This window comes from Sporolactobacillus sp. Y61 (genome assembly GCF_040529185.1).
Classification (GTDB): Bacteria; Bacillota; Bacilli; order Bacillales; family Sporolactobacillaceae; genus Sporolactobacillus.
In genome coordinates, this window is sequence record NZ_CP159510.1 from 3171930 (window position 1) to 3224419 (window position 52490).

General features: G+C 46.3%; 51 protein-coding genes and 3 pseudogenes (1 of these 54 only partly in view). 16 read left to right on the plus strand and 38 right to left on the minus strand.

Annotation, left to right across the window (positions count from 1 at the left end):
• Both ABNN70_RS15235 and ABNN70_RS15240 read right to left on the minus strand, forming a co-directional pair.
• Positions 1–338, minus strand: the beginning of a protein-coding gene (locus ABNN70_RS15235; RefSeq protein ID WP_353949455.1) for an ABC transporter permease. Its footprint begins 451 nt before the window's first position; 338 of the gene's 789 nt are visible here — the first part of the coding sequence; its start codon is at positions 336–338; the stop codon falls past the left edge of the window.
• A 5-nt stretch (positions 339–343) separates the two neighbouring features.
• Positions 344–1231 (minus strand): ATP-binding cassette domain-containing protein, encoded by an 888-nt coding sequence (locus tag ABNN70_RS15240; protein WP_353948278.1) that lies wholly within the window; start codon positions 1229–1231, stop codon positions 344–346.
• 161 nt (positions 1232–1392) lie between these two features.
• On the opposite strand from ABNN70_RS15240, the gene ABNN70_RS15245 reads away from it, so the two are divergent.
• On the plus strand, positions 1393–2217 hold the full coding sequence (locus tag ABNN70_RS15245; protein WP_353948279.1) for a TetR/AcrR family transcriptional regulator: 825 nt from the start codon (positions 1393–1395) through the stop codon (positions 2215–2217).
• 162 nt (positions 2218–2379) lie between these two features.
• On the opposite strand, the gene ABNN70_RS15250 is transcribed toward ABNN70_RS15245, so the two are convergent.
• The 5 genes from ABNN70_RS15250 to ABNN70_RS15270 form a co-directional block, all read right to left on the minus strand.
• Positions 2380–2592: a hypothetical protein gene (locus tag ABNN70_RS15250; RefSeq protein WP_353948280.1), complete on the minus strand. Its 213-nt coding sequence runs from the start codon at positions 2590–2592 to the stop codon at positions 2380–2382.
• A gap of 193 nt (positions 2593–2785) precedes the next feature.
• Complete coding sequence (locus tag ABNN70_RS15255; RefSeq protein ID WP_353948281.1) at positions 2786–3553, minus strand: SDR family oxidoreductase; 768 nt, start codon at positions 3551–3553, stop codon at positions 2786–2788.
• Between the two features lie 90 nt (positions 3554–3643).
• A complete protein-coding gene (folE, locus tag ABNN70_RS15260; RefSeq protein WP_353949456.1) occupies positions 3644–4255 on the minus strand; it encodes a GTP cyclohydrolase I FolE in 612 nt (203 codons plus the stop codon).
• Positions 4256–4360: 105 nt separating this feature from the next.
• A complete protein-coding gene (locus ABNN70_RS15265) occupies positions 4361–5038 on the minus strand; it encodes a hypothetical protein (protein ID WP_353948282.1) in 678 nt (225 codons plus the stop codon).
• A 166-nt stretch (positions 5039–5204) separates the two neighbouring features.
• The gene (locus ABNN70_RS15270) at positions 5205–5471 is read right to left on the minus strand and encodes a hypothetical protein (RefSeq protein WP_353948283.1); all 267 of its coding nucleotides are present in this window, start codon (positions 5469–5471) and stop codon (positions 5205–5207) included.
• Positions 5472–5619: 148 nt separating this feature from the next.
• Between ABNN70_RS15270 and ABNN70_RS15275 the strand changes: the two genes are divergently transcribed.
• The gene (locus ABNN70_RS15275) at positions 5620–6078 is read left to right on the plus strand and encodes a carboxymuconolactone decarboxylase family protein (protein ID WP_353948284.1); all 459 of its coding nucleotides are present in this window, start codon (positions 5620–5622) and stop codon (positions 6076–6078) included.
• Between the two features lie 273 nt (positions 6079–6351).
• Here the strand turns inward: ABNN70_RS15275 and ABNN70_RS15280 are convergent, their stop codons facing one another.
• On the minus strand, positions 6352–7323 hold the full coding sequence (locus ABNN70_RS15280) for a LacI family DNA-binding transcriptional regulator (RefSeq protein WP_353948285.1): 972 nt from the start codon (positions 7321–7323) through the stop codon (positions 6352–6354).
• A 484-nt stretch (positions 7324–7807) separates the two neighbouring features.
• Between ABNN70_RS15280 and ABNN70_RS15285 the strand changes: the two genes are divergently transcribed.
• Together ABNN70_RS15285 and ABNN70_RS15290 are read left to right on the plus strand one after the other, a co-directional pair.
• Positions 7808–8308 carry a cation:proton antiporter regulatory subunit gene (locus ABNN70_RS15285; protein WP_129930114.1) on the plus strand — a complete coding sequence of 167 codons (501 nt, stop codon included), beginning with the start codon at positions 7808–7810 and terminating at the stop codon, positions 8306–8308.
• Positions 8309–9535 carry a cation:proton antiporter gene (locus ABNN70_RS15290; protein WP_353948286.1) on the plus strand — a complete coding sequence of 409 codons (1227 nt, stop codon included), beginning with the start codon at positions 8309–8311 and terminating at the stop codon, positions 9533–9535.
• 492 nt (positions 9536–10027) lie between these two features.
• On the opposite strand, the gene ABNN70_RS15295 is transcribed toward ABNN70_RS15290, so the two are convergent.
• Positions 10028–10537 (minus strand): type 1 glutamine amidotransferase domain-containing protein, encoded by a 510-nt coding sequence (locus ABNN70_RS15295; protein ID WP_129930112.1) that lies wholly within the window; start codon positions 10535–10537, stop codon positions 10028–10030.
• A 280-nt stretch (positions 10538–10817) separates the two neighbouring features.
• Here ABNN70_RS15295 and ABNN70_RS15300 point away from each other — a divergent pair, with 280 nt between their 5' ends.
• The 3 genes and pseudogenes from ABNN70_RS15300 to ABNN70_RS15310 all read left to right on the plus strand — a co-directional run.
• On the plus strand, positions 10818–11588 hold the full coding sequence (locus ABNN70_RS15300) for a MerR family transcriptional regulator (protein ID WP_353948287.1): 771 nt from the start codon (positions 10818–10820) through the stop codon (positions 11586–11588).
• A gap of 443 nt (positions 11589–12031) precedes the next feature.
• Positions 12032–12379 (plus strand): hypothetical protein, encoded by a 348-nt coding sequence (locus tag ABNN70_RS15305; RefSeq protein WP_353948288.1) that lies wholly within the window; start codon positions 12032–12034, stop codon positions 12377–12379.
• 156 nt (positions 12380–12535) lie between these two features.
• Positions 12536–12892, plus strand: a pseudogene (locus tag ABNN70_RS15310) (transposase); the annotation flags it as partial.
• 272 nt (positions 12893–13164) lie between these two features.
• Here the strand turns inward: ABNN70_RS15310 and ABNN70_RS15315 are convergent.
• The 7 genes from ABNN70_RS15315 to ABNN70_RS15345 all read right to left on the minus strand — a co-directional run bounded on the left by ABNN70_RS15315 (position 13165) and on the right by ABNN70_RS15345 (position 19668).
• A complete protein-coding gene (locus ABNN70_RS15315) occupies positions 13165–13539 on the minus strand; it encodes a DnaJ family domain-containing protein (protein ID WP_129930109.1) in 375 nt (124 codons plus the stop codon).
• 15 nt (positions 13540–13554) lie between these two features.
• On the minus strand, positions 13555–15120 hold the full coding sequence (locus tag ABNN70_RS15320) for an FAD-dependent oxidoreductase (protein ID WP_353948289.1): 1566 nt from the start codon (positions 15118–15120) through the stop codon (positions 13555–13557).
• Between the two features lie 77 nt (positions 15121–15197).
• The gene (locus ABNN70_RS15325; protein ID WP_353948290.1) at positions 15198–16142 is read right to left on the minus strand and encodes a DUF4097 family beta strand repeat-containing protein; all 945 of its coding nucleotides are present in this window, start codon (positions 16140–16142) and stop codon (positions 15198–15200) included.
• Positions 16139–16696 carry a DUF1700 domain-containing protein gene (locus ABNN70_RS15330; RefSeq protein ID WP_353948291.1) on the minus strand — a complete coding sequence of 186 codons (558 nt, stop codon included), beginning with the start codon at positions 16694–16696 and terminating at the stop codon, positions 16139–16141. The genes ABNN70_RS15325 and ABNN70_RS15330 overlap by 4 nt, the downstream gene beginning before the upstream one ends.
• Complete coding sequence (locus ABNN70_RS15335; protein ID WP_353948292.1) at positions 16689–17012, minus strand: PadR family transcriptional regulator; 324 nt, start codon at positions 17010–17012, stop codon at positions 16689–16691. Before ABNN70_RS15335 ends, ABNN70_RS15330 begins: the two co-directional genes overlap by 8 nt.
• Positions 17013–17732: 720 nt before the next feature.
• Positions 17733–18596, minus strand: a complete 864-nt coding sequence (locus ABNN70_RS15340) for a DUF4097 family beta strand repeat-containing protein (RefSeq protein WP_353948293.1) — start codon at positions 18594–18596, stop codon at positions 17733–17735.
• Positions 18597–18681: 85 nt separating this feature from the next.
• Positions 18682–19668, minus strand: coding sequence for a Gfo/Idh/MocA family oxidoreductase (locus ABNN70_RS15345; protein ID WP_353948294.1), 987 nt, complete (start codon positions 19666–19668; stop codon positions 18682–18684).
• A 174-nt stretch (positions 19669–19842) separates the two neighbouring features.
• Between ABNN70_RS15345 and ABNN70_RS15350 the strand changes: the two genes are divergently transcribed.
• The 4 genes from ABNN70_RS15350 to ABNN70_RS15365 all read left to right on the plus strand — a co-directional run bounded on the left by ABNN70_RS15350 (position 19843) and on the right by ABNN70_RS15365 (position 26555).
• A complete protein-coding gene (locus tag ABNN70_RS15350; protein ID WP_353948295.1) occupies positions 19843–21123 on the plus strand; it encodes an O-antigen ligase family protein in 1281 nt (426 codons plus the stop codon).
• Between the two features lie 41 nt (positions 21124–21164).
• The gene (gene proC, locus ABNN70_RS15355; protein ID WP_165364272.1) at positions 21165–21989 is read left to right on the plus strand and encodes a pyrroline-5-carboxylate reductase; all 825 of its coding nucleotides are present in this window, start codon (positions 21165–21167) and stop codon (positions 21987–21989) included.
• A 356-nt stretch (positions 21990–22345) separates the two neighbouring features.
• Positions 22346–26002, plus strand: a complete 3657-nt coding sequence (locus ABNN70_RS15360) for a GH92 family glycosyl hydrolase (protein WP_353948296.1) — start codon at positions 22346–22348, stop codon at positions 26000–26002.
• A gap of 52 nt (positions 26003–26054) precedes the next feature.
• On the plus strand, positions 26055–26555 hold the full coding sequence (locus ABNN70_RS15365; protein ID WP_353948297.1) for an N-acetyltransferase family protein: 501 nt from the start codon (positions 26055–26057) through the stop codon (positions 26553–26555).
• A 172-nt stretch (positions 26556–26727) separates the two neighbouring features.
• Here ABNN70_RS15365 and murB read toward each other — a convergent pair whose 3' ends face one another.
• From murB to ABNN70_RS15395, 6 genes are all read right to left on the minus strand, one after another.
• Entirely contained in the window at positions 26728–27645 is a 918-nt protein-coding gene (murB, locus tag ABNN70_RS15370) for a UDP-N-acetylmuramate dehydrogenase (protein ID WP_353948298.1), read from the minus strand.
• 219 nt (positions 27646–27864) lie between these two features.
• The gene (locus tag ABNN70_RS15375; RefSeq protein ID WP_353948299.1) at positions 27865–28785 is read right to left on the minus strand and encodes a diguanylate cyclase; all 921 of its coding nucleotides are present in this window, start codon (positions 28783–28785) and stop codon (positions 27865–27867) included.
• A complete protein-coding gene (locus ABNN70_RS15380) occupies positions 28782–29408 on the minus strand; it encodes a chemotaxis protein CheC (protein ID WP_353948300.1) in 627 nt (208 codons plus the stop codon). The genes ABNN70_RS15375 and ABNN70_RS15380 overlap by 4 nt, the downstream gene beginning before the upstream one ends.
• On the minus strand, positions 29408–29815 hold the full coding sequence (locus ABNN70_RS15385; RefSeq protein ID WP_353948301.1) for a response regulator: 408 nt from the start codon (positions 29813–29815) through the stop codon (positions 29408–29410). Before ABNN70_RS15385 ends, ABNN70_RS15380 begins: the two co-directional genes overlap by 1 nt.
• 192 nt (positions 29816–30007) lie before the next feature.
• Positions 30008–30883 (minus strand): N-carbamoylputrescine amidase, encoded by an 876-nt coding sequence (aguB, locus tag ABNN70_RS15390; RefSeq protein ID WP_353948302.1) that lies wholly within the window; start codon positions 30881–30883, stop codon positions 30008–30010.
• Positions 30884–30888: 5 nt separating this feature from the next.
• Positions 30889–31896, minus strand: a complete 1008-nt coding sequence (locus tag ABNN70_RS15395) for an agmatine deiminase family protein (protein ID WP_353948303.1) — start codon at positions 31894–31896, stop codon at positions 30889–30891.
• A gap of 131 nt (positions 31897–32027) precedes the next feature.
• Between ABNN70_RS15395 and ABNN70_RS15400 the strand changes: the two genes are divergently transcribed.
• A complete protein-coding gene (locus tag ABNN70_RS15400; protein ID WP_129929429.1) occupies positions 32028–32633 on the plus strand; it encodes a DedA family protein in 606 nt (201 codons plus the stop codon).
• Between the two features lie 9 nt (positions 32634–32642).
• On the opposite strand, the gene ABNN70_RS15405 is transcribed toward ABNN70_RS15400, so the two are convergent.
• Positions 32643–33122 (minus strand): hypothetical protein, encoded by a 480-nt coding sequence (locus ABNN70_RS15405; RefSeq protein ID WP_353948304.1) that lies wholly within the window; start codon positions 33120–33122, stop codon positions 32643–32645.
• A gap of 62 nt (positions 33123–33184) precedes the next feature.
• A complete protein-coding gene (locus ABNN70_RS15410; protein WP_353948305.1) occupies positions 33185–33604 on the minus strand; it encodes a DNA-deoxyinosine glycosylase in 420 nt (139 codons plus the stop codon).
• Positions 33605–33786: 182 nt separating this feature from the next.
• On the opposite strand from ABNN70_RS15410, the gene ABNN70_RS15415 reads away from it, so the two are divergent.
• Positions 33787–34722, plus strand: coding sequence for a VanW family protein (locus ABNN70_RS15415; protein WP_353949457.1), 936 nt, complete (start codon positions 33787–33789; stop codon positions 34720–34722).
• A gap of 68 nt (positions 34723–34790) precedes the next feature.
• Here ABNN70_RS15415 and ABNN70_RS15420 read toward each other — a convergent pair.
• From ABNN70_RS15420 to ABNN70_RS15430, 3 genes and pseudogenes are all read right to left on the minus strand, one after another.
• Positions 34791–35030: pseudogene (locus ABNN70_RS15420) on the minus strand (PH domain-containing protein); the annotation flags it as partial.
• 12 nt (positions 35031–35042) lie between these two features.
• Entirely contained in the window at positions 35043–35231 is a 189-nt protein-coding gene (locus tag ABNN70_RS15425) for a hypothetical protein (RefSeq protein ID WP_353948306.1), read from the minus strand.
• Between the two features lie 165 nt (positions 35232–35396).
• On the minus strand, positions 35397–36686 hold the full coding sequence (locus tag ABNN70_RS15430; RefSeq protein WP_353949458.1) for a hemolysin family protein: 1290 nt from the start codon (positions 36684–36686) through the stop codon (positions 35397–35399).
• A gap of 391 nt (positions 36687–37077) precedes the next feature.
• On the opposite strand from ABNN70_RS15430, the gene ABNN70_RS15435 reads away from it, so the two are divergent.
• Positions 37078–38202, plus strand: coding sequence for an AMP-binding protein (locus ABNN70_RS15435; protein WP_353948307.1), 1125 nt, complete (start codon positions 37078–37080; stop codon positions 38200–38202).
• Complete coding sequence (locus ABNN70_RS15440; protein ID WP_353948308.1) at positions 38193–38729, plus strand: hypothetical protein; 537 nt, start codon at positions 38193–38195, stop codon at positions 38727–38729. The genes ABNN70_RS15435 and ABNN70_RS15440 overlap by 10 nt, the downstream gene beginning before the upstream one ends.
• 193 nt (positions 38730–38922) lie before the next feature.
• Here ABNN70_RS15440 and ABNN70_RS15445 read toward each other — a convergent pair whose 3' ends face one another.
• From ABNN70_RS15445 to ABNN70_RS15480, 8 genes and pseudogenes are all read right to left on the minus strand, one after another.
• The gene (locus tag ABNN70_RS15445) at positions 38923–40299 is read right to left on the minus strand and encodes a hemolysin family protein (protein WP_353948309.1); all 1377 of its coding nucleotides are present in this window, start codon (positions 40297–40299) and stop codon (positions 38923–38925) included.
• 196 nt (positions 40300–40495) lie between these two features.
• A complete protein-coding gene (locus ABNN70_RS15450; protein ID WP_353948310.1) occupies positions 40496–40939 on the minus strand; it encodes a VOC family protein in 444 nt (147 codons plus the stop codon).
• 16 nt (positions 40940–40955) lie between these two features.
• Positions 40956–41513, minus strand: coding sequence for a biotin transporter BioY (locus tag ABNN70_RS15455; RefSeq protein WP_353948311.1), 558 nt, complete (start codon positions 41511–41513; stop codon positions 40956–40958).
• A gap of 879 nt (positions 41514–42392) precedes the next feature.
• Positions 42393–43034, minus strand: coding sequence for an HAD-IA family hydrolase (locus tag ABNN70_RS15460; protein ID WP_129929437.1), 642 nt, complete (start codon positions 43032–43034; stop codon positions 42393–42395).
• Positions 43035–43401: 367 nt separating this feature from the next.
• Positions 43402–43854, minus strand: coding sequence for a very short patch repair endonuclease (locus ABNN70_RS15465; protein ID WP_353948312.1), 453 nt, complete (start codon positions 43852–43854; stop codon positions 43402–43404).
• A 4-nt stretch (positions 43855–43858) separates the two neighbouring features.
• On the minus strand, positions 43859–45034 hold the full coding sequence (locus tag ABNN70_RS15470) for a type II restriction endonuclease (RefSeq protein WP_353948313.1): 1176 nt from the start codon (positions 45032–45034) through the stop codon (positions 43859–43861).
• On the minus strand, positions 45027–46172 hold the full coding sequence (dcm, locus tag ABNN70_RS15475; protein ID WP_129929439.1) for a DNA (cytosine-5-)-methyltransferase: 1146 nt from the start codon (positions 46170–46172) through the stop codon (positions 45027–45029). Before dcm ends, ABNN70_RS15470 begins: the two co-directional genes overlap by 8 nt.
• A 547-nt stretch (positions 46173–46719) precedes the next feature.
• Positions 46720–47921: pseudogene (locus tag ABNN70_RS15480) on the minus strand (acetyl-CoA C-acetyltransferase).
• 214 nt (positions 47922–48135) lie between these two features.
• Here ABNN70_RS15480 and ABNN70_RS15485 point away from each other — a divergent pair.
• Positions 48136–49311 carry a hydroxymethylglutaryl-CoA synthase gene (locus tag ABNN70_RS15485; protein WP_353948314.1) on the plus strand — a complete coding sequence of 392 codons (1176 nt, stop codon included), beginning with the start codon at positions 48136–48138 and terminating at the stop codon, positions 49309–49311.
• Between the two features lie 43 nt (positions 49312–49354).
• On the opposite strand, the gene ABNN70_RS15490 is transcribed toward ABNN70_RS15485, so the two are convergent.
• From ABNN70_RS15490 to ABNN70_RS15500, 3 genes are all read right to left on the minus strand, one after another.
• Entirely contained in the window at positions 49355–50653 is a 1299-nt protein-coding gene (locus ABNN70_RS15490) for a hydroxymethylglutaryl-CoA reductase, degradative (protein ID WP_353948315.1), read from the minus strand.
• 325 nt (positions 50654–50978) lie between these two features.
• Positions 50979–51377, minus strand: a complete 399-nt coding sequence (locus tag ABNN70_RS15495) for a type II toxin-antitoxin system death-on-curing family toxin (RefSeq protein ID WP_353948316.1) — start codon at positions 51375–51377, stop codon at positions 50979–50981.
• Between the two features lie 2 nt (positions 51378–51379).
• Positions 51380–51535 carry a hypothetical protein gene (locus tag ABNN70_RS15500; RefSeq protein ID WP_353948317.1) on the minus strand — a complete coding sequence of 52 codons (156 nt, stop codon included), beginning with the start codon at positions 51533–51535 and terminating at the stop codon, positions 51380–51382.
• Positions 51536–52490: the final 955 nt, after the last annotated feature.

Consider the following 52490-nt stretch of genomic DNA (forward strand, 5'->3'; position numbering starts at 1 on the left):
TGGCCGTTAATGACAGCCACACTTCGAATCGGCAGCGTTCTGAATCGATCGATAATTCCGCTGGCCATGTCACCGGCCACATCAACGGCTGTGCTTGATGAGCCAAATCCGGCGCAAAGGAGAATAATCCCTGGAACAACATAAGTGACGTAGTCTCCGCCCGGATCAATCGCCCCGCCAAACACGTATGTGAACATCAACATGAGCATAATCGGCAGCACAATCGCCATGATCAAAGCTTCCGTGTCTCTTAAACTATGACGGATACTGCGCTTCACAAAAACCAGATTGGTGACTAGCCAAGTAGCTTTCTTTGCCTGTTGCGATGATGGACTCATTGGGTTCATTGTTTCGCTTCCTCCTTTTTATAAGACGTAAAAGCGAAAAATACGTCGTCGAGACTGGGCTGCCGAATGGACATTTTAGTTGTTTCGGGTAATGCGTCCATTTGGTTAGTGATGACGGCCTGAATATCCCGTAAGTAACCATTTGTCGGGCTTTCACTAATGACTTGGCCCTCAGCGTTCCGGAACTCGACAACTTCTCCGCCGATGCGCGCTTTTAGTTCAGACGCTGTCCCCTGGACAACCACTCGCCCATCAGCAATCAATGCAATATGATCCGCCAACTGGTCAGCCTCTTCCAGATATTGAGTCGTCAGAAAAATCGTCATCCCCTGCTTTTTCAGGTTCAAAATCATCGCCCACAATGATCTTCTGCTTGCTGTATCCAGTCCCGTCGTCGGCTCATCAAGAAATAAAATAGGTTTTGCGACAATCAGACTGATGGCCAGATCAAGGCGCCGGCGCATACCTCCGGAGTACGTTTTCACTCGTTTATGCGCTGCGCTGGCCAAATCAAACTGCCTGAGCATCTCTTCTGCCCGCTCGCGCGATTCTTTTACTGTCAATCCGAGCAGGCGGCCCATCATCTGCAGATTTTCCTCTGCGGTCAGTATCTCGTCAACCGCCGCAAATTGTCCAGTTAGACTAATCGCCGTTTTTATTTGCTCCTTATCCGTGTGCAAATCATAGCCAGCTACCTTCACAGAACCTGCATCCGGTTCCACCAATGTTGACAAAATATTTATCAATGTCGTTTTTCCTGCACCGTTAGGTCCCAACAGCGCAAAAATACTGCCCTTCGGCACTGTAAAATCGATTTTCCTAAGCACATCGTGACTGCCGAATGATTTTTTCAAACCTTTTACCTCGATAGCAAATCCAGGCATGTTAAAAACCATCTCCCATCTGTGTATATTATATATAGTTTATTGAATACACAGTATATGTCATATACAATAAAATAGCAATCCTCTTAACGCTTTTTCATAAAATGTTTAAAGTCAATGCTCCGAGCTTAATCAGAAGAATGATGCAGGAGGGGTTTTTAATGGATCATGACGAGGAGAAAAAACAAAAATTACCGCATGGCGTCGCGCTCAGCTGGGGATTGGTCAAACCGTCCAGACGTGGACCGAAGCGTGAGCTGAGTATTGAGCAGATTGTTGATGCCGCGATTGTTATTGCCGATGAGCAGGGGCTTCAAGCGGTTTCAATGAATCGTGTGGCTTCCTCGCTCGGCTTCTCAACCATGTCGCTTTACCGATATTTTCAAAGCAAGGACGATCTGATCCTGCTGATGCAGGATGCAGCCGCCCGCGACATACCCGCCACATCGAAAGAAGCAGGCGATGACTGGCGGGAGAATATGCGCGCATTTGTGTACGCCAATCTGGAAATATACACTGCTCACCTCTGGTTTCTGGAAACACCGATCTACAGTGTACCGATGACCCCGAACAGCCTAAAGTTTGTGGATTGGGCACTCGGAGGCATGCGAATGCTTCCCATCAATAATGCAGAGAAAATGTCCTTTATTCTATTACTTAGCAGCTATGCGCGCGCGTGTGGTATCATCAAGCGGGATATGATTCGCGCCAATCATGCCGGAACAGATACTGACACATTTAGTGGAAAAGGTTATGCAAAAAATCTTGCCAAATTAGTCACGCCCGAACACTTTCCTTACCTGCACAGCGTTGTAGCTTCCGGCGTTTATACAGATGAAATGGAATACGAAAATGATGATGTGTCGGATATTGGCAATGACTTTGACTTTGGTCTTGAACGGATTCTGGATGGAATCGATCATTATCTGACGTTGCGTGGGTTTAAAGAAAAAGGGGAAAAAAATCGGAGTCATGAGGATAACTGATGAAACACTTAAACCCGCTTGATGGAAAGAAAATAAAAATCATGAAATCCAAATATATGTAGTCATACCTTAATAGATAAATTTCATGTTTAACTCTGTATTGAAAATAATTAAAGGTCCTTAAGCAACCTGTACCTAAGAACCCTTCAATAGAATTTTTTATTAATAACCCGAGAGCCCCTCTGTCTTGATATGATCCTCATTGGCACCGACATTAACGAGCATCTTATACATGTCTTTAACCATGCCGGCAGGACCAGACAGGTAGTAAACGGGTTTGCTAATCTCTGTGACATACCGTTTTAATATTTTTTCATCAATATAACTTAACTCTGTTCTCCATTCATCTGATTCAGCTTCAGTCACAACAAGCACAAATGTAATGGGGATTCTTCTTGGAGAAATTCTCAAAATCAGGCATAAATGGTAGCGCTCTATTCGAATACAGCAACGTAATATTGTGGGAGATTTGGACATGTGTCGCCTGAGCAATGATACTTCTTACAGGCGTAATCCCCACCGATGATAAATACCACCGTACTCAACTTTTTCATCATAGAGTATTCTTCTATAAGTGTTTGTTCAACACATCTTTACCACCTGTCACGGGAATAACAGACCCGGTAATGAAATCCGAATCTTCATTGCAAAGAAAAGAAATAACACGGGCAATGTCTTCTCCAGTGCCTGGTCTGCCTATTGGATTATTTATATCACTTTGATCTCGAACATTTTTAATCTTCATTTCTTTATACTCACCCCGAATATCTCCGGGACAAACCATGTTAACAGTGATGCCATTTTCGGCCTCTTCGATAGCGAGTGTTTTAGTCAAAGAAGCCGCTCCGGTTTTTGCTGCAGCATAAGCAGAACGAAATTTCCATGCCGGAGCTGTTTCCACTCGATCAAATCCAATAGTTATCATTCGTCCCCACTGTTTTGTACGCATGATTGGAATGACTTCTTTTGATAAATAAAAAACACTGCTTAAATTTCCATTAACCATGGAATTCCATTCCTCAACCGTGTAATCACTTAGCTTTTTCCGTTTTTTTATAAATGGCCCGGCATTATGAATCAGAATATCGATGCTCCCCATCGCAGAAAGAGCCCGGCTTACAAGTTTTTGAACATCTTCAAAAAGAGAAATATCTGCCTGAACAGCAATGGACCGCACGCCATACGTTTCAGAAATAAAACGGGCAGTCTCTTTCGCTGCTTCTGCGCTGTGAACATAGTTTAATACGATATCTATTCCGTTTTTTGCTAAATCTATCGCGGTCCGCTTTCCCAAACCGGTTGCGCTCCCGGTTATTAAAGCCACTTTATTGTCCAAAAAAATCACCCTTAAGTGGTAAAAGTTCTTCAAAAATTCCATTACTTTGGAACGGTAAATGTTTCATCAAGTGATTCGGATAAATAACTGTTATTTATGGAGTAAGGATAGAAACTCGTCCCTTGCACTTTGTTTATCTGCAAAAACCCCACGAACAGAAGAAGTGGTTGTCGATGAATTTGATTTTTTTATGCCTCTTCCACACACACACATGTGCCTGGCTTCGATCACAACCATTGTCCCTTTTGGCTCAAGAATTTCTTCAATAGCTTCAGTGATTTGCGTTGTCAAACGTTCCTGAACCTGAAATCTTTTGGCATAGCCTTCGACCATCCGGGCAATTTTGGAGAGTCCCGTTATTTTCTTATTTGGGATATAGCCAACATGCGCCACTCCAAAAAAAGGGGCCAAGTGATGTTCACACATAGAATAAAAATCAATATCTTTTACCAAAACTAATCCCTGATGTTCAACATCAAATGTTTTTTTCAGATGGAGCTTGGGATCTTCCCGATACCCTTCCGTGTACTCAAGGAATGCCTTAAGGACCCGATAAGGCGTTTCTTGCATACCATCCCGGTGAGGGTTATCCCCACATAAGTTAATAAGATCCTTAACAGCGTCCATAATATGGTTACCTTGCTCTAATTTTTTATTTAATTCCAATGGGTTTTCAAAAGTCTCGGGAAAAGTTTTGATCATCAGTGTGCGCTCTTTATTATCCATTAAGTTGTTTTTTCCTGTTGTGTTCATTGACTCTTACACTCCAATCATTGTTATAATAGACGAGTAACACTTTTACAGTCTTCACTCCTCAAGGGTGAATGGGCAGGAATCTTTATCAATCGGTTGATCAAGTAAGATACGAAAAACGCATCGTCCGTCTCCATTTTGAAATCGTTCTGTTCTCTCCACCTTATATCCCAGCAACTGTGTTAGGGATGACACGGTGACACTGCATAGTGCGGGCCTTTTCATTGCGACATTCAAAAAGGGACAGTTGTGCTCAATGAAACAAATCGCATTCCCTGACTCTTCAATTTCCATAAACGCATCGTCCTGGAGATAAAACCCTTTCAAAGCATCGACCCGTTCATTCAACGATAATCCTTGTAATTGAGGTTCCCACTTCTTAATGCGCGCTTTCGTCATTGTTTCTAATATCCTTAATAAAGCTTCCTGGCCAAGATTATCTGCTACGGTATCTATAATCTCCACAGTTAATTGATCGTAGTTTTTGGGGAAAAGGTGTTCACCTTCAGATGTCAGATAATACTGTTTGGCCGGTCTTCCACCAGATGAATCCCTGTTCTTCTTACTTTTTCTTTCGACAAAACCCTCATGCTTCAATTGAATAAGATGCTGTCTTAAGGCTTCTCCTGTGATATTTAATTTCGGCTGAATTGTGGCAATGGAGGCAGAACCGACTGCTTTTAAGGTTTTGAGTATCTCACGTTTCGTTTCCGGGAAGCTATTGATGTTCATCGCATTCGCCTCCTTATTGGCAATAATACATCAATATCCGTGTTCTTACTTCCTCATTGGTGCCGGTACACAAGTCACCACCATACCAACCACCGATAACCCTACAAATAAGACCCACGAGTGACCCCATACATCTTGATGCCTTCCGGTGAAACATCATGGATCCTCAAAAAAAGCTGCCAATAAAGAAATCGACAGCAGCGAGTATGATGGGCAAGTGAAAAAGTGCGGCTTTTTCTGCCGGATGTTTTTCGGGAATCAAAATGGAATCAATAAATCCGGGCACAGCAGCAATCGCCGAAAATGGCGGTCCAACGACAATACGCCAAAATCCAAGTTTCCACCCAAATAGATGCCCATTACTAAAAGATTTCAAAGAAACGGGACAGGCAAAAGACCCAGAGGTATGTGATTTTTCTGTTACATTTATCATATGCCTTCTATTTTAGTTTTGCAATTTTTTAATTGGAAAACTTGTTAAAACAAGCGTAAAATGTAAAAAGAAGGATCCTTTTACATTTATGTTTTCGAATCCTAACATTACATTTGTAAAAAATATAAACTTCCCAGGGGGGATTCTAGTGGAGTCACGCTTAGATTATTATACAATCGCACCCGGAGCTGCAAAAATTATGATGGAGTTTGAAAAATATATAAGGTCCACAAACCTCGATTCAACACTTTTGGAATTAGTTAAGACACGTGCATCACAAATAAACGGGTGTGCGTTTTGTTTGGACATGCATACGAAAGATGCCCGGGCAAATGGTGAGACGGAACAACGACTTTATGGATTAAATGCTTGGAGAGAGACGGATTATTATAGTGAACAGGAACGAGCAGCACTAGCACTAACGGAAGCTATAACGGAAATATCAGTAAAAAATGTACCCGATGAGTTATATCAAAAGGTAAGAGAACGATTTAACGAGAAGGATTTTGTTGATTTGGTCTACGCCATCATTACAATCAATAGCTGGAATCGTTTGGCGATCACCATGCGTGCCGTCCCTGGCACATATCAGCCAAAGGCGAGATAAGAAGATGACCCCCACCTGCCAGCCATGTTCTAAGAAATTTATGAAATTTTAATCTTTGATTTATTGCTCACTTACTCTTCAAGTCATGAGTAAGTGAGCATATGTTTTTATTGTATTGGCATCTTCAAACAATATATAGCACTGAGGCGAATCCAGGCCATTCATACTGGAAAAAATACCACAAACATTATATACATTTTATAGAAAACATTGAAATATTCTGCCTTCAGCTAATCCGGGCCCTGCCAGCCTTTAGTATCCCAGGGTCTTATTTTACTTTTCCCCTCGAACTAATTGAACCGGCAATATGTATTCTTTTTTTGCTTTCACTTTCGTCCCATTAATTTTAGCAATTATGATTTTGACTGCCTGATCAGCTATGTCATGAATGGGCTGCTGGATTGTCGTTAACTGTGGAAGGCAGATATGGACCGCTTGTGTCCCGTCATAACCGACTACTTTAATTCCCTGTTTTCCCAGATGTGATGCTTCGGAAAGAACGCTCGCAGCAACCAAATCGTCACTGGCAAAAACACCTTCCACATCCGGGTGTTCACGGAACATCTTTCTCACTGTCTCAAGAGTGTTTTTATAAATCAGGCTCTCAGCCGTCTCATAGGTCAACGGTGCATACCTGTGATCCCTCATGACTTGTTCATACCCGACTCTGCGACGGTTAGCCGGAGTCTCCAGATTTCCAGGGCCATTAATATGAATGATTTTCCGGCATCCCTGATCTATCAGCCATTGCGTGGCCATTCGTCCACCCTGAAGATTATCGGATGAAACAACAGGAATCTTATCTGACAGATAACGATCAATTGCCACAACCGGCAGATCTATTTTCGTATACTGAGGAATAAAGCGGTTATGTGCACCGACAATGATACCGTCCACCTGATTGCGTTGCAGCATGTCAAGATAAGCGATCTCTTTATCCGTGCGGCCAAGGCTGTTGCATAGCAGCACTTTGTAACCCAAAGAGGCACAGATGTTCTCGATATGAAAAATCAGTTCACCGAAAAAAGGATTTTCAGTTGTTGGAAAAATTAACCCGATGAAGCCAGTTTGCTGATGAAACAGGGCACGCGCCAGATCGTTCGGATAATAATTCAGCTTTTTCATTGCGTGATTAACTTTTTTTCGGGTCGCATCACTGATATATCCCCGATTGTTCATGACTCTGGAAACCGTTGTCGGGGAAACACCGGCCATTTGTGCTATGTCTCTTATATTTGGTTTCATCTGAATTTTACTCCCATATACTCTTTTAATTTCCTTGATAATTACATTATAGCTTTAATCCCCTTCCTGCTGGCTAAAACTGTTGTACTTTCAATGAAGTGCAATAACCAAAGAAAAGTTGAATCCCGAATGATTCCTGTACAAGTGATGATCGCCGTCGTTTTGCCACGGGGCAAGAATAAAACCTGCGGAGTCTGTTCTCACAAGTCACTGCTTCACGGCCGTCCGGTCAGCGCGGGTGTCTACGACAATCTGTCCCATACCGCAGTAATGCTGTCCCGAAACAAATCAAGCGCTTCACCAGTTTCCCGCCATCCTCTTACCCAACCGGTGCGCAGCGTTCAGTCGCGCCGTCGATTGCATCAACATGTTTCTTTGCTTATTGTACATTTTTTAAGATACAATTAAAGGGCAGGGTTGAGGTGATCTGCGAATAACAGATCAAAAGATTCGGAACATTAACCAGCAGGAAGCGAGGATCAAAATGAATATCAGAGAAACCGAACTCCCAGGCATTGGGAAAAAGTTTGTACTGACAACAGACAGCGATGAAAAAGTCGTCGTCGTCATTCATGATGACGGGCGACGGGACGTTTATCACTTTGATGCGAACGACGCGGATGAAAGCATATCCAGCGTCAGTTTCACCGATTCTGAGGCAAGACAGCTGGCATCCATTCTCGGCGGCATGACCTATAAACCTAAAGCGCTGGAGACGATTGATGTCAATCTCGGCGATCTGGTGATTGAGTGGTATAAAATCCCCCGGGAAGCGCCGGTAGTCGGAAAAACGATCGGCGAGATTGGCATGAGGCAAAATTATCGAATAAATGTCATCGGTATCATTCGAAAAGATCAGGATAAGAAGCTGAACCCGGGAGTGGACTCGACATTCGAGGCAGGCGATATGGTCGTCGTCTCCGGCGAACGGGCGGATCTTAATCGCGCCTTAAAAGAATTGTTTCAAAAGGAAAGGGGGAACTAAATGGACCATCTAGTCCTTGAAGTGGGTACCGCACTTATCCTGATAGCGATCGGAGCTGTCATAGCCGGAAAACTCAAGTTTTCAACCATTCCTTTTCTGATCGTCATCGGCATGCTTGTCGGCCCGCATGCTCCTGAATTCGGTGTGATCAGCCTCCGCTTTGTCCAGAGTGCAGACCTCATTGATTTCATGGGACGGATCGGTATCCTCTTTTTACTCTTTTATCTTGGCCTGGAATTTTCAACCGGAAAACTGATCCGGTCTGGGAAATCGATCATCATCGGAGGCTGTATTTACATTGGCATCAACTTTTTTTTAAGCCTGATCTATCCGCTGGTGCTCAATTTCCCGCTTAAAGAAGGACTGATCATGGCCGGAATCACTACCGTCTCATCGAGTGCGATTGTCGCAAAAGTGCTGGTTGATCTGCGAAGGACCGGGAATACAGAAACCGAACTGATTCTGGGTATCATCATGTTTGAAGACATCTTTCTCGCCGTTTACCTATCCATCGTTTCGGGAATCGTACTTGGCGGCGACCAGACGCCTGGAGGAACCATACTGTCGGTCCTGATCGCTCTGGGCTACATGATGCTTTTCTTCATTATTGCCCGAGTCGGGGCGCCCATGTTGAACAAGCTGAAAATTAAATCCGATGAAATTTTTATTATCGTCGTGTTCGCAACTCTTTTTTTCATCGCAGGATTCTCGGAAACCCTTCACGTTGCTGAGGCAATTGGCGCTCTGCTACTCGGACTCGTGTTCTCCGAGACCGTACATGCAAAACGTATCGAAAAGATGGTTACTCCATTCCGCGACTTCTTCGGAGCTATTTTCTTTTTCAGCTTCGGCCTGAGCATTGACCCGACGCAGCTCGGCGGTGCAGTCGGAATCACGCTGGGAGCGGTCGTTCTGACGATCATCGGTAACTTTGCCGCCGGACAATTGGCCGGAAGAGCGGCCGGACTGTCCCATAAAGCTTCCTCGAACATTGGTCTGACGATTGTCTCCAGAGGCGAATTTTCAGTCATTATGGCCAATATGGGAATCGCCGGCGGATTGATGCCCATACTTCAGCCCTTTTCAGCATTATACGTCCTGATCCTCGCCATCCTGGGACCTCTTCTGACCAAAGAATCCAGACATGTATATCTTTTTCTGAACCGCATTTTCAAGTGGGAACGCGGCTCTAACCGGGGCCGGAAGAGACAGACCGACCACGATTGAATCTTTGATTTATTCATTTAAGGGACGTGTTCCCATTGTAATGAATGATGTGAACGAAAACATAGTTATGGCCTGGTCGACCCGCAATGATTCTGAAAATCTATTGACAAACATTTACTTTCAAACCCATGTCATGATGTATCATCCATCAGCCGGTTTTCACCGTTGCTCTCACTGCAGGTGTCATCCGGCATTTCATTTTTTTCCCCGCAAATGCCGCGTGGCACCAATGAAAATCACAGCAGACTACTTTGCGGGGTTTTCCACGGTAATTCCGGCGGAGGTTGATCCAGGCTGTTTGGCTGACTAATCAGCGTCCACGGAAATGTTCAGGCTGACGTACCGACAGAAATGATTTCAGGAACATTCGTTGCACCTGGCCTGACAATCTGCCATGATAAAAAAGTGCCGCCCGGAGAGGCGACACTTTTTTCAAACTTTAACAAGGCATTATCCTTTCAGAAATAAGCCTCGTTCATGTATTCACCGACATCAGGCGAGCTTTTTCAGGCTTTCACGGTTGAATGCCGGAATATCGTCAGGAGTGCGGCTCGTCACAAGATTGTGGCAAACAACAACTTCTTCATCTTTGTAGTTTCCGCCGGCATTTTTCAGGTCGACAGCAATCGATTTATATCCGGTAATGTTGTGACCCTTGACGGAATCCGCGGTAATCAGAAGCTGCGGGCCATGGCAGATGGCGAATACATTTTTATCCGCATCCATGAATGCCTTCGTAAATGAAACGAAACGATCATCGTCTCTCAGATTGTCCGGTGAATAACCACCGGCAATCAGCAGAGCATCAAAATCTTCCGGCTTTACGTCATCTATTGAAGCGTTCGCAGTGACTTTAGCGCCATGCTTACCGGTAATCGTTTCACCTTTCTTCCTGCTTATGACAACAACTTCGTGGCCGGCATCTTTATAAGCTTTTGCCGGACCTGTGAATTCTACATCTTCGAAGTCATTTGCGAGTACTGCAGCAATCTTCTTTGCCATAATGAAATATCCTCCTTCAGAAATAGTTACGGTTTACATTTCCCGGAATGCCATTTTTTTATTCTTCACAACCGGGACATGTCATGGGACCTGTGTCCTGTCACACTATCTTAGTCTAATAAGATAAACGAAGTGGATCAAATGATCTGCTCAAGATTGAAAATTATTTTCTTATCATCCGCCGAAACGAAACAGGTCTGAGTTTCCGATTGTTTTTAAAAAAAGGCTTGAGGTTAACGTTACGTCAGGGTTTATGATACAGATGTCAGGGGGTGATGAGATGGCTTATACGGTGAAAGAACTGAGTGATCTGGCAGGGGTCAGTGCCCGGACCTTGCGTTATTACGACAAAATGGATCTGCTTAAACCTGAAAAAATCAATGCATCAGGTTATCGTATTTACGGGCCCGAACAGGTTGACCTGCTGCAGCAGATCCTGTTCTACCGGGAACTTGGCTTCAGCCTGAAGACCATCCGGCAAATACTGACCGCGCCGGATTTTGATATTGAACGCGCCCTGACCGGGCAGGCCAACAGATTATTAGCGGAAAGGAAGCGTCTCGACCGGCTGATCGCGACAGTCAGAAAGACGCTTGCTTCCAGGAAAGGGGAAACAGACATGACCGATCAGGAAAAATTTGAAGGATTCAAAAATAACCTGATTCAGAAGAATGAAGACCAATATGGTAAAGAAATCCGTGAAAAATATGGTGAAAAAGCCGTGGACGACTCGTATAAAAAATTCGGCAATCTGACAAAAGAGGAATATGAGGACTCCGAAAAAACACAGGATGAGATGTTCGCCGAACTGCAGAAAGGGATGGAGGCCGGTGACCCGGCCAGTGAGCCGGCTCAGAAGGCAGCGGCCCTGCATAAGAAGTGGCTCAGTTACTTCTGGGGATTCTACACTCCTGAAGCGCACGCGGGGCTCGTTCAGATGTATGTGGACGATCCGCGGTTTACCGCCTATTACGACGACCGTGGCGGCAAAAAGACAGCGATTTTCCTGCGAGACGCCGTACGTATTTTTACGGGGTTTGCCGATAAATAAAAAGAACAGGAAAGAAGGCCTTTTCATTTAATGAGAAGGCCTTCTTTCCAATTTATTCACCCGAAGTGACACGTTTCCCGCTGCCATGTTCGTTTCTGAATTGCAGGCTGATTTCTTTTACGTTCCTCCTGGCAAGACGAAAGAGACGCGGGAACTGAAAGCGAACATTGCAAAAGTTGGAAAGCCGGATCAGGATCCGGTTTACGGAGTTCACGAGCCTTTATCTGATGCATGGCCAAAATGAAAAGAGGAGCCGGAGCAGCTCCTCTTCCCTGGGATAGAATGACTATTATTGGAGATCTCGTTCCCAATTGTGCCAAGAAATTCCGGAATTTTGTTGCTTTTGAAAGTGCCGTTAAATTTCTTTGTGGTGGTTCAGACTATTTAACGGCTCGGCTTATGATGGTCTTTTCTATCTCGAGTATGACAAAACAAAGGGCAGGATGAGGGATCGGCGAAATTTTCGTTGCGAGTTCAACCCAAATAATTACGATAGAAAAGCAAAAACATTTTTTGTTGAAAAAATTCTTCCGAACTTGAAAAACGCGGGATTTTCAAGGCTGGATTTGGCATTTGACGTATCAGAAAACTTGAATGATCTTCTGGTTATGACAGACATTCCTCTGAAACAAATTGTCATTTATGGTCGAGATGGTGCGGTAGAAGCTCGTTATTTTGGCAGTCGAGATAGTGAGCGTTACATACGAATTTACAACAAAAAAAAGAGCGCAAGGATAAAGCCGATCAGGAAATTGATTTTGAAAATTTGTGGAGGGTCAAATTTGAGTTGAAGCGTCAGACTGTCAATTTATGGGACAAGTCACTTGATAATTTAACGATAAAACAGCCGGACATTTGCTCGATTAAAGATTTCAGAACTCGTTCTGCTATTGGGTATCTCCTGCTTTCTGACCAAACAGAGTGGGGTATATCTGGTTGACTGCTTTTCCCCAAAACAAATCTTTTTGACCTATCAGAAACGGGGAACGATGGAAAACTACATCAAGGAAGCCAAATCTGGGCTTAGCCTGAATCAACTGCCCAGCCACAAATTTCAAACCAATGAAGCGCGACTGATGCTCAGCTTGCTCGCCTATAATTTGACCAATTGGATGCGTACGTTGACGTTCCCGGAGAAGCAGAAGACCATGCAAATCGAAACCATCCGCACGAGGATCGTGAAGGTAGCGAGTAAGTTGGTCCGATCCGGACGATCGCTCTATTTCAAGCTGTCTTCCAGTTTTGTCTATCAGACATTCTTCTGGAACGTGCTCAGCCGGATTCAAAAACTTCAAATCGAGTAACCAAAAAACGTTCAACTCGCTATTATAAAAACGCTCTCATACAATCAACTGGGTAAGTCTGTCTCAAAACGGCATTGTTTTACATGAATGTTCAGAAATTGATGTTCAAAGGCACTTTTCCATTCAAAAAATCAAGTGAAATCAGATTACCTGTATTCTGATGAGCGAAATTCCGAAAAAATGAAGAACGGTGAATAATTCAGGTATATTTATATTTTCTATTTAGTTTTCCTGAATCCCTTTTTTAGGGCATAAGGTTATCGCTTACCCGCCTACATATGAAACTTATTGAAGATCCGATCCCTGTATTTACGGTAGGTTCGGGTCTTTTGTATGGAACGCTTCTCCACAAGCTGATTAAATCTCAGTTTCTTAATCTTCAATTCACCGTTGAGCCGGATCCGTTCATCTTCATCCGTGCAGCAGCGGATCAGGTCCGTCAGTGAGACGATTTCTTTTTTCACCTGAAGCTCTTCAGGCAGATAGCCGGCGTTTTTCAGCATATGATACCCGGCACGCAGATCTTCAGGAACAGATGAAAGATCCTCGAATTTCTGCGGTTTTCCTCTGCCGGGTAAATCATCAAAAGCCCCGTCTTTCATTCCCTGTTTGATTTTCTCGTCAGCCAGAATGTCGATAATACTCATCCATTCTCCGCTCCTTTATGCCGGAGTGTCACCCTCTGTATCTTTACGCTTTTCTGAATAAAGCTGTTTCAATGGTTCCTGCGCCGGGCCATCGATCACTTCGCCTGTCGCCCGGAAACGCGAGCCGTGGCACGGACAGTCCCACGTCCGCTCGCCCTGATTCCAGTTTACTTCACAACCCATGTGCGGACAAGTGGTATCTACAATGGTCAGGCGGTCATCGAGACGCTTATAGGCCCCCGCCCTTTTGCCGTTAAAGTGGATCACCGCCCCCTGATCGCTGCCGAGGTCATCCAGTGAGCCGCCCCGTTCGATTTTGCCTTTGATCAGGTTTCCGGCAACGGCACTGTTTTCGATGAAAAAGCGTTTGATCATGGGATCCGCTTCAAACCGTGCCGGGCTGAACAGATCGGTATAAGGATTATTCCTCTCCAGCAACAAATCCGCCAGAAGATTTGCCGCAAGGGTCCCGGTCGTCATGCCCCACTTACGGAAACCGGCTGCCACATAAACGTGCGGGCGATTCTTCGCCATCCGGCCGATGTAGGGAATCTTATCCACTGTCGTATAATCCTGTGCCGACCAGAAGGCCATTTTCCGGTTTTCGCCAAGCACGGCGTTGGCAAAACCTTCAAGCCTCTGATAATGGATATCGGTACTTTCCCCGCGGCCGGTTTTATGATTCTCGCCGCCGACGAGTACCCCTTTTTTCCCGGACAGCGACAGGCTGCGCAAAGACCGCTTCGGATCCGATGCACTGATATACATCCCGTCCGGAAACGGCTGATCCGTCTCGCATGCCATCAGATAGGAACGTTCCGGGTACATTCTGGAGAAATAAAACCGGTTGTCGTAAAAAGGGAAATGGGAGCAGATCAACACGTCACGGCAGTGGATGGCAAACCCCTCTCTGGTGTGAACAACCGGAGACGGTCTCTCATCAAGGTCGACGGCCAGTGTCTGCTCGTAAATCGAAACACCCATTCTGACCAGTTCCGCGATCAGAAAGTGAAGATACATCAGCGGATGGAACTGGGCCTGATCCGGCATCTCCAGCGCATTTTTTATGTTCATCGATAGATTAATTTTCTGCTTCAGACTGCCGGGGATGCCGAGCAGGTCATACGCTTCCTTCTCTTTCTCAATCTCTTTGGCTTCTTTGTCTGTTGTCGCGTAGACAAAGGCCGGATGCTGCGTGAAATCGCAGCGCAGGTCATGGTTTAAAACCATCTGTCTGATCCACTCCAGGGCTTCACTGTTCGCGTGGTAGTAAAGCTGAGCCTTTTCCTGGCCAATATGTGCCAGCAGTTCGTTATAAATCAGGCCATGCTGTGCCGTGATTTTTGCCGTCGTATAGCCGGTCGTTCCGCTGGCGAGCTGTGCCGCGTCGATCAGCGTAACCTTCATCCCGCGGCTTGCCAGTACATAGGCCGCCGTGATACCCGTGATTCCTCCGCCAACAACCAGTGTCTCCGTCTCAATATCGGTGTTCAGTAATTTAAAAGAAGGAAAATGCACGGTATCCCGCCAGATAGATGAGGTTTTCTGAGGAAAACTGCCTACCCGTTTCTTTTGATCCATGGGAATCCCCTTTACAAGTAAGTTATCTTCCCTCAGTTTCTCCATTATCTCACCGGATCATGCTCTAAAACCCGTATTCATCTCAATACAAAATCACCGGAATTCGTCCGTACCTTAATGTGATACTTGCCGTTCCCCTTTCGGCCGATAATCAGATCCTCCGATTTTTCTTTATAGAGCAGGCCTTTCGTCATGACTATTCCTTCACCGGAACGTCCGCGGTAATCAAGCGTCAGAGAATCCGGATCCTGATTAAAGCCGATGATCACATCACCACTCGATGCTTCTGCAGAAAGATTACCGGATAACCGTTCACTTTTTAACACGAGGTCACCTGCATCCGCCCGCGCCGAGAGATCCCCGCTGAAATTTCGGACTGTAATGTCACCGGACGACGCGTTCACATAGGAGTGTCCCGCCACAAAACCGGTCAAATCAATATCACCGCTGCGCGTCGTGACAGAGACCTGATCCAACGCACGTGTCTGTTTCAGCACGATATCTCCACTCGACGCTTTCGCCGTAAAGCTCCCCGGCGCCTGATTGTTTTCAGCCGTAATATCTCCTGAGTTGGTTGTAACAGACAGGTCATTTGCCCGCAGGGACTGTACGGAAACATCTCCCGACCCTGAATGGACAGTGATGGATTGATATAATTGCGCAGGCACTTTAACGACCAGCTTTTTCCAGCCGAATGAAAACGCAAAAAATTGAGGATTCTGATCAGCAAGGATATGCAGTGCCTGGCCGTGTCTTTGCATTTCCAGTTTTGTCCTTCGGGTCATCTGCCCGTTCCCCCAGCCCTGAATTTCCGCAGTCAATGTGCGGCCTGTTGTCTTCTCAACCGTGACATCCAGCGATCCGGCGTCCACCTGTATTTCGCTGAGGTCCTGGCTGTCTGCCGTTTTTTTCTGCGCATCCGTTTTCTCAAAATCCAGCAGATCCGTTGACAGGAGTATCATAGCAACACCGATGATACCGATCAGAATCATTCCCAGAGCGGCGTAAATGAATTTTCTCATGACCTTTTCCTCCCCATGACGACATTGACGTTAAATCGAAGATAGCCTGCAAAGACACGCCAGAGAAACTTCCCGATGAAGATCATCGCGATGCCAAGCAGGATACCCGCCCCGCACAGGATCAGCGATGAAAAGAAAACAAAGAGAAAAGGCATTCCCCCTGAATCAAAAAGGGTACCTATCGATAGCAGCGGGCTGACAATAAAAACTGCCGAAACAATGCAGAACGAGAGATAGATTGACAAAATCCCCACGAGAGGACCGAGGACCACAACCAGATTAAAGAAAATCATGCCGATGCCTGCCAGAATGCAGCGTGTGACGTTTGCCACCGGCTGCGGCCTTTCCGATTTCGTCGCTTCATAGTCGGAGCGTGCTTCTTCAGCAATCACCTTTGGATCACCAAGCTCGCGGATGATTTCTTCTTCCTTTTTTCCTTCATTAAAACCGATTGTGAAGTGTTCTTTGAAGTCAGCAAGGATTTCCTGCCGTTCCTTTTTTGGAATCTCGCGAAGAAGCCTGTCAAGCTCATTCAGGAACCCGTCTTTATTCATCACGCTGCACCCCCTTGATAAACTGGTCAACTGCCTTGGAAAATTGTTTCCATTCACGAATTAATGCTTTCATGTATGACTCACCTTTTTCAGTGATCGAATAGTATTTTCTCGGTGGGCCTTCCGTCGACTCACTGAGGTAGGTCGATAAATAGCCTTCTTTTGTCAAACGCCTGAGCAGTGGATACAGCGTCCCCTCTGCAACCTCTATCTTGTCTGAAATATTCTGGGCCAGTTCATAGCCGTACTGATCTTTGTCGGCAATGAGGATGAGTACACACAACTCCAGAACCCCCTTTTTGAATTGTACATTCAAGCGGATCACTTCCCCGTATTAGTCAGATCACTGTTCACTACTGATTATTATTCACTAGTGGGGCAATTGGATTACTCACATTTTTGCACTTATATTATAATATATGACACAGTACTGAATAATGCAAGGCAGTATTGAAATTTTTTTTGCGATGTTGACTTTTTCATCACGCCAGGCTAAGCGGCCCAACTTTTCCGGATTGGCAAAGGTTTGCCTTCCTGGCCGGGCAAATCTTCTTCTGCGTTTGCGATCCCTTTCAAAGTCGCAACAGACTATTTCCCATCTTGCAAGGGCCTTCATCCCGCTTACTTGTCATAGGATGTTTTGTCCTGAGAGCAAAAAGTAAGATAAGTGGATATTTTCCGGTTAAGGGGCAGAACGGGACGCTTTTCGAGGGTATATAAGCGGAGGTTTTCCGCTTATGCCAGGCAACAAGCTTCATTTTCCGTTTTCTCCAGTCAATAGTCGGAATCATTCCGCCTATTTTAGCTATTCTTAAATTGAATGACTAACGTAAGCGAAATTTTTCCGTCTATTCATCTGATCAGGCGCTTAACCGGATTCCCCAACCAAAAAGAGCGCATCCCAGGTAACTTCCCCCCGATCGTCCCTGATTGTTGATCATACATGCCCCTGTTTGGGAGAAAATAATTTTCAGGACTCCTAATCCTCTATAACATAAAAAAACTTCCCGGTACTGTTCGGGAAGTCTGAATGTCGTTACTGCAGAACAAAATCACCGGAACTCGTACGGACATCGACCCGATAGCGACCGTCACCTTTCTTTCCAACGATCAGGTGCTCACTTTTCTCCTCATAACTGAGCCCCTTCATGCGGATTTTCCCTTCACCGGATGATCCTTTATAGTGAACAAGAAAAGAATCAGCCTGTCTGTATGCCAGGGCCACGTCCCCACTGCTTGAATGAATCGCAACATCCCCCGCGAGGACATCGCTCTTGATTTCAATGTCGCCGGATTTTGCTTCAGCACGAAGCCGGCCGCGGTAATCCGAGACCGTCAGATCCCCGGAGTGCGTGCCGATGCTGATCGTTTCACCGGTCAGACCCCGGCAGTCAATATCGCCGCTTGAATTCTGAACGGATACGTCACCTTTTCCAAGGACACCGTTTAACGTAATATCTCCGCTTGATGCGCGCACGTTCAGTGTTTCTTTCGCCACGCAGTCATCCAGCTGAATATCCCCGGAGCGGCAGAGGAAGATCATTTCTCCTGCCATCAGCCGTTTTGCCATCATGTCACTCGACTGGCCGCTTGCGGTGATCCTTTCGAAAAGCCGGTCGGGCACATATACGGTGAATCTCAGATACTTGTTCCAGATCCCGCCGACAATATGAAACATAGACAGGTGACCCTGCTGAGTGATTCGGACCCTCAGCTCATCATCCCGGCGCAGCAGCTCAAGTTCAATATGCCGCGCTTCATCTTCACTGTGTTCGCCGCAGAGGGTCGCCTGCAGTTCGTCGCTTTCCGACTGAATCAGCTCCACGTCCAGCGATTGAGTCTCCACACTGATTTTATGGATCCCTTCAACAGACGCTGTTTTCTCCTGGTATGTTTCCACATCACAACCGCCCTTCATCATGACCTTATATTAAGGGTAAACAATTTGCCGGGAAAAAGGATCCGCCTGCAGGCTGAATCTCACTTTAATTTCTGTCATTTGGAAAAATAATACCGTTTTCTTTCCGGACTGTTTCCACGATCTGCAGGACGCTGCGACTGAGATCTCTGAGCTGTCTGTATTCTGCCCGGTCATTTTGTTCAAGAATGTCGGCAAAATGATGAATCTCATAAAGTTTATCATTATCCGAAACATGTTCCGCAAGAAGTTTCGTTTCTTTCGTATGAGCGTCCGTCCATTCCAGCCTGGCAATGTCCGATGCACTGTTGATGCTCAACGTCCCTTTCTCGCCATGAATCTCGGAAGGTGACTCCGAATGAGCGATTTTTGAGAAGAGCACCGTGCAGATCAACCCGTCGTAACGCAGAACCAGCGTCCCGCTGCCGTCAATCCCATTTGAAAGCCGGACCGGAAAATACGTTGCTTCCTGCGGTGTGCCGAACAGTGCGACCGCGACATAAATCGGATAGACACCAAGATCCTCGAGCGCCCCGCCTGCAAATTCCGGTGAGAAGATATTGGTCATGTGTCCGGAAAGAAACTGGTCATAACGCGACGAATACTGGATCTGCTTTAGAATGGCCGAGCGCAGACGGCCGGCCCGCGGCAGTTCTTTCTTCAGCCGGTGAAAAACCGGGGTCTGGATATTGCGGATGGCTTCGAAGAGAAAAACATGGTTCTGCTCCGCCAGTTCAAAAGCCTCATCGAACTCTCTCCGTGTGACAAAAACCGGTTTTTCGCAAATGACATGTTTCCCGCCGCTGAGCATCTGTTTCACCTGTTTAAAATGCAGTCCATTTGGTGAAGCCACATAAACCACATCGACATCGCGACTTGCCGCAAGCGCTTCAAGTGACGTGAACCACGTGCTGCCATGATGTTTTTCAGTAAAAGACCGTGCTTTCTCCTCTGTTCGCGAATAAGCACCTGCATAGTCAAATCTTCCGCTCTTCTTTACCGCCTGCAGGAATGAATCCGTAATTTTGCTTGTCCCAATCGTAGCCAGTCTCATGCTGTCTGTCTCCTCCCTGTTGATCCTTTTTCTTTCATTATAGCGGAAGGTTGATCGGCTGACAGCCTTTCCAGGCGCAGACGGTCAAATATAAAAAATTATACATAAAGAAAATGTACCTGTTTCTTTTCATTATAAATGAGGGTAGAGATACGGATTTCGGGGGATTTTACCGTGAGACCTTTTATTAAGAAAATCAGCAGCCGGCCTTTTTCCGTCGGCTTTATCCTTCTTTACGTCCTGCCGCCTGCAGGTATGGCCTGGTTCGTCGTTCTGGCGATGATGAAGTGGGGCGATTCGATCAGGAGACGCCGCCTGATTCCCGGGGACTCAATCAGCATACTGCTGACGATGATGATTCTGGCGTCCGTCGGTGCGGCACTGAGTCATCATCAATATATGGATTTTCTTTCAACCCTGATCCTGACTGGATACCTCGGTATCTATCTGTGTCTGCTTCAGCAGCCGGTCCGCTTTCCCCTCAGGCGATTTGTCTGGATCACCATTTTCGGCGGCGTGTATCTGTTTGTTTCCGATCATCTGTTCAGATTCTTCTCATTTGACTCACCGGTTGGTCGTGCGATGGCCCTGATGATCGGTCAGCAGCCGTTTGGTTATTCCGGCCAGGGGCGTCTGATGGGTTCGGCCTTCAATCCAAATTATGCCTGTTATCTGCTGATTCTTGCACTTGCCTTTCTGTCGGTGGAACTGCTGAATGCTGTGAGGACGGGTCACCGGCGCACGATGCTGCTTTCTCTTGCGCTCCTCCCGATTCTTGACCTGGCGATTTATGAAACCGAATCCCGTGCCGGGATCGTCATCATGATTCTGATTCACCTGCTGTTTCTCTTCAAACTCAGCAGGCGCGTATTTGTTCCCGTTCTGACTCTGAGCGTCCTTGCTGCACCCTTTGTCTATCAATGGATGCCGCGGACCGGCAGCACGGAACTTTCCTTCGACAAGAGAGTAGCGATCTGGAAAAACAGTCTGCATATCTTTTTTGACAACCCGCTGTTCGGGACCACCTCTTTTGGTTTCAGAGAGGATTACATCGCGCTGACCGGACGGATGATTCCCCATGCACACGACCTGTTTCTCGCTGTACTTTCCACTTCCGGAATGTTCTGCTTTTTATTTTTTATTGCTGTTGTCGGCGTCAGCGTGTACAATTTAATCAGGCTGCAACGTTCATCGTCCGGAAGGAGTTACACCGCAGAGCTTTTCCTTTTTGCTCTGCCGACACTGATTTTATATGGACTGATGGATTTTCCGCTGTCGTCACCGCAGATTATGATCATCGTCCTTGCGATGACCGGTTACTGGATCCGGTATACCGCGCGTGTCCGCCATCTGGTCGACATGCGTCATCCTCTGCGCCTAATTCTCCGGAGGCATCTGACGCGGAGAAGACGAAAAGAAGCGACATCGGTCGAATCATTTAAGAACCTGCTTTAAGCGGATGTCCGTACGCAGCCGAAATGAGGAGGTTTACGTACATGCTGAATAAAGTGACATTTATCGGCGCGGGAGAACTTGCAGAATCACTTTTGAAAGGTTTTCTCACAAAAAAAATAATTAAAGCGGACCAGGTGTGGATGACTAACCGGTCGAATAAAGAGCGCCTGCACGATCTGGAACATACATACCCTGTTCATACCACACAGGACAAGAAAAAAGCACTTGACGGCGCTGATACCGTTATTTTTGCTTTTCGACCCGGAGATACAAAAGAAGCCCTGGCTGAAATCAGAGAGAGTCTTCATGAAAATCAGCTGATCGTCTCCCTGATGGTCGGCGTACCCACCGATTTCATCTGTAACGCCACTGGAAAAAAGCTGGCGGTTGTCCGCGTCATGCCGAATACATCTGCTTCGATCGGCCTGTCGGCAACCGGTATGGCAGCCGGGCGCTATGTCGGAGCGGCACAGCTCAGCCTCGCAAGGGAGCTTTTCGAAACCGTCGGCAGTGTGACCGTCGTGGAAGAAGAGCGAATCGATGTGATTGCCGGCCTGTCAGGGAGCGGACCTGCTTACCTGTATTACCTTGCCGGAGCCATGCAGGAGGCGGGGGTTAAAGAAGGGCTTGCCCCGGAAGACTCCGCCCGGCTTGTTCTGCAGACCCTGAAGGGAGCGGTCAGCCTGCTTGAGCAGTCTGGAAAAAAGGCCGATGACCTGCTGCGTGCGGTTGCGACTCCTGGAGGAACGACTCAGGCCGGTATTGATACATTGGACCGTCATCACGTCAGCGAATCCGTCAGCGCATGCATTCATCAGGCGATCCTCCGTGCTGGAGAAATGAGCGGACCGTTTCAGAAAAAATGAACAATGTCAGATTTCCGGCCTGTTTTTCTGTTTTATCATAGAAAAAGCAAAAAGTATGTAAGATTAGTTTACAAAACAATTGAATGCTTATCACGGAATGCTATGATAAATGAGTAAGCTTTAACACACCTTCTGTTGCAGTTAACCTTAAGTTGAGATGTTCGATCTTGATTTAGGAAACCATCATTTACTCGTTTGCGATAGAGTGCTCACCGGCATTCTTATCGCATATTTTTTTGTCTTTTTATAAAACAAAAGCCTGTTTCCGGCAAGTCACAGGCGTCTAGTTTTTCTGAACCTTATTCCCGCAAAAATTTTACACTTTCTTTATAGTCGAACCAAAGAGGTGCCCGGATATGTCAGAAAAATATACAACCAAAATTTTTACCGGATTACTCTGTCTGGTTCTGATTCTGCCTTTTGTCCCGCAGCCATTGATGCCGAAAGCGCATGCACGGTCTGCGTCCGGAGATTTCTTTACATCATTCGAACAATGGGACCCGGTTCCCGACTGGAAAAGCAGCGCAGAGGCCGGTTCAGGCGGAAAGAAACTTTCATCCGGAATCACATCCTCATCCGGCGGTCATAAATTAAACACGATGCGTACAGTGGCCGCGCCCGGCCCGGTGAATCTTTATGCCTCACCGAAGCAGGCCGGCTGGACGGGCAAACGGGCCCTCAGCTATTCCGGTACCGTTTCAGGGAACTCAGACAGTTATGCAGTCAACAGGCTGTTCCGTGTCAAAATACCTGTCCACAAAGACACACGCCTGTCTTATTACGTTGCCCCGGTTTCCAGGGAGAAAAACAAGATGTCCCCTGTATCCGGTTATGTCGCTGTCGATCTTGCTTTTTCCGACGGAACCTATCTGCATCAGATCAGCCGGGCGGTGGATCAGGACGGGATCAGAATGACGGCTTCCGCCCAGGGAGCTTCGCGGACGCTGAAGACGGGTCAGTGGAATTACAAAGATGTGGATATCGGCAAGGTGGCCAAGGGGAAAACCATCACACGGATTCTGCTCGCCTACCATGCGCCGAAAGCCGACGTCTCTTTCAGCGGAGCAGTTGATGATATACGTATTGAAAATACCGGAGATCAATCATCTGATAAGGAACCCGTTGATTATGTGAACATCCTCAGGGGCACCCAGTCCAACCCTGCCGCGCCTGAAGGAGAGACGGTGCCGCTTGTCGGCGTTCCCAACGGCTTTTCCTACTGGTCTCCGGCCATTAACAGCAGTTCTGCCAGTCATTTCTATCCGTACCGGGAAAACAATAATCCTGATAATCTGCCTGAAATTCAATCCTTTTCCCTCGGGCACTCGCCGAACAGTCGAACGTCGGACAGACAGTCTTTTCAGGTCATGCCCTCCGGTTTTCATGGGACCCCTTCGGCAAGCCGCCTGAACCGGGGACTCGCCTTTCACCGGGAGGATGAGGATGCGGCCCCTGATCACTATCGTGTCACCTTTACAAATGGTCTGAAAGCAGAGATGGCTGCGGACAGCCACTCAGCTATCTTCCACTTTACCTTTAACGGCAGAGACGGCAATCTGATTTTTGATCATCTGACCAACGATGGAAAACTGACACTTAACGCGAGAGATGGAACCCTCGAAGGCTTCTCTGACGACAGATCCTCAGACACCGATCAGGGGCGGCGACTTTATTTTTATGCCACCGTCGACCGGCCGGTCATCGACTGGTCAAAGCTGTCCGGCGAAAACCGGGATCATATGACCGCTTTCTATAAATTCGATACGTCCAAAAACAAGTCTGTGACCCTGAAAGTTGCCGTTTCTCTCATCAGTATCGATCAGGCAAAGAAAAATCTGGAACTTGAACTTGGTGGTAAAACCCGTTTCGCGGATGTCAGTAAACGGGCACGGTCTGCCTGGAACCGCAGGCTGAGTAAAGTCAGCCTGCCGGGGGCAGGAGACGCGCAGAAAACCACCTTTTACTCAAGCCTGTACCGCCTCTATCTGTATCCGAATGCCGGATATGAAAATACCGGTTCAAAGAAAAAACCGGATGATCGTTACGCGGCGCCTGAAGAAGCGACTCATGCCGAAAATAGTGCCGTTAAAACCGGCGCCCCCATCCACAAGGGGCGTAATTATGTGAACAGTGATTTTGCCTTCAGTGCCCAGACGGCCTGGCCGGCTTATATCCTTCTCGAGCCAGAGCTGACCGGTCGGCTGATCAACGGGATGCTGCTCAATAAAGGGGCGAGCGGTGATATACTGAATGGTCCTTCAGCGGCTTATGCGGCACTCGCCCTCGCTGATGCGGCGGCGAAAGATGTCCCCGGCCTTCATACGGATCAGCTGTACAAGCGCCTCGCCAGATACGCTTCTGTATCCGGGCCGGTCGGGCAGCAGACAGATCGCGTGATTCTCCAGAGTGACGCCGGTAAGAAAAATGAAGCACTTGATGACGCGCTGGCAGCGAAAATCAGTGATTTTGCCATGGGCAATCTGGCTGAGAAACTTGCCGCTGATCAGCCGTCCAATCGTGCCCTTATGGATGACAGCCGCTATTTTCTAAAACGTTCCGCAGACTATGTCCATCTGCTGGATCCATCCGCGATGAAAAAAGATCCAGGCAGATCAGCAGATGACGTCTCTCTGCCCTATATTCATGATCCCGGTCATCAGGCCTTTAATGTGCCGCAGGACGGTCAGGGCCTGGCAAATCTTTACGGCGGAAGAAAGGCACTGCAGGAGAAACTGGATGATTTCTTCACGACATCGCCGGATGAAGAAGCTCTGAAGAAGCCTGAAGCAACGCTCGCGGCTGCAGGACAACTCGGCCGCTTTGTATTCGACACACCTGCTTCCGCCGGTACCCCGTATATGTATGCCTTCACCGGTTCACCATGGAAGACGCAGGCGGCCGTCAGGAAAATAATGAACCGGTTTTACACCGGAGAAAGTATTGGAGGAGGATTTCTCGGTAAAGATACCGGAGCCATGCTTTCCGGGTTCTACTTATTCAGCGCGGCGGGATTCTTCCCGCTGCAGAAAGGGACGGACAACTATGTACTTGGTGCCCCATATTTTAAACATATGATTCTGCATCTGCCCGGCGGTCGTGATCTGGTGATTAACGCACCGAAGCTCAGCAATAAAAATAAATATGTCCAGGCGGTGAGATTCAACGGTGCAGCGATAGAACAGACGTCCCTATCTCATGACCTGCTGAAAAGCGGCGGCATTCTGACATTTGACATGGGATCTGCACCTTCAGACTGGGGCAGCTCTGCAGGCGATCTGCCGGATTCACTGACACCTCTGTCAACAGATGATTCATCCATCTACTCTGCAGCACTGACCGACCTCACAGGCCAAAAAGCAGAAATTACCGCTCCGGATGCAACCGATGTCCGTCATCTGACTGACAATCTCTCGGGGACGGCTGCCACATTCCCTGACCCTGTAGTATCGGTAGATGTCCAGTTCCGTTCATTAAGCAACCGGGTTAAAATGTACACCCTGACCTCATCTGCCAGCGGGAGAAGCAGCGATCCAAAGAGCTGGCGCCTGCTCGGCTCAAACGATGGCGTTCACTGGGATACATTGGATACGCGCTCTGACGAATCTTTCGCCTGGAGGTCGATGACCCGCGCCTTCACCATTAAAAATCCGAAATCCTACGCATCCTATCGTCTGGAGATCAGCAGCAAAAGCGGCAAGGGTCCGCTTGCTGTCGGCGAGTATCAGCTGCTGGGATACACGGGCATCGATTCCGGATTTGACGTGATGCGCCATAGCCTGATGAAACAATTTGAGAAGGACAGCCTTTCCGAATCGGAGACCGCATCCTTGTCCTATGCCCTGAACCAGGCGCAGCAGGCCTTTAAAAGCGGAAATCTTTCGGCATCTGTCTATTATCTGCAGACATACGTTCAAATGATCCATTCAGATTCATTTAATACGGATGCCCCGGATCAGGCACGGAAACAACTGTCGGCCGACGCCCATGCGATCGTCAATCTCCTGTCTGACTGAATGCTGACCGGCAGCACGTTTAATTTAATGTAAAGGGGGAACCTTACGGGTAATGAAAAATATCCATTTTCGACTGGCAACAAAAAATGACCTTCCTGACCTTGTCGCGATATACAATTCAACCATACCCGGACGGATGGTGACGGCAGATACGCGGGAAATCAGTGTTGAAGACCGAAAGCCATGGCTTGAAGCACATCTTGCGGATCCTCGGCATCCACTGTGGGTTGCCGAGCGGGAGGGGATGATCTGCGGATGGCTGAGTCTGGAGCCGTTTTATGGACGCCCGGCCTACCACGCGACGGCTGAAATCAGTATTTATATTCACGAAAGCTGCCGGCATCAGGGCATCGGATCATTACTCATCCGCAAAGCCATGAGCTGCTGCGGCAGTCTGGGCATCAGCACCCTTCTTGCCTTTATCTTCGCTCATAACGAACCAAGCCTGCGTCTCTTTGAACATTTCAGTTTTGAAAGGTGGGGGTTTCTGCCGCGTGTTGCCGAACTGGACGGCAGACAGCGCGATCTGGTGATCCTGGGCAGGCGGCTTTGATCATCGACCCCCGGGAGAAGTACTCCCGCATCACAGCAGAGGCCCCGGCCTCTTCCCCGCAGTTCATGAGGCCGGGGCCTCCGGCGGACTTCCCCCGTCAGGTTATCGCCCATGCCGGCCGGGCACACCCACATATTAAATAAACAGGACCGGGTATACCCACCCGGTCCTGTTATTTATCTTCACCTATGATACGCACTTCTGTCTGAAGATCCACTCCGGACTTTTCCTTAACGGTCTTCTGTACGTAATGAATCAGTTTAATATAGTCGGTCGCGGTCCCGTGATCGACATTTACCATAAATCCGGCGTGTTTTTGTGATACTTCTACTCCGCCGATTCGTGTACCCTGTAGTCCGCTGTCCTGGATCAGTTTCCCGGCATAATGCCCCGGCGGTCTCTTAAAGACACTGCCGCAGGACGGATACTCAAGCGGCTGCTTCGATTCCCTGAGATGGGTCAGATGATCCATTTGCTCCCTGATCTTCTCCTCCTCACCTTTTTCCAGGGTAAAGGTACCCTCCAGTGCAATATAGTCGTGCTTTGAGATGGCACTCTGGCGGTAGCCCATCTCCAGTTGATCCCGGCTCAGCTCGATCAGTCGGCCGCTGCGGTCAGCCACGACAGCATGGCTGAGTACGTCCGCCGTCTCACCGCCGTAGGCACCTGCATTCATATAAAGCGCGCCACCTGTTGATCCCGGTATACCACAGGCAAACTCGAGACCTGTCAGATGACAGCGCAGGGCAAAGCGCGATACATCAATAATCGCCGCACCGCACTGGGCGATGATACTGGATCCCTGAAGGCGGATCGCATTCAGTTTCATCGTATGAATGACAATTCCACGGATCCCGCCATCACGAATAATCAGATTTGATCCATTACCGAGCACCGTGACCGGAAGCTGATTGACTCCGGCGAAACGGACAATGGCTGAAACTTCTTCATATGTTTTCGGCAGGATAAGGACATCCGCTTTCCCGCCGGTTTTTGTGAACGTGTAATGGCTGAGTAATTCATCGCACCTGACCCGATCCGGATCATCGATGATATCTGTCAGCCTTTTATATCTGTCACTTTTTTTCATGATATGCCTCTGCTATTAAATGAGATGAGTGAAAACCTTCCGCAATTATTATTTATGCCATCGAATACGTGATATGTCAACCGGAGACGGAGCGGGCGGATATCAGGAAAACCTCGCCTTTTCCCGGCAACATTTTTGTACTCTCTTCATGGCATGAACATGAAAACAGACCCGTACAGGTTGTCTCTGCCCGGCCCCCATCATGTTGATCATCTGTTTTTATTTTGACTCGTGCTTATCCTGATACATCAGGCAGTCTGCCCTTTCAATCAGCTCATCAATGGATTCCCCGTCCTCCGGGTAAAAGCTGATTCCGATACTGAGCGACAGGTGGATTTCATAGCCGTCCTGCATGATCTTCCTGTGTTTGTTACGCTTAATCCCGTCTATGATTTCATGGTCATTCTCATCATCATGGATACCGGGCAGCAGCACAACAAACTCATCCCCGCCATAGCGACAGACAATATCATTCTTCCTCGTTGACTGCGTCAGTAGGCTTGCCACACGAGTCATCACCTTATCTCCTGTATTATGCCCGTACGTATCATTGATTGATTTGAATTCATTCACATCGATAAACATCAGACCAAGCATCCGGCCGGTTTCCTTCGCCTCATTCAGATATCTGCCGGCATACTTATCAAAAAGTGCCCGATTCGCCACACCGGTCAGGCGGTCATAATAGGCCAGCTTTTTTATCACCGCCTCTTTCCGTCTTAGTTCATCATTCAGCCGGGAAAGCTGAGTCACATATTGATGAAGCTGGCTGATTCTGAGAAATTGATGGGTCACATCCGTAAATTCAAGAAAAATGGCCGGCCCCTCGTGATATGCCACCCGATCCATCTTCAGGTTAACCTTCCGTTCTCTATTGATCAGATGCTTATGCATGGCGGCTGAAAAAAATGCAGGCGTACCATTATGAATCAAATTCCTGATCGCTTCATGAAAAAAGTTGTTATTCATTTGGGGCAGAACGTCTTCCAGCGGTCTGCCGAGTGTTTCCGATGCCTGCATGCCCGTTATCTTTTCCATAAATGGATTCCAGCACAGGATTTCCCGGTCATTAGAAAGGATCACAACGCCTTCATTTATGCAGTGTAAGACTCCCGGCAATACCGAATCCAATGTGATCATCTTCCATCATAGATTCTTTCAATGGTCGTGAGAATCTCGTCCAGAGATCTCAGCGTCATATTCATCACGATCGCTCCTTCAATTTCAGTCCCCTCAATATTGAAGGTAATGTACATCATCAGCACGAGCCGATAATCAGCATCACTTACGAACAGATCGGCACGCGCAGTATCCAGAAGGTTGACATCAGGAAGCGTGTATTCTACAGGAATCCCGACTGTATTACTCAGCTGTCCGATAATCGCATTTAAGATAATATTGCCAATTTCTTTTATCGTATCAAAATCAATATCTGTAAATGAAAGGCTGTCCGTTTCGTCACGGTTCTCATGCAGACACAGATCAATAAACCGGTGCATTTTTGTTGCAGGAAATATCAGGCTGACCTGGCCTTCAAGCTGACGGTCAAAAGAGATGGTTGATACCATCACCGCACCCTGTGCCACATTTTTCAAAAACCTGTCCAGTTCCACTTTTCCTCTGCCTGTATTCAGAACTTTAACATCCGGAACATCGAGGACAATCTTCTTTTCAATAATATCAGACAGTGTCGCAGCCGCCTGGCCAACGCCAATGTTGAACAGTTCTCTGAGGATATCATCGCGGTAACTTTTCCCAGTCATCAGGCATCATTCCTTATGATTCCTGAAATCTGTTTCGCCTTCTCATCGTTCAGCGGTTTATTGATATACGCCTGGACACCCATCAGTTCAACCACCTTGCGGACACTTTTCTGAATATCTGCCGACAGGACGATAATTCTGGCCGCTCTATCAATCTCTTTGATCTTTTCAATCAGATCCTGCCCGCGGAGTTTCGGCATCAGCAAATCAACGATCGTATAATCGGGCCGCTCTTCCTGAAACTTTTCCAGTCCCTCTTCACCGTCTTCTGCGAAGGAAAACGCCACATCATCCAGATGATTATGTATCATCGTTGAAGTGATTCTCTGTGAAAACCGGGAATCATCAACAATCAAAATTTTTGCCATGGAAACTGTAATCCCCTTTTCCTTTCTGTGATCGTTCAAAACATAAGCTCTTCGTCTTGCTCTATACAGACTCTACTTCATTATATGAGAATGTCCGGAAAATACAAGAATTGTTTTCTCTCTAATGTACCTCGAACAGCGGCTCTTTTGCAGCATGGCAAGATTAATCCGCCACCGGCTTTTCCTTCAAGATCTGCCATGACTTCAGCAAAAGGCGCAGGAGTCTCCCCATTATGGATTCTGTTTTCCATCAAAAGTTGTGAGCGCGCCATAAAGATCCGGACGCCGGTCGCGGAACAGCCCCCAGTCGAAGCGCTGCATTTGCAGCTGGTCGAGATCAAATTCTGCGACAAGGACGGTTTCGGTTTCCCGGTCCGCTTCAGCCAGTTTATTGCCGCGTGGACCGGCGATAAAGGAAGAGCCGTAAAACGAGATCGATGAGTTTTCCTCTTTCTCCGTGCCGATCCGGTTTGAGGCAATGACAGGAACCAGGTTTGCCGCCGCATGGCCGAGCATACACGCCTGCCAGTGGTCTTTCGAATCAATCGAAGGATCATAGGGTTCCGATCCAATCGCCGTCGGATAAAAAAGCAGTTCGGCACCCATCAGCGCCATACATCGGGCGGATTCAGGAAACCACTGATCCCAGCAGATACCGGCACCAATTTTTCCATAGCGCGTCTGCCAGACTCTGAAGCCGGTATCCCCCGGATTGAAATAAAATTTTTCTTCATAGCCGGGTCCGTCCGGAATATGACTCTTCCGATAAGTTCCCAGCACCTGGCCGTCGGCATCGATCATCGCCAGCGCGTTAAATAGCGCGTTATTCTTTTTTTCATAAAAGCTGAGCGGCAGAACGACTTCCAGCTCGCGGGCGATCCGGCGGAAATGATGGACTGCCCGACTTTCTTCAAGTGTCTCGGCCAGCCGGTAATATTCACTTTTTTCCTTCTGGCAGAAATAAGGCGTCTCAAAAAGTTCCTGTAAAAGGATGATCTGTGCACCCTTCGCTGCCGCCTGGCGTACCAGCTTTTCCGCCTTCAGCAGATTCTCTTCTCTATTCCAGGAGCAGCTCATCTGTGTAGCCGCTGCTTTCACCTTCCGCACATCACTCACCTCAATGGGTCGGCCGGCATCTGCTGCGTCGCGCAGTGCACATTGCCGCCTTCTGTAATGATCCCCATCCCGTCAATCGTCCGTATCCGCCGATCCGGGAAGACATGGCGCAGAACAGCTTCCGCCTTCCGGTCAGATGCAGCTGCCTCAGAGCCGAAAACCGGCAGGATGACGCCGCCGTTCACCAGATAAAAGTTCAGATAGCTCAAAGTCAGCCGGTGGCCCTTATAGAATCGTTTCGGAGGCTGCGGGATCCGGATCACTTCAAGCTTTCTTCCCCGGGCATCGGTCGCCTCACTTAGCCTGGTCAAGTTCTCCCGGGTAATCTCGAAGTTCTCATCACCCGGATCATCGCACGTCTGAATCAGCACCTTACCAGGGGCAGCAAAACAGGCGATGTTGTCGATATGACCGTCCGTCTCGTCTCCGCTCAGGCCGCGTTTCAGCCAGATGATTTTCTCTGCATGAAGCCTGTGCTTCAGTTCCTCTTCTATCCCTCCCCTGTCCAGCTGTGGATTCCGGTTCGGATGGAGCAGGCACTGCTCAGTCGTCAGGAGCGTCCCCTCACCGTCTGTGTGGATCGATCCGCCTTCAAGCACGATCGAGGCATCGACTCGCCGGATATGGAGTCTGTCCAGCAGGACCCGGGCCAGCTGGTTATCATGATCCCACGGATGATATTTTTCGCCCCAGGCATTAAAACGCCAGTTTACCCCTGCCCGATGTCCGAAGTCATCAATCAGAAAAGTCGGCCCGTTGTCCCGTACCCATGAGTCATCGTGAGCGATCACGAGCCTGTCGATCCATTCCTCATCAAATTCCGCTTTCAGCTGTTCTGCCTGATCCGGGTTGACGATCACGGTGACGGGTTCAAATTCAGCAATTGCCCGGGCTAAAGCGGCATAACCACGGGCGATGCGCCGGTAATCTTCGGGATAGTGCATCGACCGGCGCACAGGCCAGGAAATAAACGTGCGTTCATGCGCCGCCCATTCGGCAGGCATCCTGAATCCCCTTTTTCCCTGATCCATAAATAACTCCACATCATTTCATTTAATCTGTTTTTTAATTATTATGTTATCATAAAATAAGCAGGACAGGCAGATTTTCTGCCAGGCGAAAGAGAGGGAAAGAGATGCAGGAATGGATCACCCATTTTATGGAACAGTTCGGCTATATCGGTATATTCCTGATGATTCTTCTGGAAAATATTTTCCCGCCGATTCCTTCAGAGATTGTTCTGACTTTCGGCGGCTTCATGACGACCCGGACGCAGATGAGTATCCCCGGGGTCATCCTTTACGCGACGGCAGGATCCCTGTCCGGTGCCTGCGTGCTTTACCTGGTCGGGCGCGTGCTGAACGTGGAACGGCTGGAGATGGTGATCAGCCGCTGGGGGCACCTCCTCAGGCTGAAAACCGGAGATGTCAGGCGGGCGGATGCCTGGTTTGACCGCTACGGTTACCGGGCCGTTTTCTTCTGCCGGATGGTGCCGCTGGTCCGCAGTCTGATCTCCATCCCGGCCGGCATGTCCGGTATGCGCTTCAGCCGTTTTCTGATTTATTCGGCGGCCGGAACACTGATCTGGAACGTTCTCCTCGTTTCAGCAGGTGCGCTGCTTGGCCGGTCGTGGGAAAAAGTCCTCGCCTTCATGGATGTGTATGCCATTGTGGCTTACGTGGTGATCGGTGCCGCCGTCCTTTTCTTTATTGTCCGCTTTATTATCAGAAGACGGCGGTAAGCATGCAGCTCAGCCCGCATTCATTATCCGTTTATGCAGAGGCAGAAGCCATCCGAAAACCACGACATACCCCAGTACAGAGTAAAACAGATTCCAGTTCCTTTGCCGAAAATAGCCTGTGGCCATTGCTCCGCCCTCGATCAGGAGCGACAGCAGAATAAAGAGGATCAGCATCAGCCATTTATTCGATGGCGTCCTGTAATTCAGAAAGATGATTGCAAGAAAAGAGGGAATCAGTGTGACTCCAAACAGGTCACCCAGACCAATCACATGGTCCCATCCAAGAATATAACCATGGAAGAATACCCCCACGATCATATCAATCACCCACGTCATTGTACCGACGATACCAAACGTGAAATAGATATACCGCCAGTTCATCTCACGTTTCCTCATGAACAGAACAATAAGAACGAGCAGAATGGCAACAGCGATCGGGTACCAGATCCCATCAGAACGCAGGTCAAGTCGATCTGTAATGGATTCCATATAAACCTCCTGAGATAAGTCTCAGATTTAATATGGTGATCTTTTCGGTTAATATGCAGTAATCAGCAAAAATCACGGATCACCGACCACTCCCGCAGCTTCTCTTCAAACGATTTCGGCCGCCGGGTCGGTGTCGGACTGGTTGAGGGCAGCTGAACATAACGGATCCCGGTGAGGATCAGTAACTCCAGCCCAAAGTGTTTTTTAAAGACCTGGATGGACTTACTTCCATTAAATGCGACCAGCCGGATTTGCCGGTACTTTTTCAGAAGCTGCGGAATGGCATTAGGTTCCGCATCCCGGATCGCTGAATCAAGGCTCCCCGTCCGGGTACACTGGCGGATCGAATCCCAGAGCCCGATCCGGTTTTTCGTCAGAAAATCACACTTCTCCTGATAATTTTCAAATGTTCCCTTATGTTGGAACAAAGCGGTCATTACGCGCCAGAACTGATTACGGGGGCAGGCATAATACTGCTGCATCGCAAGAGGCCTGGCCCGGGCATCGACCCCAGAATGAGGACGCGTGCATCTGGCGCGATCACCGGATCCATGGAATAATGGCGATGTTCTGTATCCTTCATAAAAATGTCCCTCCTGTTTTTCATTGATCCTGAGTAAAGCGGTAAAAGTTGCTCATAATAAAGCCGGAGGTGCGACGGATGCTGATCAAAATACTATTTTCCTTTTTCCTGCTTACTGGAGCTGCTGTTCCTTCAGATCATCTGGTGATCACCCTTCACGGCAAACCGGCCGCTACGGTCACACGCGCGGAAGTCACCCGTGTCTTTCCCGGCCCGCCGTTCATCGATCCTGAGCAAGTCGATCAGTTTATCAGTAAACTTAACCGGACGATCTATCAGGCTCCACAAAATGCCACTCTTGATCAACATGGCGGGATTGCTGCAGAAAAACCGGGAGTCCGGCTTGATCAAAGGGCCTTTAGAGACCGTTTTTACCGTTATTTATTCAGCCGCGGCCCGGCCACTGTTGAAGCTCCGCTTTCCCCCGTTTATCCCAAAGTCGACAGCGAACTGCTTTCGGAGATACGCGTGCGTCCGATCGGCAGTTATGTGACATTTTTCAATGCCGGAAATAAAAGCCGTTCGAACAATATTATGCTCGCCACCGAGGCGATTAACAACACGGTGGTTTTCCCAAACGAAACGTTCTCATTCAACCAGACCGTCGGCAGGCGAACAAAGGAAAAAGGCTACCTGCCCGCGCGGGTGATCGTCAGAGGAGAATATTCGGAAGGAATCGGCGGCGGGATCTGCCAGGTGTCCTCTACGCTGTTCAACGCTGTCGACCGTGCCGGACTGCGTATCACGAAGCGCTACTCACACAGCAGGCGTGTCGGTTATGTACCGCCCGGGCGTGATGCGACGGTCGACTGGTACGGCCCTGACTTCCGTTTCCGGAACACATACCATCAGCCCATTCTGATCCTGGCGCATAAATATGGCGGGAGCGTCTCCTTTTCCCTGTATTCCTCAGACACCATTCACATAAAGCCGAAAACAATCCCCGATCCATCGGCCAAAATGCCGGAAGAAGGGCATGCCGGTCATAAACAGAAGTTAAAGAAGAAAGCAGAGTAAGGAGTGCATAAAAAAAGGCCCTATAAGGGCCATCCTGAATGTGGCGTTTAACCGCTGTTTTAACAAGTTTATTCCTGAATTTGTATATCCGGGCATCGTTTTTTTAACTCGGTGATAAACCCGGTCTTATTCTCTGGCGAAATCTTAACACTTCCGAGTGTTGCAGATTTGTAAAATATTTCAAGGCCCTGTTTAGATGATAAGATTCGATAACCAGTGAATATATCCCCCGTTGAAGAAACTTTAGTTATTGTTTGGTATGGAATTTTACTACGAAAGGGCCCTCCTTTAACTAATAAAAAATCCTCATAAAAAACATACTAGATAAAAAAGGCTGTCCACACGATGATACCTGCTGAAACAATAAATAGAGCGAACATAATGGTTATAACAGCTGCCGATGCGTTCTTATCAATGAATACAGGCAGCAATGTGACAGCGCCTATATTTAAAATCGTTATGGAAATAATGGCAACAAAGAAGTTGTCTGCCTTTGAGCGAAAAATCATCGGAAATCACACCATTTTTAGCATACATACGGTTATTTATTAAAGGTTTCATTCTTAAATCCACTTACGAAAACAGCCCTGGCATAACAAAACCTCCTGTTACCTTTTTATTAAGCATAACGGAGGTGGCGAATTTTTTCATTATGACGTTGCCAGTCCGGCAAACTATGAAGCACTGACTTCGCTGAGCGTCTCATGAAACTCAATCCGGATCTTCTCCAGACGGTTTCCTCTGACTGATTCAACGGTAAATAACATATGGTCGTATGTGACTGCCGATTTGTGCCCTTTTTCCGGAATGTACCCCATCCGGCTCAGAACAAATCCTGCGAGCGTATCCACATTCGGTGCCTCAATATGCGTGCTGAAGAGTTCATTAAATGCATCTATTTCAAGGGTGCCGTCGGCTAACCAGGTGCGCTCATCAATCTGTCTGATCACTCCTTTAGCCTCATCGTGCTCATCTTCAATTTCTCCGACGATCTCCTCAATCAGATCCTCCAGTGTCACAAGGCCGGCAAAGCCGCCATATTCATCCAGCAGAACGGCAATATGCTGATGCGCCCGCTGCAGATCACGCAGTAAATCATCAATATTTCGCGTCTCGGGGACAAAATACGGTTCACGAAGGAGCGCGCGCAGATCCACATGATCAAAGCCTGCCTCGCCCGCCGCTTGAAAGTAGTCTTTCATGTTCAGAATCCCGATAATGTGATCATGATCAGATTCATAAACCGGGATGCGGGTATAATTCTCACGTAACAGGAGAGGCGCCAGTCTGTCGGGGGGCGTGTCGGCACTGAGCGTGAAGGCATCCGTTCTCGGCGTCATAATCTCACGGGCAATCTTGCTGTTCAGTTCAAACACGCCGCGAATCATATCCAGCTCAGCCGGTCTGATGGACCCGTCTTCCCGCCCGGACTCAGCCAGTATTTTCATCTCATCCCGGGCGTTCGTCTGCCCGCTGACTTTTACGGTTTCTGTACGTGTAATTTTTGCCAGCAGATTCGTCGAAAAAGAAAGGAAAAGCACAAAAGGCAGAGCCAGTTTACTGATGAGCAGAATGGGCGTGACAGAGATCCTGGCAATCTTTTCCGCATTCTGAAGCGCAATTCTTTTTGGGAAAAGTTCTCCGAATACCAGCGTCACATAGGACAGAAGAAGCGTAATCATAATAATCGCCAGTTCTTCGGCATAAGGGAAATTTCCCAGCAGGGAAGCGGTATGGTCCGCAAGTCCGGTTGCGGCGGACGCGCTGGAAAAAAGGCTGGCCAGCGTGATGCCCACCTGAATCGTCGCCAGAAACTTACCCGGATCCTGAAGCAATTTGTTCAGGAGTCTGGCTTTCCTGTCCCCGTTTGCCGCCTGATGTGCCATCCGCTTCTTATCCAGTGAGACAAGCGCGATCTCGGCAGCTGCGAAAAAGGCATTCACTAAAGTCAGAACCCCAATCATTCCGAGCTGAAAGAAAATCAAACTCCCGGGGTCATCTGCAGGAGCTTCCACTGATTTAATCTCTCCCTTTAATAAAGAAAATTTAGATAAAGCTGACAAATCATACCCTAATGCGATTATACACTATCCTATGTTCTTTATCCACGATTATTTGTCTAAAAAAGCGGTGAGAAATGAAACTTTCCGTGATGTACAGCGTACCTAGACTGAGTACTGAAAACGAATCATATGGACAATCTGACTTTCCCGTAAAACGGCAGGCAGATTTCATGTACGCAAAATAAAATTAACGGACTCGCTGGATTGACATTCAGGGACCATTTTTGTTCAGATCATTTTCATTCAGATGTAGCTCAAAATACATAAATGGCCAGGGGTAAAGGAGCAGAAAATGAAAACAAAACAGTTGAATAGAGCCACACGGTACACTGATTTTCGTGAAATGATCTATACAAGTGCAAGGAGGTTTGGCAGAAAGACTGCTTTTCAGATCAGAAAGTCAGACGGAAGTTACAAGTTTGTGAGTTATGCTCAGTTTAAAGAAGACTTTCGTGCTCTGGGCACCCATTTTCTCGATCTTGGTCTTTCCGGCAGTCGGATCGCAGTCGTCGGAAAAAACAGCTATAGCTGGGTCCTGCATTATCTGTGCGCGGCAACAGTCGGCGTAGCTGTCCCGATTGATCGTGAATTATCTGCTGAAGACATGTACACGTTCATTGCAAGTGCCGACTGCGCTGCAGTGTGTGCGGACAGTGAGATCCTTGACCAGCTAAGACCGCTGACCGGTCATAAGCGGCTGCTTTTATCCCTGCAGGATGCCCTGCCTGCCATGGCAACACAGGATGAACGCATAGACACCCTTCCTGTTGCATCAGACAAAATGAGTGTGCTGATCTTTACTTCAGGAACGGCTGGAAAACCAAAAGGGGTTTGCCTTTCTCAAAAAAACATCTGTACCAACATCTATTCGACCTCGCAGATTGTAAAAGTGACATCCCGCGACAAGACGCTTTCTATCCTGCCCCTTTGTCATACGTACGAATGCACGCTGAACTGCCTGCTTATTCTGTCTCGCGGTGCCTGCATTGCTTACGCGGACAGTCTGCATGCCATACGGCGTAACATTCTTGAATACAGGCCAACCCTTCTCGTTGTCGTCCCCGAACTCCTTCAGATTCTTGATAAACGAATTCAGACGGTTGTAGCCGGTAAATGTCCGAAAAAGTATCAGGATACATTCAGGACGAATTCACTTGCGACAGCATTCCGGACGCTGCCGTTCGCTGTAAGGATGATCATCCGCCGAAAAGTGAAGCAGGCGCTTGGTGGTAAACTTCGTACCTTCATTGTCGGCGGAGCTGATCTTTCCCCGGCTGTAATTGAGGATTTTCAGGCGCTCGGTATTCGCTCATTGCAGGGATACGGTCTCACTGAATGTGCTCCTCTTCTGGCAGGAAACAACGATTTTTACTTCAATGCCCGCTCAGCCGGTGTGGCTGTTCCGGTGTGGAACTGAAAATAGACAGCCCTGATGCAGAAGGTGTGGGTGAAATTCTTGCCAAAGGCGATAATATCATGCTTGGTTATTATAACGATCCGGTTGCAACCGCCCACACCTTCAAAAACGGCTATTTCCGGACAGGTGATCTGGGATCGATTGATAAAGATGGGGCGTTATACATCAGAGGGCGCATGAAGAATGTCATCGTAACAGCCAACGGCAAGAACATTTATCCGGAAGAATTAGAAGCACGGCTGCTTGAAAAGGAACCGATCAGTGAAGCGCTTGTTCTGAGTGGAAATGATCGCAGGGGGAGCGCCTGCGTGAAGGCGAAGATATTCCCAAATTTAGACTATGTGACCCGAATCATGGGGCATCTGCCTGCAAAGGAAGAAATACAGGCGCTTGTCAAATCGATTATTGATGAAGTGAACAACAAAATGCCGGATTATAAACACATTCGTATGTATGAAATTATTGAAAAAGAGTTTGAAAAAACAACGACAAGAAAAATCAGACGATGTGGTCTGAATCTCGTCTGAGTAATACGTCCAGGCTTGCTTCTTCATGAAGAAAAACCGGCCGGCAAGTGGCAGACCGGCAGAGGCTTATTTTTTCTGATCCTTTTATCCACACAAATTTTACAAAAGGGAATTTTTCAGCGCTATGCCCGCCGCAGGCGCCCGAAAAGTTCTCTTTTTCTATAGGTCAGGGCCGATCGGATCAATCTACTGATTATGACAACTTTTTCGGTTTTTCCGGCTTCAGCTTACTGGCATGGATTTTTTTAATCTGATGGGCATCCATCTCAACGACTTCAAACGTGACATCCTTGTACCGAAGAACGGTCCCTTTCCTGACATCAGGTTTTTCATCAAAAATCCAGCCGCCAATCGTATCCAGTTCTTCTTCCTCAATATCCAGATGGAACTGGCGATTCACTTCGGAAATCAGCGCTTTACCGCTGATCATAGCCTGATTTTCATCAATCACCTGAATCGCCGGCTCTTCACCTTCATCGAATTCATCATGGATTTCTCCAACGATCTCTTCGACAATATCCTCGACGGTGACAAGTCCCGAGGTCCCTCCGTACTCATCGATCAGTATCGCCATGTGAATGCTTTCCTTCTGCATTTTTTCCAGAAGCATGCGGACCGGGGTCGTCTCAAGCACCGTCAGAATTGGGCGGATGTATTCATCAAGGGTATGTATCTCTTTCTTCAGATAATCAGTAAAAATGTCTTTAATATTGATCATGCCAACAACATGATCCTTATCACCGGCTACGACCGGAAAACGGGTATATTTTTCATCGCGCAATGTCTTCAGGCTTTCTTCAGGCGGATCTTCTTTATAAATGCAGATGATTTCAGTCCGCGGGACCATAATTTCCCGCGCCATCCGTTCGTCAAAATCAAAAATTCGGTCCATATAGCGCAGTTCACCCTGGCTGATCTCCCCGCTTCGGAAGCTGTTGGAAATCGTCATTCTGAGTTCTCCCTCAGTCAATGCCTGATCATGATCCGCATTCGGCTGCATTCCGAAAAGACGGATCACTCCGTTTGATAAGGTATTCAGCAGCCAGACGAATGGAAACAGCAGGCGATGTGTCCAGATCAGAGGATACGTAATAGCCAGTGTTATTTGTTCCGCTTTCTGAATGGCGATGCCCTTTGGTGCCAGTTCACCAAGAACAACACTGAGCATCGTTACAATAAAAAAACCGATCAGTGTAGAAAGGGTTACAGATAAAGCACCACTCACCCCAAGCCAGTGAAACAGAGGATGGAACAAACGAGCTACCGCAGGCTCCCCGATCCACCCGAGTACCAGAGCAGTCACGGAAATCCCGAGTTGCGTCGTCGACAGATAACCATTCAGATCTTTCACTATCGTCTTTGCTGCTCTGGCGCGTTTACTTCCCTCCTTGATCAGCTCGTCAAGACGCGTCGTGCGAATCTTAACGATCGCAAATTCGGCTGCAACAAAAAAAGCGGTTAAAAAAATCAATAAAATCACAATCAAGAGTCCGGTCATATTCCCCAAGTCTTCCCGCACACCGCTTCCGATGTGCGGTGTCACCTCCGTATCCAGTGCTATCTTAATCATACAGAAATTTATTAGAAAAAGTAAGCGCTGATTTTCATAAGCTGTTCTGTCATTATCTTGCTTATCCAGAGTGAAAATTATAAGCATATCACGAGTTGTACCAGCTGGCCCCAGCAATTATCCTCTTACGCCGCAGCAGGCCGAAGATAAAATTAAAGGAAACCCATATATTCTGATGGGTTTCCTCGCTATGTTATTAAAGTAACTTTTCCCATTCACTCAAATACATTTTTTCTGATCGGTTCATTTCTTTTGGGAGTCTCGTAATAAACTCCAAATGATTCCCATCGGGGTCATCAAAATAAATCATTGCGTGGGCCTGGTCGGGGATCACGACAGGTTCTCTTGTTCCAATACCAAATGCATCCCTTACTTTAATTTCTCGTTCTCTTAGCCAGGACGTAGCTTTTTTAATATCTTCTATATCAACATAAAATGCGATATGTCTTAGTGAAACATGATAAGGAAGTTCTGATTCTTTCCCCTCCCATAAACCAATCCAGCTTTTTCCTTCTTCAATCCAAAAAAATGCGACTTTATTATATCTCTTGTATAGTTTTAGACCTAATTTTTGGTAGAAATCAATGGATTGCTCCAGGTTACTTACAGGCAAGTGTGCTTCATATAGACCTTTTATCATCTGAACACTCCTTATATTACATCGCTCCGGTGCGATGCAGAATGGTCAGTCTCTGTCTTAACTGGCTGGCAACAACTGCAGCAATCGCTGCCTTAACCAGATCGAGAAGAAAGAGCGGGATGTTTCCACCGATAGCCGTGAACATCGGCGTATTCGTGAAGAAGGCGAACCAGGGAACACCGATCAGATAAATAATCGCAATGCCTGCAAAAATAGCCAGGTAATACCAGATCAGTTTCAACCTGCCTGCCAGCTGAATATGGTCCGTGAACAGCCCGATAAGCAGGGCGGCGATGGGCCAGGCCAGGACATAACCACCGGTCGGCCCGAGCAAAACGCCCATACCCCCGTGAAACCCGGAAAGTACAGGCAGTCCGGCAGCTACCAGCCCGAGAAAAACAAGCATGGCTGCGAACCCCTTTCTTGCGCCGAGAATACTTCCGACAAGCATCACACCCAGCATCTGGAAGGTGAAGGGAACGGGGATAAAAGGAATAACAAGTGACGGAATGGCTCCGAAGGCAATCATCACCGCAACGAACAGCGAAATCAGTGTGATGGATTTAGTTTTCAAGAAAAATCCTCCTTTTTTGTTAACTAAAAATAATAATAGGTTTACATTATGTAAGTGTCAACCTTTTTATTTATTAAGTTAACAATAAGAGAAATTAAAGACAGGGACAAGGGAATCCTTCCTGTCCATACATCAGCTGATTTCTCTTTCTTCTGATAGAAAGGAAGGGGGATGTGGTGCGGAGGTTCTCGTGGCAAGATGATCTTTACAATCAAAGTGGTTTCCCAGGAAGGACGCAGTGATTGTAAAAATTGATGGATCTTCCTGGGTTCCGCATTTTTTCAGCCGGTCTGGAGATTTTTTCAGCCAACCTGCGATTTTTTCAGCCGACCTGTGGTTTTTTCAGCCAACCTGTGATTTTTTCAGCCGACCTGTGATTTTTTCAGCCGACCTGTGATTTTTTCAGCCGACCTGTGATTTTTTCAGCCAATCTGAAATTTTTTCAGCCAACCTGCGATTTTTTCAGCCGACCTGTGGTTTTATCAGCCGTTCTGTGGTTTTTTCAGCCGTTCTGTGGTTTTTTCAGCCAACCTGTGGTTTTTTCAGCCAACCTGGGATTTTTTCAGCCAACCTGGGATTTTTTCAGCCAACCTGGGATTTTTTCAGCCAACCTGTGATTTTTTCAGCCAATCCAAAATTATATCAGCCGGTCTGAGATCTTATCAGCCGATCCAAAATTTTTTCAGCCAACCTGTGATTTTTTCAGCCGACCTGTGATTTTTTCAGCCAACCTGCGATTTTTTCAGCCGAAGCACCGGCTTCAATTCATGACGCAGTACGACTGCTCTCTGCCTGGTATCACCTGGCCTTAGTAAAAGGGCTGGTTGTCCAGAGAAGAACTTTTTGTATGCATCAGAAAAAGGGCTGCTAAAATCAGAGTCACACTTTTGCCCTGGCAGTCTCAGCTATTCTCAATATGTCCTCCGGTTTTCTGGCAACATAATCCGGATGCGCGCTGCGCACTTCATCATAATGATCAAAGCCCCATGACACCCAGATCACTTTGATACCGCTTTTCCTGCTCGCCCTGATGTCCCGCTTTTCATCCCCAATGTACATTGCCTGATCGGTGTTTAAGTGGTTCTTTTTTAAGTAGCGGCGAATCAGCCGGCCCTTACCGGATAATTCACCGGAACAGCTGATTGATGAAAAACCTTCAAGATGATGGTCTGCCAGAAAACGAGTAATATTTTTTCCCTGATTGGAAGACACGATAGCCAGGCTGAATCCTGAGTCTTTTAACTGATGAAGCATCTCCGGAATGCCGCGAAAGGGTTCCAGCTTTTGCACAGACTGCGTATAGCCCTTCAAAAACGCAGAAATGAGCATTGGCACCTTATGAATTGGAATACCCAGATTCGTGCAGCACTGCCTGATTGAGAGCGACTTGTAATAATCGAAATCAGCCGGATCCAGCATTTTGAAATGGTACCTGCCTGCAATCCGATTATACAGATCGATCAACATCGCTTTAGAATCAGCCAGTGTCCCGTCGAAGTCGAAGATCAGACTTTTAATCATTAACGATTTGCCCTCTTTTAATATGCTCTGTCTGTTTTTACCAGAAATGGAGACCCGTGAACTCTGGACTTCCGTCTCATAGTAGATTAATTATATCATGAGAAAAGCGTATAATTTGAGTTGTATGAGCTTTTAGAGAGGTGATCAGATAGAAAAAACTTGGTGTTGTAAAGCAGAGCTTTCCTGTCTGAATCGTACTTTTATCTCTCTTCCGACGGGGTAAGCTGGACTTTCTCCTTCCAGAATTTTTTCCCTGAAAATTCCGTGTGATTTGGAACGGACATACATGTTTCATATTCAATCATAGTCGCGTCACGCTATTCATCCCGTCTTTAGTTAATACACATACCCTTTCAAGATCGGATGGTTATATCTCAAGATAATTCTGCTTCCCTGAAGTGATAAATTTTATTATTTGCTTCAGCTTCATTTCTCTGACAGAATCGTTACTGGTCATTTTCTTCACTGTGCATTCCCAGATAATCAGGCACCTGATTCCCTGTTCCATTAATTTTTCAGTTACTTCCCGGTCCCGTGACTGATTCTTCTCAAATTTTCTTTTCCAGAATGAAACATTCGATTTAGGCACATACGCATATTTACAGCCCTTGTGCCTGTGCCAGAAGCAGCCATTGACAAAAACTGCTGTTCTGTATTTTGTAAAATACAGATCTGGTTTGCCAATAATCTCAGAAAAATTAACCCTGTACCTCATGTGATGTCGAAACAATAAGGAACGAATATACATTTCCGGTTTTGTTTTTCTGCTTTTGATTCTGGCCATGTTTCGGCTTCGCTCTTCAGGAGATTTAATGTCCATTCAGTCAGACGCTTTCCTTCTCTTTTACATAGTCAATAAATTTTTTCAAGGTCCAGATAGAATCCTGTTTTTCTTTCGGAAAAGTTTTTATGTAAAGCTTTGGAACAACAAGAATGACTCCTGCTTTTTCCATTTCATCCAACTGTCTGACAGAAATTCCCTGCTGCAGGGTAAACAGATGTTTCACATTGATTCGATCTGCTTCATTAAGAATCTGTCTCCAGCGATCTTTACATGTTGTTTTCGCACCAAGAAATATTAAATGATCTGCCGGAAAAGAATGATCATGATACGAACCGGCATCCGGAAAAAGAAAGTCGGGCTTTTTGTGTCCTTCTGTCACAGGTTGAGGGACATATCTGAGTGAATTTCCATCAAATATGGCAGATAAATGGTGCTCAAGTGATTTCCCGGCTCTGCTTTTTCTCCTGTTCAAGACAACATTTGCAATTTTTATAAACTCTTCAACTGAATCAAAGCCTTTTGAAATTCTTGATCCATACCGATATGTTTCAAGCATACGAAAAAGGCGATATTCCATATCTACCCATCCGATTATTTCCTTATCCGGATTCGTGCGGATATTTTCTTTATGGTTAAATATCTCATTGTAGATGGACCTGGCTGCCTCCGACATCTCCGCGGATGAAGGAAAATCGACATTCAGGCCCTCAATATAGGCCATTATTGACAGTTCTTCCGGACTTATTGTATGTCCTAGTTCTAAATCTTCTTTCTGAATGATGCCTCCTGTATCAGCAGGAGACATACCAAATTCATTCAGGAAACTGTTGATTTCATCTTCGGTTTGTAACATGTATGCGAGATAATTCTCAGGATCCCGTTTTACGAGTACAAAAAGGTCGCCTGTGTGTTCCGGATCAAGACCAGGAATACCACGTGTGATTCGATATTCATTTCTTGTTCCCTTACCGTAATAAATAAACCTGCTGCTTGTTTCAAATGAATTTTGCCAGCGGATATGAACATATTTGTCTTTATTTTCCCCTTTTACTCCCTCTTCATCGAAAAGAATTGGAAAGGCGTGTTTCTGTACATAGATTCCGGACTGATGAGCACCGGTATCCCCGGTATCATTTGCCGACAGGAATTTACAGAAAGCCATTTTACCGCTGTATGCAGCCCTTATTGCCTCTGCTGAAAAATCTGAATCAACCAATGGTAATCTCCCTTTCCAGTTCCTTCTTTTTCAGTTCTTCCAGTTTCCCGACAATTTTTCCGGCAACAGCAGAGACCAGAGGGACAGCTACAGAATTACCAAACTGCTTATATGCCTGAGTGTCGGATACCGTGATTTGGAAACTGTTACTGAAGCCCTGCAGTCGGGCACATTCTCTCGGTGTTAATCTTCTGGGATTTTTCCCGGGCTGGGGAATCAGTATTTCAGAACCGTCTTTATAATATCTGGCACTCAGCGTCCTTGTGATGCCCTCTGTGTCTGCAAGTCCATATCCGAAACCATTTCCCTTTTCTCTGTGTTTCTCAGCATATTTTTGAAGATAAGTCCATAGTTTATCAGATAAAGTATACTTTTCATCAACATGATTTTCCAGAATGTCTCTCAGTAGAGGTCTGTGATCGGGATATTTAATATTAAAATCAAATTTCAGGTCATCCCCAAACCTTTTGCGATCAAAACCGGCAATAAAGACTCTCTCTCTGTGCTGAGGAACAAAATGCTGTGCATCCAGAACTGCTGTAAAAACCTGATAATCCAGTTCATCAAGTGATTCCATTATCACTTTCCATGTCCTCCCATGGTCATGACTTCTCAGATTTTTCACGTTCTCCAGAAGAAATGCACGAGGCCTTTTCTCGTTCAGAATTCTGACAACATCAAAGAACAGCGTCCCCTGCGTTTTATCAAGAAAACCGGTAGCCCGCCCCAGACTGTTTTTCTTCGAGACGCCCGCTATTGAAAACGGCTGGCAGGGAAAACCAGCAACCAGAATATCATGATTGGGTATATCCTTCTCATAAACTTTTCTGATATCACCGTGAGGCATAACTCCAAAATTATCAAAATAGGTCTTTTTGCAATACTTATCCCATTCACAGGAAAAAACGCATTTCCCACCGTTTGCTTCAAAGGCCAGTCGCATGCCTCCTATTCCTGCAAACAGATCAATAAAAGTAAATCTGCCCCGTGTATGATCATTTTCTCTGTGTTTATCATCAAATAACTGAACTAGTGCATCCATTACAGAATCCTGTTTTGATTTACCTGATACAGCAGAATATTCTTTAAGTGCATCATAAATAGAATCATCCAGACGTATATGCAATTGTTTTGGCATATGGCTCACCTGCTGGGAATTATTTAATACCATTTTTATCCCATTATAGCTTCATTGCTCCTGTAAATCAATATTTTTAACGAACAAACGTTTGATCATTATTTTAAAAGCAGGTAGCATAATCGGAATGTGTCTGCATCCTGTCACTCCCTGCTTATTGGATGTAAGTCAATATATTTAACGCAAAAAAGTTTAGTGGACTGAGAATTTGTTGCGTCATTTTAGTTTGAAATCCAGAAAGCCAACAGAGCTGTCGATGGGGTCCGCCGGAATGAGCGAAAAACCTGCGCTGAGCTTAAAAATTCACGCTATATTTGGCTTAAAACGAACAGAACCTATCCAAAAAACCAAAGAACGAGAGGAAGATCTATGAAACAAGATTAAACATGTTGTTTCGATTGCTGAAAGCGTGTGAGGTAGAATTTAAGATTTTTAAATCCTCCTTCCACTATGAAATGGAAGGAGGATTTTATCAATACGTAAACTGCCATTTACCCCATACCTCAAAGAAAAACGAAACGATTTTTGTGCCTCTCGTTTAAACTGATCAGGAATGACTTTGTAAATCATTTCCGCATTCAACAAGCAGAGAAATTCCAATCCCTCCGCCAACGCATAGCGAAGCAACACCGTAGCGATGTCCCCTTCTTTTCATTTCGTGCAGCAATGTCACGAGTATTCTCGCTCCCGAAGCGCCGATTGGATGGCCTAAAGCAATTGCTCCGCCATTTACATTGATTTTATCAACATCCAGGCCAAGTTCACGGATAACGGCCAGGCTTTGTGACGCAAAAGCTTCGTTCAGTTCAAACAGATCTATTTTATCTAATGGAATGCCTGTTTTTTTTACTAATTTTTTTAATGCATAATAGGGGGCAAATCCCATTAATGAAGGATCGGTGCCAATTTCAGTATACCCCTTGATGGCCGCAAAATATGGAATATTTCTTGCCTCTGCATCCGATTTTTTCATTAAAACAAGTGCACTCGCACAATCATTGATGCCTGACGCATTTCCAGCCGTAACCGTGCCATCTTTGATAAAAGCCGGCCTCAATTTTAACAGATCATCCAGTGACAAACCATCACGGATATGTTCATCCTCTTTAAACACAGTTTCCTGGCCCCTGCTATTTTTAATATGAACAGGGATGATTTCATCTTGAAATTTGCCGTTCTTCCTGGCTTTCGAAGCTTTTTCCTGTGATTTGAGAGCTAAACGGTCCTGTTCAAGACGCGAAATACCAAAGTGATTTGCAACATTTTCTGCTGTTATACCCATATGAATATTTCCAAAGGCATCTGTTAACCCGTCCTGGAGCATGCTGTCAATCAAGCTGATGTTTCCAAACTTTTTCCCCCAACGCTGAGAAGGCAAAAGATAGGGTGCCTGCGACATATTCTCGGTACCGCCTGCTACAACGCTATCTGCTTCCCCCAATTGAATCTGCTGGTATCCCAATATGACAGACTTTAATCCGGAACCGCACACTTCGTTTATTGTCATAGCCGGAGCTTCAAAAGGGATACCCGCTTTGACCGCAATTTGCCGGGCCGGGTTTTGGCCGAGACCTGACTGCAAAACGTTGCCAAATATCACTTGGTTGATTTCCCGGGAGTGAGATGTGCCCTCTGGATCGCTTCTTTCACTGTGATCGCGCCCAAATCTACGGCGGACACCTCTCTTAAACTGCCGCCAAAATCGCCAATTGGCGTCCTAACTGCACTCGTGATCACTACTTCTTCCATAATGAATATCCGCTCCTTATATAAATTGCCAAGGCATGGTTTTATGATTTAACTCTATCTATTCGTTTCCTGTTTTACTTCACTAATTATCGTATTAATCTTACACTGATCAATTAATTTAAATCAATGAATATCATTTGAATTAATAGTATGATAAAGTTGATATCTTTTTTCCTGTTGGGAAAAGAGAATAGAAGAAAAGGAGTGCCTTAACTTGGAAATTGGAATAGATAAAATGGGTTTTTATACACCACATATGTATGTGGATATGAATAAATTAGCAGTTGCCAGAAATGATGAACCTGAGAAATACACGATTGGGATCGGCCAGGAAAAAATGGCCGTTCCGCCGATTACCCAGGATGCTGTCACTTTGGCTGCAAATGCCGCAATGGAAATTTTAGATGAAGCGGATAAGGAAAAAATAGATTTAGTTATTTTTGCGACGGAATCAGGCGTCGACCACTCCAAAGCCGCCGCTATTTATGCCCATCATTTGCTGCGCCTGAATCCCAGAGCACGTGCTATTGAGGTAAAAGAAGCCTGCTACGGGGCAACTGCCGGAATTCAGTTGGCAAAAGGGCACATCAGCCTGCATCCGGACCGGAAAGTTTTAGTACTCGGCTCGGATATTTCAAGATACGGCCTCCATACACCGGGAGAAGTGACCCAGGGAGCCGGTGCTGTTGCGATTTTGATGAGTGCTAATCCTCGGGTGATGGTCCTTGGAAAGGAAAGTGCCTATCACACGGAAGACATCATGGATTTTTGGCGGCCGCTGTACTCTAAAACAGCTCTTGTGCAAGGAAAGTATTCTGTTGAAAAATATAACAGTTTTTTCAAAACGGTGTGGGAAGATTATAAGAAAAAAACAGGGCTTACATTAAAGGATTTTGCGGCCATTTGCTTCCATCTTCCTTATACAAAACAAGGTTTGAAAGCTTTAAGGTTAGTGATTGATGAGGGGACTGCGGCAGATAAAGAACGGCTCCTGGCCCATTTTGAAGTCAGCAAACAGTATAATAAAATTGTCGGAAACATTTATACAGGCGCGCTGTACTTAAGCCTGCTTTCTTTACTTGAATTAAATACCGATATTGAAGACGGAGCGCGGATCGGATTATACAGCTACGGTTCAGGGGCTGTCGGGGAGTTCTTTTCCGGGATTCTTCAGCCAAACTATCGCGAATATTTACACGTCCGCCATCATAGGAAGATGTTGTCAGAACGCAATGAGGTTAGTGTACAAGAATACGAAGACTTGTTTAATCAAGAACTGCCTGCTGATGGTTCTGACATTGATTTGCCCGTTGAAAATGATCCCGCGCCGGTTCTCCTTTCCGGAATAAAAGATCATATGCGTATGTATATCAATAAAGATCAATCATAACGAAAATCCCCAAGTGCTGATGCCTTGGGGATTTCTTGTCCAGTTAAAGCAATCCGGACCTAATCTCTTCCAGGATCGTTTTTGCCGCAGCCAGGTCCATATTTTTTCTTTGCTTCAGTTTGTCTGCGACGGCACGGATTTCTTCGCCTTTTGCACCTGCGCTCATAGCTAGAGACCTTGCGTGAAGCCGCATATGCCCCTTCTGGATTCCTTCCGTTACAAGTGCCCTTAGGGCGGAGAAATTTTGTGCAAGACCGACTGAAACAATGATTGACTCTAATTCTTTCGCATTTTGATAGCCAAGTATTCTCTTTGCCAATTGCGCACCGGGGTGGACTGCAATTGAACCGCCGACCGTCCCAACCGGTAAGGGGATTGTTAAATTGCCGATTAAATCACCGTTATCTGCCATGGTCCAGTTTGAGAGGGATCTGTATTGTCCCGAGCGGGCAGCATAGGCATGAACCCCGGCTTCAATCGCCCGCCAATCGTTTCCGGAAGCCATTACAACCGGGTCAATTCCATTCATGATTCCTTTATTATGGGTAACAGCCCTGTAAGGATCGGCAATTGCAAATTTGCAGGCTTCAATAATCCGATCCCTTACTTCCGCACCTGAATAAATGCCTCTTTCCAGCAGGGATACAGGAATCCGGCAGACGGCAGTCGCAAGGCATTTCGTTGTATAGTTGGAAATAATGCCCATCAATGCTCTTCCTTTTGTTAAATCCTCGACAACCGGTTTTACTGCTTCTACCATTGTGTCAATGATATTGGCACCCATCGCTTCCAATGTTTCAATATGGAGATGAATGACTAAAAATGGCGGCGTATTGGCCGTTTCATCTGCTTTAATCATCCTGACGATAAGATCCTTTGCTCCGCCTCCTCTTTTCACAATGGAGGGGTGTGATTCATTTGCTTGCTTCAGAATCTCTTCTTTATGGACATACAAAATTTTTTCCGCTTCAGCCATGTCCGGGACGTCTAACAAGGCAATCTGGCCGATCATTGTCCGATTTTGAATATCTGTCTGAAATCCGCCTGCCAGGGAAATTATTTTGGCTGCGGAACTTGCTGCTGCAATTACGGATGGCTCTTCAACAGCCATTGGAACGACGTAATCTTGACCGTCTATTAAAAACGGGAGGGCAACGCCAAGCGGCAGTTCATATGCAGCAATTTGATTTTCTATCATGTGATCCGCTGTTTCCTGAGGCAATAGTGATCCTTTTTTTAATCGTTCCGCATCTTTTTCCGGCAAAATTCGGGCGGAAACGAGTGCATTGATTCTTTCAACACGGTCTTTTAGATAAAGTTTTTTTAAAAAAGACTTTTCCATTGTCTGCTCCTTTAACGTTTTTTGATTTTACTATCTTTATTGTAAATGAAACGGCTTCATTAGAAAAAAGGGATTTTACGAGAGGACTAATTAAAACATATCCCCAACCAGGTTAGGAAAATATCAAATTTCTTGGTGAATGCATCTTTGATATGGCGAAAATAAAAACTTAAATTCACTGCATCCTCTCAAACAATAGAATGAAAGGCGAAAACCCCTTAGTGTAGGAAAAATTGGCTTTATTTATGTCGCATTTTGCATCGAGTATGTTTTTCGCATTTTGTTGATTTCTTTTGCATCTAAAAAGCACCCTGATTAGAGGGCGCTAAAAGATCTGCTTAACGTTGGCTTTTAAGAAGTTTGCTATATCGTTGATTGAAGTGATTTTTTTATTTGCTGTCAGCATTGTATATTCATACAATTCCATTGGATCTAACATTAACTCAAATCCATTAACATCCAACAACGTAATTGCACATAAGACACCTGTTCTTTTGTTGCCGTCACTAAAATATTGATTGTCAGTAAATGCTTTCAGATAATATGCAGCTTTATCAAATATAGTTGGGTATCTATCGACTCCATACACCGGATAATAAGGAACTTCCGCAACATATTCAATCAATCCTGGAGAAGTTTCTCCTTCAATACCACCATACATTTTTAAAGCATACCGATGAAAATTTCTTATGTCATTAGCAGTTATATGAATACATTCACTCATTATCAGTTTTTACTGAGCTTCTCCAGTGTTTTAGAATACTTCTTCGCCATTTTCTTGAAGGAAGTCATTACTTTTGCTTTTCTAATCTCTTCATTTTCTTTTTTATAAATAGCAGGCATTTTATCTTCCTCCTTCCGATGACCTGGTTTATCAAACATGCCAGCACCACCCGAATATAGAGTGGTAACAGTATATGTTGATCCTATAAATATTATACTTTAACAATCCCTGGTGAAGCAACATTATAACAGTTTTACGAATTTTCATTTTTTATATGTGAAAGTTCAAAAAAGTAAAAATAGCTGAAAGAAATGCGAAAACGGATGAAATACATTAGAAACCAGGCAAACCTGCGGATATCGGCTAAATCGGCTGATAAATGATGAAAATCGGCTCAAGATCGGAAAAAGGGCCAGAAGCGCAATAACGAAAGGGGCACCCCGGCAAAATAAGACTATTGTTCAGCCCCGCCGGCGGTGAGTTTTTTCAGCATTTTCCTTGTCTTGGCTTCGTTGTTTACGTCTGTGAGGCAGACGAGATAATCACCGGGTAAAATTCTCGTATCCCCTTTCGGAATCAATTCGCTTCCCTCCCGCTTTATCGCAATGAGCAGACAATTTTTCGGAATCGCTAACGCTTTTAAAAGCTTATTCTCGGCCGGCGCTCCGTATTGAACGACCAATTCGATGGTAATCTTTTTATCGCTGCCATCACTTTTGAGCGTGTTCTTTTTATCGGCAAGCTGGCTTTCCATCAAAGAATCATAAATTGGCTTGCTTTTTAACAAATCCGCCACGATATACGCGATTATGGAAACAACCGTGAGCGACAACATTTGCGTAAAAGAGCCGGACATTTCTACGAGTAAAATAACACCGGTGACTGGTGCCCGGACAATGGCCGTAAAAAAGCCGGCCATAGCAAGAACAACAAAATTGAAAAACAAATTTGCATCAAACCCCAAATAATGAACAGCGATATTCCCGAAAATGGCCCCGATAGTGGCGCCCATGATCAGGAGCGGGAAAAAGATGCCTCCCGGCGCTCCGGACCCGAAGCTAATCATCGAGAAAATAAATTTAACGATAAGAATGACAAATAAAAAGGAAATGG

Excerpts from the sequence above, each read along its gene's own strand:
- ABNN70_RS15400 (WP_129929429.1), top strand. The coding sequence starts at position 32,028 with ATGCAGGAATGGATCACCCATTTTATGGAACAGTTCGGCTATATCGGT.
- ABNN70_RS15280 (WP_353948285.1), bottom strand. The coding sequence starts at position 7,323 with ATGAAACCAAATATAAGAGACATAGCACAAATGGCCGGTGTTTCCCCG.
- ABNN70_RS15380 (WP_353948300.1), bottom strand. The coding sequence starts at position 29,408 with ATGACTGGGAAAAGTTACCGCGATGATATCCTCAGAGAACTGTTCAAC.
- ABNN70_RS15290 (WP_353948286.1), top strand. The coding sequence starts at position 8,309 with ATGGACCATCTAGTCCTTGAAGTGGGTACCGCACTTATCCTGATAGCG.
- ABNN70_RS15270 (WP_353948283.1), bottom strand. The coding sequence starts at position 5,471 with ATGATAAATGTAACAGAAAAATCACATACCTCTGGGTCTTTTGCCTGT.
- dcm (WP_129929439.1), bottom strand. The coding sequence starts at position 46,172 with ATGCCAAAACAATTGCATATACGTCTGGATGATTCTATTTATGATGCA.
- ABNN70_RS15360 (WP_353948296.1), top strand. The coding sequence starts at position 22,346 with ATGTCAGAAAAATATACAACCAAAATTTTTACCGGATTACTCTGTCTG.
- ABNN70_RS15315 (WP_129930109.1), bottom strand. The coding sequence starts at position 13,539 with ATGAGTATTATCGACATTCTGGCTGACGAGAAAATCAAACAGGGAATG.
- ABNN70_RS15325 (WP_353948290.1), bottom strand. The coding sequence starts at position 16,142 with ATGAGAAAATTCATTTACGCCGCTCTGGGAATGATTCTGATCGGTATC.
- ABNN70_RS15500 (WP_353948317.1), bottom strand. The coding sequence starts at position 51,535 with ATGTTTGATAAACCAGGTCATCGGAAGGAGGAAGATAAAATGCCTGCT.
- ABNN70_RS15460 (WP_129929437.1), bottom strand. The coding sequence starts at position 43,034 with ATGATTAAAAGTCTGATCTTCGACTTCGACGGGACACTGGCTGATTCT.
- ABNN70_RS15395 (WP_353948303.1), bottom strand. The coding sequence starts at position 31,896 with ATGCCTGCCGAATGGGCGGCGCATGAACGCACGTTTATTTCCTGGCCT.
- ABNN70_RS15365 (WP_353948297.1), top strand. The coding sequence starts at position 26,055 with ATGAAAAATATCCATTTTCGACTGGCAACAAAAAATGACCTTCCTGAC.
- ABNN70_RS15495 (WP_353948316.1), bottom strand. The coding sequence starts at position 51,377 with ATGAGTGAATGTATTCATATAACTGCTAATGACATAAGAAATTTTCAT.
- ABNN70_RS15425 (WP_353948306.1), bottom strand. The coding sequence starts at position 35,231 with ATGATTTTTCGCTCAAAGGCAGACAACTTCTTTGTTGCCATTATTTCC.
- folE (WP_353949456.1), bottom strand. The coding sequence starts at position 4,255 with ATGATCAAAACTTTTCCCGAGACTTTTGAAAACCCATTGGAATTAAAT.
- ABNN70_RS15300 (WP_353948287.1), top strand. The coding sequence starts at position 10,818 with ATGGCTTATACGGTGAAAGAACTGAGTGATCTGGCAGGGGTCAGTGCC.
- ABNN70_RS15295 (WP_129930112.1), bottom strand. The coding sequence starts at position 10,537 with ATGGCAAAGAAGATTGCTGCAGTACTCGCAAATGACTTCGAAGATGTA.
- ABNN70_RS15305 (WP_353948288.1), top strand. The coding sequence starts at position 12,032 with ATGAGGGATCGGCGAAATTTTCGTTGCGAGTTCAACCCAAATAATTAC.
- ABNN70_RS15265 (WP_353948282.1), bottom strand. The coding sequence starts at position 5,038 with ATGAACATCAATAGCTTCCCGGAAACGAAACGTGAGATACTCAAAACC.
- proC (WP_165364272.1), top strand. The coding sequence starts at position 21,165 with ATGCTGAATAAAGTGACATTTATCGGCGCGGGAGAACTTGCAGAATCA.
- ABNN70_RS15345 (WP_353948294.1), bottom strand. The coding sequence starts at position 19,668 with ATGAGACTGGCTACGATTGGGACAAGCAAAATTACGGATTCATTCCTG.
- ABNN70_RS15375 (WP_353948299.1), bottom strand. The coding sequence starts at position 28,785 with ATGATCACATTGGATTCGGTATTGCCGGGAGTCTTACACTGCATAAAT.
- ABNN70_RS15405 (WP_353948304.1), bottom strand. The coding sequence starts at position 33,122 with ATGGAATCCATTACAGATCGACTTGACCTGCGTTCTGATGGGATCTGG.
- ABNN70_RS15320 (WP_353948289.1), bottom strand. The coding sequence starts at position 15,120 with ATGGATCAAAAGAAACGGGTAGGCAGTTTTCCTCAGAAAACCTCATCT.
- ABNN70_RS15450 (WP_353948310.1), bottom strand. The coding sequence starts at position 40,939 with ATGATAAAAGGTCTATATGAAGCACACTTGCCTGTAAGTAACCTGGAG.
- ABNN70_RS15330 (WP_353948291.1), bottom strand. The coding sequence starts at position 16,696 with ATGAATAAAGACGGGTTCCTGAATGAGCTTGACAGGCTTCTTCGCGAG.
- ABNN70_RS15445 (WP_353948309.1), bottom strand. The coding sequence starts at position 40,299 with ATGATTAAGATAGCACTGGATACGGAGGTGACACCGCACATCGGAAGC.
- ABNN70_RS15285 (WP_129930114.1), top strand. The coding sequence starts at position 7,808 with ATGAATATCAGAGAAACCGAACTCCCAGGCATTGGGAAAAAGTTTGTA.
- murB (WP_353948298.1), bottom strand. The coding sequence starts at position 27,645 with ATGAAAAAAAGTGACAGATATAAAAGGCTGACAGATATCATCGATGAT.
- ABNN70_RS15240 (WP_353948278.1), bottom strand. The coding sequence starts at position 1,231 with ATGCCTGGATTTGCTATCGAGGTAAAAGGTTTGAAAAAATCATTCGGC.
- ABNN70_RS15430 (WP_353949458.1), bottom strand. The coding sequence starts at position 36,686 with ATGATTGGGGTTCTGACTTTAGTGAATGCCTTTTTCGCAGCTGCCGAG.
- ABNN70_RS15435 (WP_353948307.1), top strand. The coding sequence starts at position 37,078 with ATGAAAACAAAACAGTTGAATAGAGCCACACGGTACACTGATTTTCGT.
- ABNN70_RS15245 (WP_353948279.1), top strand. The coding sequence starts at position 1,393 with ATGGATCATGACGAGGAGAAAAAACAAAAATTACCGCATGGCGTCGCG.
- ABNN70_RS15490 (WP_353948315.1), bottom strand. The coding sequence starts at position 50,653 with ATGGAAAAGTCTTTTTTAAAAAAACTTTATCTAAAAGACCGTGTTGAA.
- ABNN70_RS15410 (WP_353948305.1), bottom strand. The coding sequence starts at position 33,604 with ATGCAGCAGTATTATGCCTGCCCCCGTAATCAGTTCTGGCGCGTAATG.
- ABNN70_RS15465 (WP_353948312.1), bottom strand. The coding sequence starts at position 43,854 with ATGGACATTAAATCTCCTGAAGAGCGAAGCCGAAACATGGCCAGAATC.